This window comes from Lacticaseibacillus zeae DSM 20178 = KCTC 3804 (genome assembly GCF_000260435.1).
GTDB classification, from domain to species: Bacteria; Bacillota; Bacilli; order Lactobacillales; family Lactobacillaceae; genus Lacticaseibacillus; species Lacticaseibacillus zeae.
The window spans coordinates 1-57,671 of record NZ_BACQ01000064.1; the positions used below are offsets into that span (position 1 = coordinate 1).

At 47.7% G+C, this 57,671-nt stretch carries 57 protein-coding genes and 4 pseudogenes (1 of these 61 running past the window's edge); 29 read left to right on the forward strand and 32 right to left on the reverse strand.

Features of this window, described 5'->3' with window-relative positions; genetic code table 11:
• Positions 1–945, forward strand: a 945-nt coding sequence (locus GSO_RS16060) for an ATP-binding cassette domain-containing protein (protein ID WP_010492949.1), incomplete at its 5' end; no start/stop codon positions are given.
• Positions 946–1,065: 120 nt separating this feature from the next.
• Here GSO_RS16060 and GSO_RS13100 read toward each other — a convergent pair.
• On the reverse strand, positions 1,066–2,877 hold the full coding sequence (locus GSO_RS13100) for an ABC transporter ATP-binding protein (RefSeq protein ID WP_010492951.1): 1,812 nt from the start codon (positions 2,875–2,877) through the stop codon (positions 1,066–1,068).
• A pseudogene (locus GSO_RS16065) lies at positions 2,870–4,577 on the reverse strand (ABC transporter ATP-binding protein). The gene GSO_RS13100 and the pseudogene GSO_RS16065 overlap by 8 nt, the downstream one beginning before the upstream one ends.
• 646 nt (positions 4,578–5,223) lie before the next feature.
• Here GSO_RS16065 and GSO_RS13110 point away from each other — a divergent pair.
• The 3 genes from GSO_RS13110 (at position 5,224) to GSO_RS13120 (ending at position 6,741) form a co-directional block, all read left to right on the forward strand.
• Positions 5,224–5,895 (forward strand): Fic family protein, encoded by a 672-nt coding sequence (locus tag GSO_RS13110; RefSeq protein ID WP_010492953.1) that lies wholly within the window; start codon positions 5,224–5,226, stop codon positions 5,893–5,895.
• A 234-nt stretch (positions 5,896–6,129) separates the two neighbouring features.
• Entirely contained in the window at positions 6,130–6,249 is a 120-nt protein-coding gene (locus GSO_RS13115; protein ID WP_010492955.1) for a putative holin-like toxin, read from the forward strand.
• A 207-nt stretch (positions 6,250–6,456) separates the two neighbouring features.
• Positions 6,457–6,741, forward strand: a complete 285-nt coding sequence (locus tag GSO_RS13120; RefSeq protein WP_010492956.1) for a hypothetical protein — start codon at positions 6,457–6,459, stop codon at positions 6,739–6,741.
• Positions 6,742–6,822: 81 nt separating this feature from the next.
• Here the strand turns inward: GSO_RS13120 and GSO_RS13125 are convergent, their stop codons facing one another.
• The 5 genes from GSO_RS13125 to GSO_RS16070 form a co-directional block, all read right to left on the reverse strand.
• The gene (locus GSO_RS13125) at positions 6,823–7,431 is read right to left on the reverse strand and encodes a short chain dehydrogenase (RefSeq protein ID WP_010492957.1); all 609 of its coding nucleotides are present in this window, start codon (positions 7,429–7,431) and stop codon (positions 6,823–6,825) included.
• The gene (locus tag GSO_RS13130; protein WP_010492958.1) at positions 7,428–8,390 is read right to left on the reverse strand and encodes a zinc-binding dehydrogenase; all 963 of its coding nucleotides are present in this window, start codon (positions 8,388–8,390) and stop codon (positions 7,428–7,430) included. The genes GSO_RS13125 and GSO_RS13130 overlap by 4 nt, the downstream gene beginning before the upstream one ends.
• A 12-nt stretch (positions 8,391–8,402) precedes the next feature.
• Entirely contained in the window at positions 8,403–9,080 is a 678-nt protein-coding gene (locus GSO_RS13135; RefSeq protein WP_225358867.1) for an SAP domain-containing protein, read from the reverse strand.
• Complete coding sequence (locus GSO_RS13140) at positions 9,046–9,549, reverse strand: isochorismatase family protein (protein WP_010492960.1); 504 nt, start codon at positions 9,547–9,549, stop codon at positions 9,046–9,048. Before GSO_RS13140 ends, GSO_RS13135 begins: the two co-directional genes overlap by 35 nt.
• A gap of 250 nt (positions 9,550–9,799) precedes the next feature.
• A complete protein-coding gene (locus tag GSO_RS16070; protein WP_010492961.1) occupies positions 9,800–11,284 on the reverse strand; it encodes a peptide ABC transporter substrate-binding protein in 1,485 nt (494 codons plus the stop codon).
• 187 nt (positions 11,285–11,471) lie between these two features.
• Here GSO_RS16070 and GSO_RS13150 point away from each other — a divergent pair, with 187 nt between their 5' ends.
• The 6 genes and pseudogenes from GSO_RS13150 (at position 11,472) to GSO_RS13170 (ending at position 17,329) form a co-directional block, all read left to right on the forward strand.
• Entirely contained in the window at positions 11,472–12,536 is a 1,065-nt protein-coding gene (locus tag GSO_RS13150) for a mandelate racemase/muconate lactonizing enzyme family protein (protein WP_010492963.1), read from the forward strand.
• 639 nt (positions 12,537–13,175) lie between these two features.
• Positions 13,176–13,940: pseudogene (locus GSO_RS18525) on the forward strand (CocE/NonD family hydrolase); the annotation flags it as partial.
• Positions 13,941–14,068: 128 nt separating this feature from the next.
• Entirely contained in the window at positions 14,069–14,752 is a 684-nt protein-coding gene (locus GSO_RS18530; RefSeq protein ID WP_080958168.1) for a CocE/NonD family hydrolase, read from the forward strand.
• 256 nt (positions 14,753–15,008) lie between these two features.
• Entirely contained in the window at positions 15,009–15,188 is a 180-nt protein-coding gene (locus tag GSO_RS18695; protein WP_029345616.1) for a hypothetical protein, read from the forward strand.
• A 150-nt stretch (positions 15,189–15,338) separates the two neighbouring features.
• Positions 15,339–16,202, forward strand: coding sequence for a MetQ/NlpA family ABC transporter substrate-binding protein (locus GSO_RS13165; protein ID WP_010492967.1), 864 nt, complete (start codon positions 15,339–15,341; stop codon positions 16,200–16,202).
• Between the two features lie 110 nt (positions 16,203–16,312).
• Positions 16,313–17,329, forward strand: a complete 1,017-nt coding sequence (locus GSO_RS13170) for a linear amide C-N hydrolase (RefSeq protein ID WP_010492969.1) — start codon at positions 16,313–16,315, stop codon at positions 17,327–17,329.
• An 82-nt stretch (positions 17,330–17,411) separates the two neighbouring features.
• On the opposite strand, the gene GSO_RS13175 is transcribed toward GSO_RS13170, so the two are convergent.
• From GSO_RS13175 to GSO_RS13215, 9 genes are all read right to left on the reverse strand, one after another.
• Positions 17,412–18,389, reverse strand: a complete 978-nt coding sequence (locus GSO_RS13175) for a hypothetical protein (protein WP_010492971.1) — start codon at positions 18,387–18,389, stop codon at positions 17,412–17,414.
• A gap of 270 nt (positions 18,390–18,659) precedes the next feature.
• A complete protein-coding gene (locus tag GSO_RS13180; RefSeq protein ID WP_010492973.1) occupies positions 18,660–20,354 on the reverse strand; it encodes an oleate hydratase in 1,695 nt (564 codons plus the stop codon).
• Positions 20,355–20,367: 13 nt separating this feature from the next.
• The gene (locus GSO_RS18535) at positions 20,368–20,496 is read right to left on the reverse strand and encodes a hypothetical protein (protein WP_010492975.1); all 129 of its coding nucleotides are present in this window, start codon (positions 20,494–20,496) and stop codon (positions 20,368–20,370) included.
• A gap of 88 nt (positions 20,497–20,584) precedes the next feature.
• Entirely contained in the window at positions 20,585–21,151 is a 567-nt protein-coding gene (locus tag GSO_RS13190) for a TetR/AcrR family transcriptional regulator C-terminal domain-containing protein (protein ID WP_010492977.1), read from the reverse strand.
• A gap of 93 nt (positions 21,152–21,244) precedes the next feature.
• The gene (gene dhaM, locus GSO_RS13195; RefSeq protein ID WP_005686376.1) at positions 21,245–21,613 is read right to left on the reverse strand and encodes a dihydroxyacetone kinase phosphoryl donor subunit DhaM; all 369 of its coding nucleotides are present in this window, start codon (positions 21,611–21,613) and stop codon (positions 21,245–21,247) included.
• Between the two features lie 29 nt (positions 21,614–21,642).
• On the reverse strand, positions 21,643–22,224 hold the full coding sequence (dhaL, locus tag GSO_RS13200) for a dihydroxyacetone kinase subunit DhaL (RefSeq protein ID WP_010492982.1): 582 nt from the start codon (positions 22,222–22,224) through the stop codon (positions 21,643–21,645).
• Positions 22,211–23,230, reverse strand: a complete 1,020-nt coding sequence (gene dhaK, locus GSO_RS13205; protein WP_010492984.1) for a dihydroxyacetone kinase subunit DhaK — start codon at positions 23,228–23,230, stop codon at positions 22,211–22,213. The genes dhaL and dhaK overlap by 14 nt, the downstream gene beginning before the upstream one ends.
• Positions 23,231–23,424: 194 nt before the next feature.
• Positions 23,425–23,853, reverse strand: a complete 429-nt coding sequence (locus GSO_RS13210; protein ID WP_010492987.1) for an OsmC family protein — start codon at positions 23,851–23,853, stop codon at positions 23,425–23,427.
• A gap of 177 nt (positions 23,854–24,030) precedes the next feature.
• The gene (locus GSO_RS13215) at positions 24,031–24,210 is read right to left on the reverse strand and encodes a hypothetical protein (protein ID WP_010492988.1); all 180 of its coding nucleotides are present in this window, start codon (positions 24,208–24,210) and stop codon (positions 24,031–24,033) included.
• A 128-nt stretch (positions 24,211–24,338) separates the two neighbouring features.
• Between GSO_RS13215 and GSO_RS13220 the strand changes: the two genes are divergently transcribed.
• Positions 24,339–25,226 (forward strand): Rgg/GadR/MutR family transcriptional regulator, encoded by an 888-nt coding sequence (locus GSO_RS13220; RefSeq protein ID WP_010492990.1) that lies wholly within the window; start codon positions 24,339–24,341, stop codon positions 25,224–25,226.
• A gap of 84 nt (positions 25,227–25,310) precedes the next feature.
• Here the strand turns inward: GSO_RS13220 and GSO_RS13225 are convergent, their stop codons facing one another.
• Together GSO_RS13225 and GSO_RS13230 are read right to left on the reverse strand one after the other, a co-directional pair.
• Entirely contained in the window at positions 25,311–25,562 is a 252-nt protein-coding gene (locus tag GSO_RS13225; RefSeq protein WP_029345617.1) for a hypothetical protein, read from the reverse strand.
• A gap of 223 nt (positions 25,563–25,785) precedes the next feature.
• A complete protein-coding gene (locus GSO_RS13230; protein ID WP_010492995.1) occupies positions 25,786–27,198 on the reverse strand; it encodes a 3'-5' exonuclease in 1,413 nt (470 codons plus the stop codon).
• 321 nt (positions 27,199–27,519) lie between these two features.
• On the opposite strand from GSO_RS13230, the gene GSO_RS13235 reads away from it, so the two are divergent.
• The 4 genes from GSO_RS13235 (at position 27,520) to GSO_RS13250 (ending at position 30,333) form a co-directional block, all read left to right on the forward strand.
• Positions 27,520–27,813 (forward strand): ArsR/SmtB family transcription factor, encoded by a 294-nt coding sequence (locus tag GSO_RS13235; RefSeq protein ID WP_010492997.1) that lies wholly within the window; start codon positions 27,520–27,522, stop codon positions 27,811–27,813.
• A gap of 79 nt (positions 27,814–27,892) precedes the next feature.
• On the forward strand, positions 27,893–29,056 hold the full coding sequence (locus tag GSO_RS13240; protein WP_010492999.1) for an MFS transporter: 1,164 nt from the start codon (positions 27,893–27,895) through the stop codon (positions 29,054–29,056).
• A 100-nt stretch (positions 29,057–29,156) separates the two neighbouring features.
• The gene (locus tag GSO_RS13245; protein ID WP_029345618.1) at positions 29,157–29,768 is read left to right on the forward strand and encodes a hypothetical protein; all 612 of its coding nucleotides are present in this window, start codon (positions 29,157–29,159) and stop codon (positions 29,766–29,768) included.
• On the forward strand, positions 29,758–30,333 hold the full coding sequence (locus GSO_RS13250; protein WP_010493003.1) for a DNA-3-methyladenine glycosylase I: 576 nt from the start codon (positions 29,758–29,760) through the stop codon (positions 30,331–30,333). The genes GSO_RS13245 and GSO_RS13250 overlap by 11 nt, the downstream gene beginning before the upstream one ends.
• Before the next feature lie 95 nt (positions 30,334–30,428).
• Here the strand turns inward: GSO_RS13250 and GSO_RS18300 are convergent, their stop codons facing one another.
• The 3 genes from GSO_RS18300 to fba all read right to left on the reverse strand — a co-directional run bounded on the left by GSO_RS18300 (position 30,429) and on the right by fba (position 32,112).
• Positions 30,429–30,689: a helix-turn-helix domain-containing protein gene (locus tag GSO_RS18300; protein ID WP_010493005.1), complete on the reverse strand. Its 261-nt coding sequence runs from the start codon at positions 30,687–30,689 to the stop codon at positions 30,429–30,431.
• 3 nt (positions 30,690–30,692) lie between these two features.
• Positions 30,693–31,058, reverse strand: coding sequence for a type II toxin-antitoxin system RelE/ParE family toxin (locus tag GSO_RS18305; protein ID WP_010493007.1), 366 nt, complete (start codon positions 31,056–31,058; stop codon positions 30,693–30,695).
• A 172-nt stretch (positions 31,059–31,230) separates the two neighbouring features.
• Positions 31,231–32,112: a class II fructose-1,6-bisphosphate aldolase gene (gene fba, locus GSO_RS13265; protein WP_010493008.1), complete on the reverse strand. Its 882-nt coding sequence runs from the start codon at positions 32,110–32,112 to the stop codon at positions 31,231–31,233.
• A 438-nt stretch (positions 32,113–32,550) separates the two neighbouring features.
• Here fba and GSO_RS13270 point away from each other — a divergent pair, with 438 nt between their 5' ends.
• The gene (locus GSO_RS13270; RefSeq protein ID WP_010493010.1) at positions 32,551–34,284 is read left to right on the forward strand and encodes a pyruvate oxidase; all 1,734 of its coding nucleotides are present in this window, start codon (positions 32,551–32,553) and stop codon (positions 34,282–34,284) included.
• Between the two features lie 125 nt (positions 34,285–34,409).
• Here GSO_RS13270 and GSO_RS13275 read toward each other — a convergent pair whose 3' ends face one another.
• Entirely contained in the window at positions 34,410–35,423 is a 1,014-nt protein-coding gene (locus tag GSO_RS13275; RefSeq protein WP_010493011.1) for a serine hydrolase domain-containing protein, read from the reverse strand.
• 183 nt (positions 35,424–35,606) lie between these two features.
• Here GSO_RS13275 and GSO_RS13280 point away from each other — a divergent pair, with 183 nt between their 5' ends.
• A complete protein-coding gene (locus GSO_RS13280) occupies positions 35,607–36,341 on the forward strand; it encodes a class I SAM-dependent methyltransferase (protein WP_010493013.1) in 735 nt (244 codons plus the stop codon).
• 77 nt (positions 36,342–36,418) lie between these two features.
• Positions 36,419–37,171 carry a gamma-glutamyl-gamma-aminobutyrate hydrolase family protein gene (locus GSO_RS13285; RefSeq protein ID WP_010493015.1) on the forward strand — a complete coding sequence of 251 codons (753 nt, stop codon included), beginning with the start codon at positions 36,419–36,421 and terminating at the stop codon, positions 37,169–37,171.
• A 1,389-nt stretch (positions 37,172–38,560) separates the two neighbouring features.
• Here GSO_RS13285 and GSO_RS13295 read toward each other — a convergent pair.
• From GSO_RS13295 to GSO_RS13315, 6 genes are all read right to left on the reverse strand, one after another.
• Positions 38,561–39,208, reverse strand: coding sequence for a hypothetical protein (locus tag GSO_RS13295; RefSeq protein WP_010493019.1), 648 nt, complete (start codon positions 39,206–39,208; stop codon positions 38,561–38,563).
• On the reverse strand, positions 39,198–39,407 hold the full coding sequence (locus GSO_RS17905) for a hypothetical protein (RefSeq protein ID WP_152662804.1): 210 nt from the start codon (positions 39,405–39,407) through the stop codon (positions 39,198–39,200). The genes GSO_RS13295 and GSO_RS17905 overlap by 11 nt, the downstream gene beginning before the upstream one ends.
• Positions 39,404–39,997, reverse strand: coding sequence for a hypothetical protein (locus GSO_RS18310; protein WP_010493021.1), 594 nt, complete (start codon positions 39,995–39,997; stop codon positions 39,404–39,406). The genes GSO_RS17905 and GSO_RS18310 overlap by 4 nt, the downstream gene beginning before the upstream one ends.
• Positions 39,994–40,512: a hypothetical protein gene (locus GSO_RS13305; protein WP_010493023.1), complete on the reverse strand. Its 519-nt coding sequence runs from the start codon at positions 40,510–40,512 to the stop codon at positions 39,994–39,996. The genes GSO_RS18310 and GSO_RS13305 overlap by 4 nt, the downstream gene beginning before the upstream one ends.
• Complete coding sequence (locus GSO_RS13310; protein WP_010493025.1) at positions 40,502–41,149, reverse strand: ABC transporter ATP-binding protein; 648 nt, start codon at positions 41,147–41,149, stop codon at positions 40,502–40,504. Before GSO_RS13310 ends, GSO_RS13305 begins: the two co-directional genes overlap by 11 nt.
• Positions 41,150–41,309: 160 nt before the next feature.
• Complete coding sequence (locus tag GSO_RS13315; protein WP_010493027.1) at positions 41,310–41,738, reverse strand: DUF2712 domain-containing protein; 429 nt, start codon at positions 41,736–41,738, stop codon at positions 41,310–41,312.
• A 232-nt stretch (positions 41,739–41,970) separates the two neighbouring features.
• Here GSO_RS13315 and GSO_RS18470 point away from each other — a divergent pair.
• From GSO_RS18470 to GSO_RS13335, 4 genes and pseudogenes are all read left to right on the forward strand, one after another.
• Positions 41,971–42,090: pseudogene (locus tag GSO_RS18470) on the forward strand (DUF536 domain-containing protein); the annotation flags it as partial.
• A 194-nt stretch (positions 42,091–42,284) separates the two neighbouring features.
• Positions 42,285–43,628, forward strand: coding sequence for a glutamine synthetase family protein (locus tag GSO_RS13325; RefSeq protein ID WP_010493032.1), 1,344 nt, complete (start codon positions 42,285–42,287; stop codon positions 43,626–43,628).
• Between the two features lie 70 nt (positions 43,629–43,698).
• Positions 43,699–44,826: an amidohydrolase family protein gene (locus GSO_RS13330; RefSeq protein WP_010493033.1), complete on the forward strand. Its 1,128-nt coding sequence runs from the start codon at positions 43,699–43,701 to the stop codon at positions 44,824–44,826.
• Between the two features lie 2 nt (positions 44,827–44,828).
• Positions 44,829–46,184: an APC family permease gene (locus GSO_RS13335; RefSeq protein ID WP_010493036.1), complete on the forward strand. Its 1,356-nt coding sequence runs from the start codon at positions 44,829–44,831 to the stop codon at positions 46,182–46,184.
• Between the two features lie 64 nt (positions 46,185–46,248).
• Here GSO_RS13335 and GSO_RS13340 read toward each other — a convergent pair whose 3' ends face one another.
• Positions 46,249–46,683, reverse strand: a complete 435-nt coding sequence (locus GSO_RS13340; RefSeq protein ID WP_010493038.1) for a MerR family transcriptional regulator — start codon at positions 46,681–46,683, stop codon at positions 46,249–46,251.
• A 226-nt stretch (positions 46,684–46,909) separates the two neighbouring features.
• Between GSO_RS13340 and GSO_RS13345 the strand changes: the two genes are divergently transcribed.
• A complete protein-coding gene (locus tag GSO_RS13345; RefSeq protein ID WP_010493040.1) occupies positions 46,910–47,776 on the forward strand; it encodes an aldo/keto reductase in 867 nt (288 codons plus the stop codon).
• On the opposite strand, the gene GSO_RS13350 is transcribed toward GSO_RS13345, so the two are convergent.
• Positions 47,773–48,795, reverse strand: coding sequence for a zinc-binding alcohol dehydrogenase family protein (locus GSO_RS13350; RefSeq protein ID WP_010493042.1), 1,023 nt, complete (start codon positions 48,793–48,795; stop codon positions 47,773–47,775). The two genes, GSO_RS13345 and GSO_RS13350, sit on opposite strands and share 4 nt — an antisense overlap.
• Positions 48,796–48,917: 122 nt before the next feature.
• On the opposite strand from GSO_RS13350, the gene GSO_RS13355 reads away from it, so the two are divergent.
• Positions 48,918–49,262, forward strand: a complete 345-nt coding sequence (locus GSO_RS13355; protein WP_010493044.1) for a winged helix-turn-helix transcriptional regulator — start codon at positions 48,918–48,920, stop codon at positions 49,260–49,262.
• A gap of 92 nt (positions 49,263–49,354) precedes the next feature.
• Here the strand turns inward: GSO_RS13355 and GSO_RS13360 are convergent, their stop codons facing one another.
• Positions 49,355–50,104, reverse strand: a complete 750-nt coding sequence (locus GSO_RS13360; protein WP_010493046.1) for a sulfite exporter TauE/SafE family protein — start codon at positions 50,102–50,104, stop codon at positions 49,355–49,357.
• Positions 50,105–50,362: 258 nt separating this feature from the next.
• Between GSO_RS13360 and GSO_RS13365 the strand changes: the two genes are divergently transcribed.
• Together GSO_RS13365 and GSO_RS13370 are read left to right on the forward strand one after the other, a co-directional pair.
• On the forward strand, positions 50,363–51,097 hold the full coding sequence (locus GSO_RS13365; RefSeq protein ID WP_010493047.1) for an ABC transporter ATP-binding protein: 735 nt from the start codon (positions 50,363–50,365) through the stop codon (positions 51,095–51,097).
• Positions 51,090–52,706 carry a hypothetical protein gene (locus tag GSO_RS13370; RefSeq protein ID WP_010493049.1) on the forward strand — a complete coding sequence of 539 codons (1,617 nt, stop codon included), beginning with the start codon at positions 51,090–51,092 and terminating at the stop codon, positions 52,704–52,706. Before GSO_RS13365 ends, GSO_RS13370 begins: the two co-directional genes overlap by 8 nt.
• Before the next feature lie 521 nt (positions 52,707–53,227).
• Here the strand turns inward: GSO_RS13370 and GSO_RS13380 are convergent.
• A complete protein-coding gene (locus GSO_RS13380; protein ID WP_010493053.1) occupies positions 53,228–53,512 on the reverse strand; it encodes a hypothetical protein in 285 nt (94 codons plus the stop codon).
• 386 nt (positions 53,513–53,898) lie between these two features.
• Between GSO_RS13380 and GSO_RS13385 the strand changes: the two genes are divergently transcribed.
• The 3 genes and pseudogenes from GSO_RS13385 to GSO_RS13390 all read left to right on the forward strand — a co-directional run.
• A complete protein-coding gene (locus GSO_RS13385) occupies positions 53,899–56,433 on the forward strand; it encodes a M1 family metallopeptidase (protein WP_010493055.1) in 2,535 nt (844 codons plus the stop codon).
• A gap of 158 nt (positions 56,434–56,591) precedes the next feature.
• Positions 56,592–56,780: pseudogene (locus tag GSO_RS18700) on the forward strand (hypothetical protein); the annotation flags it as partial.
• Positions 56,781–56,951: 171 nt separating this feature from the next.
• Positions 56,952–57,671, forward strand: partial view of an amino acid permease gene (locus tag GSO_RS13390; protein ID WP_010493056.1) — the beginning only. 723 nt of this gene lie beyond the right edge of the window; 720 of the gene's 1,443 nt are visible here — the first part of the coding sequence; its start codon is at positions 56,952–56,954; its stop codon lies off the right edge, out of view.

The window sequence follows — 57,671 nt, forward strand, 5'->3', positions numbered from 1 at the left end:
GAGCCAAAAAAGTACGCCGCAGTCAAGGTGGCTTATACGAAAACCAATGCGCGCGTTTCGAATTTGATCGCAGCGTTGAGTATTTTCTGTCAAGTGATGGTCGATATCATGACCAGCATACTTGCGATTCTTGGCGCCATTCCGCTTGGGGCGATTAGTTCAACCGGCAGTATTGCCGCCAGCATTTTTAACTCACTGTCGAGCCTAAGCAATGACACCGTGCAAATTAAGGCGACTTATCCCTTATTTGACAAGGTTAGCGCGGGTGTTTCAAAGAAATTGCCATCTGCGGAAAAAACGCCAGCACCTGTTTTTCACTATGCTCTGAGGGTTGTTGATCTTAGCTACACGATTGGCGGGAAAAAGATTTTCAGTCATTTGAATCTCACGTTTGCTCGCGGTGGCAAGTATGCGATTATTGGCCGCAGTGGGGTGGGCAAAAGTACCTTGCTGAAAATTCTGGACGGACAGATTACCAATTATACAGGCCATGTTTATATCGATAACAAGGACTTACGAACCATGAGCATGGCGGAGTTAACCAAGGTTTCACAGTACGTTGACCAAAACGTTTATTTATTTAATGATTCAGTGGCAAACAATACATCACTGTGGGAAAGCCAGTTGCGGTCTAAGCATCGCCTACAAGAAGCTTTTTCAAAGGCAAAAGTCGATTTTGTTAAATTCCCGGACCAAATCATTCAGGAAAATGGTCAGAATTTATCAGGCGGTCAGAAGCAACGCCTGGCTTTGGCAAGATTCTTCTATGCACCAAAACCCATTGCCTTTGTTGATGAAGGGACGTCGGCGTTAGATGCTAAAACGGCTAGACTTGTCACTGAGGAGTTCTTGAAGGATCCTGATATGACGCTGATTGAAGTGAGTCACCATCTCGATCATGAGCTAAGAGGTGCGTATGATCAAGTCATTGATTTAGGCGCATAGGAGTGGATACTGAGGGGCTTTTATATTTTAGGACGCAGTAAGCAAACTAAAAGGAGGCTAAGGAAATCCTCAGTCCTCCCAAGATCGAAAAGTCATTTTGAATGGAATGAAACTAACTTCTCACCGCTTCAACTTATCCATATCCGCCAGCGGACTGTTGTATAGTTTCGCGTAAAAGCCACCAGCTGCCAGTAACTGCTCATGTGTGCCAGATTCAATGAGCCGGCCTTGGTCGATGACGAGGATTTTGCTGGCGTGGCGAATGGTGGAGAGGCGGTGGGCGATGACGAAGCTGGTGCGCTGCTGCATGAGGCGGTTCATGGCGCGCTGGACGTCGGTTTCGGTGTTGGAGTCGATGGAGGCGGTGGCTTCATCGAGAACGAGCACCGGCGCTTGGGCGACAAAGGCGCGGGCGATGCTGAGGAGTTGGCGCTGGCCTTGTGACAGGCGGCTGGCGTTTTCGCTGAGCATGGTGTTGTAGCCGTCCGGCAGTTGGCGAATAAACGTGTCGGCGTTGGCTGCCTGAGCAGCGGTTTCGACTTCGGCGTCGGTGGCTTCAGGACGACCCATCCGAATGTTTTCGCGAATAGTGGCGGTGAAAAGAAAAGATTCCTGCTGCACAACGGTCACCAGGCGGCGCAGGCTCGCGCGGGTGAGGTCGGTGACGTTGTGGCCGTCGAGGGTGATGCTGCCGCTGGTGAGTGGATAGAGATTTGTAAGCAGGTTCATGATTGTAGTTTTGCCAGCCCCTGTTGGCCCAACGATGGCGACCACTTCGCCTTGATGCGCAGTGAAACTGATGTCGTGAAGGACTTCGGTTTTACCGTCATAGGCAAACGAAACGTGATCGAACTGCACATTGCCGGCTGTATGGGTCAGCGTCAGTGCTTTTGGTACATCTTTTTCCGGCTCGGCGTCCACGACCTGGAAGACCCGTTCAGCGGAGGCCAGTGACAGTTGCAGGGTGTTGATCAGGTTGAGGATGTTGTTGATGGGACCGGTGAAATTGCGCAGATAAATGAGAAAAGTGAAGATGACGCCGACTGTGATGCTTGTGCCACCGTGCAGAATTGCGAGTGCGCCGGCAAATGTGATCAGCAGGTAGGCAAAGTTATTGGTCATGTTGTTGAACGGGCCGATGACGCCGGAGAAAAGCTGCGCCCGATACGCCGCGGCCGTATAGCGAGCGTTGGTTTCATTGAAGCGATCGAGCGTGTCTTGCTGGTGATCGAAAAGTTGCACCAGCTGCTTGCCGGCAACATTTTCTTCGATTTGCGTGTTGAGACTGCCGAGCGCTTCTTGTTGCACGGTAAACGCCCGCTGGGTAATCCGCGCGGCTGCCCGCGAATAAAAGAACGTCGCAACCGATGCCAAGACGACAATCCCCGTCAACAACGGACTCAGCAGCAGCATCGCAATGCCCATTCCGATGACGCTGATAATCCCGGTGTACAGCTGCACAAACGTCTGCATCAGCGCTGTGTTGATATTATCGACATCGTTGGTCAGTCGGCTCATAATATCGCCATTGTCATGGGTGTCAAAATACCGCATCGGCAGGCGTTGCATTTTAGCAAACAAATCATGACGAATAGCAGCACTGGTGCGCTGTGCGACTTTGGTGGTGATGCTGGTCTGAAAATACGTGAAAACACTGCTCAGAAAAGACATGCCTGCCAACAAACCGCTGACGATCAACAGTTCGCGTAGTCGGCCTTTGGTGATAAATTGGTCGACCACAATGCCGTTGACACGGTTACCGATGATGGTGGCTAAGGTTGTGAAGAGGGTTAAGCCAAAAACAATGAGCAATTTACTGCGATCCGCACTGAGGTAGCCCCAAATCCTGCGCACGGTTTGTTTCCAGTTCACTAAGGTTACTTTTTCCGGATGCAGGTTGCGTGGGCCGCGCCGTCCACCGATATTAATCAAGGTACTCACCACCTAACTGGGTTTGAACAAGTTGCGCGTAAAATGGCGAACTTTTGACGAGCTCATCGTGGGTGCCGCGGGCAGTGATGCGCCCGTTTTGCATGACGATGATCTGGTCACAGTCCATGATGTTCGGCACCCGTTGGGAAATGATAATAGTCGAGCGATTGCGGCGATTTTTGACTAGCGCGTCTTGAATGGCGGTGTTGGTTTCCTGATCGACCGCACTGGTGGCGTCGTCCATGACCAGAATATCCGGTTCGGGGATGATCGCGCGGGCCAGATTCAGGCGCTGGCGTTGGCCGCCGGAAAAATTCTTGCGGCTTCTTCGACTGGTGCGGTGTAATCCGTTCCGATGAATTCCGTGGCACTGGCGATGGCGACACCTGATGCAAGTTGCGCAGGTGTGGCTTGCGGGGCGCCATAATCCAGATTGCGTTCAACGGTTCCGGAAAAAAGCAACGAATTTTGCAAGGCAACGGTGATCTTTTTGTGCAATGAGGCCAAGCTGATTTTCTGAATATCGGTGCCGCCGATGGTGATGCTGCCTTGATAGTGCTCGTAAAGCCGCGTCAACAAGGCGATGAGCGTGGTTTTGCCGGAGCCGGTCGAGCCGATAATGCCAAGCCACTGACCGCTGGGAACAGTGAGGTTGATGTCATCGAGAATCGGCCGACTTTTGGAAAAGCCAAAGGTGACATGGTTAAATGCAATGATGCTGTCATTCGGGGCAGCCAGCGACCCAGTGGCCTCGGTCCCGGCTTCTTCGGCCAAAACGGCACTGACCCGCGCACTGGAGGTAACCGCCCGCGAGAAGGTGGTTATGAGGTTGACGGTGTTGGTCATGGCGGTGGTGATTTGAATCATGTAGTTCACAAATGCCATGATTTCGCCGGTTGTCATACTGCCACTGATTGCAAGATTGCCACCGTACGCCAAGGCGGCGACCACGGCGAGGTTCAAAACCAGCATAATCAGCGGCGCCAAGGTAACCGTCGCGAGTACGGCGCGCTGGCTGATCTGCTGCAGGTTATGATTTTCGGTGTTGAACTGAGTGCGTTGGTGGTCTTCCAAAACATAGGCCTTGATCGTTTTGGCCCCAGTCAGATTTTCACTCATGCTGCGGTTCATCACGTCCACTTGCCCTTGCATCGCGGTATAAAGCGGCAAGGAGCGGCGGACGACAACGTAGATATAAATCGCCAGAATCGGCAAGGCGATCAGGACAATCCATGAAAGTCGCGGTGACACGATCATAGACATAACAATCCCGCCGAACAATAACATCGGCGAGCGGATCAAGCCACGGGTGAGCATGCTGACCATGGTTTGCATCTGCGTCACGTCGTTGGTAATTCGGGTGATTAAGGTTTCCGGTTTCAGCGCTTGCGGATCGCGATCGCTAACGCAATGGCCAGCATGTGGCTGCGCAGATTCTGCCCCATTTTCAGTGCCGCGTAAGATGAAAAGGCATTACAAATAGCGCCGAGCGCAAACGCCGCTACGGCAATAACTGCCATGAGGATCGCAGTTTGCCAGACATAGGTCATATCCTTGCGCGCCAAGCCGACATCCACGATCCTGGCCATCAAAGTCGGCTGCTGCAGATCCAGCAAGGCTTCACCCATAATGGCGATCGGCGCCAGAAAAAAGCTAACCCGCGCCCAGCCATGCATGTGGTCAAACAAGATTTTCAGCATGTCAATTGCCTCCGTTTTACTTATGAAGCCATTCTACGGCGGGAATGGAAAAGTCGCATGTGATTGGCTTGTTAAGTGGGTTGATGAGGGGGATGGGGGTTTGTGGATAAGTGTCGGATGTGTTTTTGGGCAGTATTGGGAAAGATCATGTTGAACGACTTGGAATCAATTAAGGACCCTAAGATTTCAAATGATCCGAAATCTTAGGGTTCTTAATTCATATGCTCAGCGGCATAGTTGCAAATATCAGCTCGTCCAGCGTTTTGATGAAACTGTGTGATGCAGTTTGCGAGTTGAAGCAAGCGCTCGGGAAATTCCGAGGAAAGTAGGCAGACTAAAAGCCGCGTTAACTTTGACGAGGAACCGCGGCTTTTAGTTGCGACATAGTCACCGTGCTTTTGACGGTTCTGCTGTTTTACGAGGGGCGTCTTGTTTGTGCAGGGCGCTCTTTACTTAGATGATATTGTAACTGGTTTGAATTCATAACTGCAACACATTTGCGTTCATACTGGTTAATCGTCAAAGAAAAACTTTCTGGCATGATATACTTAGCGAATAAGACAAATTGGTCTGATATAGTTAACGACTGCATGCAAGTGGTTTTTGCACAAGCAACCAAGTTACGTAAAAAAGGGGGGAGCAGTCAATGTTCGAAGATAAATATCACTTGACTCCTAGAGATGAAAAGTTGCTGTTTGAAAAGAACTTGGTGTCAATGATTTATCTTGCCGGAAAGTACGAAAACCTCAGTACGACTTTGTTACAAACCAAAGCAATCGTGGAAAATCTGACTGTTGACGGCGTGAAGCCAGAGGATGTTCAGACAGTGCTTAATTTAAAAGCCGCCTATCAATTTGTCATGCGCTTACACAATGTGGCAGAAATTGATACTGAAACAATCAAACAGGTTAATTTAATCGTTCAAGGCGCTGGCGAACCAGATGCTGGTCAAATCAGGACAAAATCAGTGGTCGTTGGCTTAACCAATGAGGACTATGTGCCACCGATTCCGGTCGAAAGTAATGTTGTTCAAACTGTCAACGCCATTTTACATTCGGAAACAAGCGCGACGGACAAAGCCATCACGTTAATGCTGACACTTTCACGATTACAGGTTTTTACCGATGGCAATAAGCGGACTGCTATCGTTGTCGCCAACGCGTTGATGTATCAAGCAAATGTCGGATTACTGGCGGTGCCGGAAAAGAAGATGCATTGGTATCTATCACAGTTGGCTAAATATTATAAGACCGGCCGCATTCAAGTCATCAAGCAATGGCTGTATGATCACGCGGTATTCGGTATAAACGAGTCTTGAACGGACTTGGACTTTAAATGACAATGCAGTATGCCAATTCTGATTGTTGCATAGAAACTTGTTCGCTTGACGGTAAATAAAAAACGCTTGTAACCTTTGCGGCTCTAGCGTTTGGCGTTCAAGTATGGTATAAAAATATAGCAGAGAAGTTTAATGACGGTTGGCAAATCCAATTACAAGGGAAGTGGTCGCCTATGGGGGATACACAAGCTCTGAGTGAAAGGAGAGGCCTGTTTGTCTGATGTAGATGCGATCAGCCTCATGCTAACGTTTGGCAGCTTTGTGCTGCTGCTCATTGGCACGGTGGTTGCCATCGTTGTTGCTATCATCGGCAATCAAAAAGACCGTCACTAGATTTCTGACAGGAAGTCTGACGGTCTTCTTTTGATTGTCAACCCAATGCCAGCCGTCTTAATCGGCCCTGCAGCAGAGAGAGCATCAGGTGGAACTGGTGCTCTCTTTGTATTTGTATTGTAACATGGAGGAGTTTCGGCTAGCAACACTAACTAATGGGATATAACATTTGAAGATCATATTGACACTCAAACGGAGGTAGGAAAGTTGAAACATAAAACGCTTAAGGTCATCACTGGCATTTTTTCAACCGGATTACTGTTTTTAATTCTCGTCTTTTTGACATATCGAGTTCATCGTAATGGCAGCCGTATCGGAACATTGCAATCATATCTGGCACTAATGGTCATCATGGGGGTGACGATAATACTGATGATGGTAGCAGACCGCACTTATTTGCTTATCACCGGACGTCATTTGATCAAGTCTTTCGTAGAACTGCGAGATGCCATTGACGAATTGAAGGAAGCGCTCAGAAGACTCCGGGAATAGTAGATAAAATAAAAATGTGCAGGCTTCGGCAAGCGTTTGCCTCTTTTAGTTGTTCCTTGAACTTGAGCCCTCTAAAAATTGTTACCGATAAATCCGATATTCCTGTCCAGTTTGTTTCCCCTGGACACTTTTCAAATAACCTGTCGCTGCAAGCTTTGCCGGGATAGGGATAAAACCAGCATACGAATCCTTGAGTTGTTCGTAAGATTCTTCTACAATCGTCGGGCTCACGCAATTGATCCGTAAGCCGCGCTTCAGATCGATCGCGGCTGACTTGACGAATGCCGCTATGCCACCGTTGGCCATCGCGCCTGATGCACCACCTGCAATCGGATCGTCCTTGGTTACGCCAGTGGTTAAGGTGATGCTTCCATTGTCATTGAGATGATGTTGGCCGATCAATGCAAGATTGATTTGACCGAGAAGTTTGCTAGTCACCGCAACCATATTATCTGCCGGTGTCATCGTGTCCAATGACATAACCTTGACCGCGCCCGCCACATTGACGATTGCATCAATGCTGCCAATCTTGGTAAACATAGCCTCAATACTTGCCAGATCGGCAATATCGACTCTTACATCGCCTTGATGCCGACTAGCAGTGATGACGTCATACCCATACTTTCGCAATAATTGCGCTACTTGTGACCCGATTGTCCCGTACGCACCAATCACAACGACTTTCTTCATGAAAACGACCCGCTTTCTAATAAAATTTTGCCCGTGCTTTTGCCTGATTCAAGCAATTCATGGGCTTTTCGGCCATCAGCTAACGGTAAAATAGTTGGCGGCTGCACCTTAATTGCGCCGTTTAAGACATAGCGAAATAATCTGGTGCTACGGGTCTGGCGGGCTTCAAAGCTTGTGAGATAATCCCATAAGTCACCAGTAAGCAGACTTTTTGATTGATTCAATAACTTAACAGCGTCAATTTTGGGTGGGAGCCCGCCTGCCATGCCGTAAAAAACAACGCTGCCACGATGCCCGACCAAGTCAAAACTTAGCGGAAGCGTAACGCCAACCCCGTCGAACACCGTGTCAAAATGGCCGCGTTCATGTTCAGCCCAATCTGAGTGTCGAAGGAAAACCCTTGATGCGCCTAACTTCAAGGCAATCTCTCTTTTCGCCAAAGTAGAGGTCACACCTGCTACTTGGACGCCATCGGCAATCAACATTTGGGCCAACAATTGGCCGACACCACCGCTAATACCATGGATCAATACCCGATCACCAACATGATTCCGGGCCAAGTCGTGCGCCAAAAAGTCGGCGGTCAAGCCTTGCAATCCGATGCTTGCTGCGGTTTTATCATCAATCGCTGAAGGAACACGAATGGCGTGATCGCGCGGAACGCGGACCAAAGAGGCGTTCGCGAATGGGACGTCAACGAATAAAACCCGCTCGCCCAGTGTAAAAGTCGTGACGTCGGATCCAATGGCAACAATCTGACCGAGGCCTTCATATCCATCGATAAATGGTGTGTGTGGTTCAAGGTGATAGGTTCCACGCCGCCGATAAATATCAGCAAAGTTTAAGCCAATATAGTGGGTTTGAACCAAAAGATCCTCTGATCCAATTTGCGGGTCTGGCAGCGTTCCATATTGCAATACATTCGCGTCACCAAACGTTTTGAAGAACAATGCTTTCATTCGAGTTTAGCCTCACAATCCATGGTGTTCGAACGCCACTAGGTCTTGGTGATGAGCTATCAACAACTTTGGACTATAGCGTTTTGGCTTAGCGCTGCGCTTCACAATCTGCCATAACACGGCTGCCACTTTCAAACGTTGTTGATACTGCTTTGTTGCTGGGTCCTTGAAAAAGTCATGGACAAAATGGTTCCATTCATAGCTTTGCTCGTCCGTCGTTCTAGCTAGAAAAGCATCACGACTGGATTTGGATTGTGTGTTTTTATAAACCTCAATCAAATCAGCTACAGTTAAGCCCAAAGAAGGATTAGAACGAGCTTGACGCCTAAGTATGGCCATTGTTTTGGTGAAGTGAAAATGCTGAACATTAAAATAAGCATCAAAAAATTGACGGGCAGTTTCAGTGAACGCAAAAGCTGTTAAAGGCGTTTCGAGTGTGAGTTTAGTAGTGACGTGTTGTTGCCGAGGGGACGATTCTGTCTTGCACTCTGACTGACCTGTCATGGACGCCAGCAATCGTGCGCACAGCTCAGCCTTGGTGCCATGAGTCGGCAAATGGCGTTGCCGGCATATATCAACCAATTCGGTTTTGTAGTGATAGTGTTGGAAGAAAGTCTTCGCATCATCCAAGTCTTTTTGCCTTTCCATTAACCAATCATTGTGCTGACAATACCCGTCCAAAGCTGCCATCCCAAATGTGTTCATGATGTTTTAACATTTGCGCAGCGCTCAGGGTCAGCGTATCAAAGGTCGTGTGTAAACCATGTACAATCTGCATCTGATACCCGTAATCGTGGCCGACACGGAATGCCGTATCGATACAGTATTCTGTCTGCAGGCCGCAAACCTCGATAGTCTGCACACCCGCGTGTTTTAGTAAGACGTCTAATCCGGTTTCAAAAAAGACGTCAGAATGATACTTACCCAAGACGCGATCACCAGACTGTCGTGCCAGAGTCGGTGCAAACTGCCAAGAAGAGCTGCCATAAACTAGATCCTCATCGCAATCCTGAACGAACAACAGTGCACGTTGAGCTGACCGATATTGATCAATGCGCCGATTAATATCTTTTACCACATCATCAAACCGAGCCGCCTGATTTAAACCATTTTGAACATCGATCACAAGCAAGATATCAGCTAAATCGGATCTATTCATAAGCATTACCTCCGTACAGTCTTGTGACCAGTGTACGACTCGCAATAGACGGGAACAAGTTAAGTTGCCGAGGACGCTTATAACTGCCAATCATTTACTGATTCGTTGCCCCAATATACTGAAACAGACTATTCGGTGTGTATTCAACGCCCTTAACTGATGGTTTTGTCAGGTGGACAGTACCCCATTGGTAAAGCGGAATGATTCCCTGTTCTTTAGTAATCAGCCGGTTAGCTTTGAGCAAATCGTTCTAGCGTGCTTGTGGCTTGGTAGCGTCTTTGCCCGCAGCATTGGCCATGTATTGATCATACTGTTGGCTGCTCCAGCTGCCAGAAAAATTGCTGACAGAACTGGTGTAACGGGTTAGAAAGTTTTCAGCATCCGGATAATCAGGACCCCATATGCTGGCCATCATACCGTATTGATGCGCCGTGCCCATCTGCAGCCAACTTTTCTGCGGCACGGTTTTAATCGTCATTTTGACTTTGATACCGGTTGTTGACAGATTTTGAAAAGTGCCTTGCAGATATTCAGCCGTTTCTTTTGCTGCAGGCGTGTCATTTGCTAGGAATGTAAAGTTAAGTGTTTTTTGCCCGACTTCAGCCATGCCTTGTTTGAAAAGTTTGCGCGCTTTTTTGAGGTTGTAGGTGGTGTATTGAGCGTATCCGCCTTTAAGCGATTCCTTGGCAAAGTCAGCGCCGGTTTTGGCATTGTAAAAGAGATTAGTGGTTACAGCACTGGTTGCTGGCGTTGAACCGTCGCCTAAAACTTTGTTAATAAAAGCTTTTCGGTTGATTGCCATCGATAATGCTTGGCGAACTTTGGTATTACCAAAAGCGGGCACTGCTTGACTATTCATTCTAAGATAGGTTTCCCATGGTTGCTTGATAACATGGTAACCGCTCTGACCTTTGGCGGCCTCAGCCGTTTGCCCTGTCACTGAGACATCGTCCAACTTACCGCTCTTGTATAGATTCATCGCCGTCGAATTTTCTTTGACCGCTTGATAGGTGATTTTCTTTAAATGTACGTTTTTGGCGTTCCAGTAATTGGGATTCTTAACCTCGACCCATGAATCATCGGTACCTTTCCAATTTTTCAGAATAAAAGGACCATTAAAGGTAAGCTGGGCGGAAGTCTTGGCAAAGTTTTTGCCGTATTTTTCGACAGCTTTCTTTTCAACTGGGTCAAAAGTCTGCAAACAGGTCATACTTTTAAAATATGGAATCGGTTGATCAAGTGAGACGACGAATGTGTATTTATCCGGTGCCTTGACGCCCAGTTGTGAGGCAGCCATTTTACCTGCTGTGATGGCATCAGCGTTCTTAATGCCACTCATGATAAAAGCGTAAGGGGACTTCGTAGCTGGATCGACAACCCGTTGCCAAGCAAAGACGAAATCAGCCGCCGTGACGTCGGTACCGTCTGACCACTTACTGCCATGGCGCAGGTGAAACGTGTAGGTTTTTTGGTCAGCTGACACGTCAGTTTTGACTGCCAGGTCAGACGTTAATTTGTTTCCCTTATAGCGATAGAGTCCCGCCATTGTGTCCGTTAATGTTTGGCCTGAAACGGCATCAGTGAACTGTGCGGGATCCATGGTCGCGATAATGTCGGATGTCATCGTCTTATATGTATTGTTACCACTGGTTTTTGAAGATGATTGCTGGCCGCATCCTGCCAGTAACAGCGTGATCGAGAAAGCTGATGCAATTTTTGCGAGCCGTTTCAACATGTAATCCCCCCTTTTTCTAATTAAATATAAATTCAATGATGAAACTATAACGCTTGCTTAATTGTGTCGCAAACTCAATAACTATAAGAACACTGTTGAAAAAAGCGGTTCCTTGTCAGGGAAAAGAACAGGTTGACGCTTATATTTGGACGAGTAAAATGAAAAGAAAATGAGAGAAGGCGTTAAGGTGCAAATTAAGAAGATTCAAGTATTTCGCCGCCCGATTACTTTGCATGAGCCGTTCAAAGTTGCTTTTACAACACTCTATAAACTTGAGACACTGATTATCAAAATCACCACCGACACTGGCTTGATCGGCTATGGGGAAACGAACCCACTTGAGCAGGTGACTGGCGAGAGCATTGATACGGAAGAGGTTGCCCTCAAGACCTTGTCCCAGGCGTTAAATGGGAGTGATCCGCGCAGCTTAGAAGCCATTCATGCCAAAATGGATGCCTGTTTTGCTGGCCACACTGCGGCAAAAGCAGGAATTGATATGGCTTGCTGGGATCTGCTTGGAAAAGATGCCGGGTTGCCGGTTTATCAGTTGCTGGGTGGGACTGGGAACGTTTTGACCAGTGATTATACCATCGGGATTAATTCGCCGGAAAAAATGGCGCAAGAAGCGAAACAGCTGGTCGATCAAGGATACAGAGAACTCAAGGTAAAAGTCGGCATTCAAGACGCTGATGATCTTGCGGCTGTGCAAGCGATTCGCAAGGCGGTTGGCCCAACGGTAGATTTGCGCTTGGATGCCAACCAAGGATGGACGCCTAAACAGGCTATTCGGATGATGCGGGCCATTGGCGGTGCTGCTTCGGCGGTTGAACAGCCGTTACCTGCGAACCGCTTGGATCAGATGCCGGCAGTGTGTCAGCAAGTTGATCAATTGGTGATGTTAGATGAAAGCGTCCATAATGCCAGCGATGCCTTTGCGGCGGTGCGGTCAAGCGCGTGCGATATCATTAATATCAAATTGCAGAAGTCGTCTGGTTTGTCTGGCGCTGAGCAGATTAACGCGGTGGCTGAGGCGGCTGGGATTCCGTGCATGGTGGGCTGTATGGCGGAAACGCGCATCGGCATTGCTGCGGCAGCGCATTTTGTTGCTGCCCACCAAAATGTTCAGTACGCTGACTTGGATTCGTTTCTGCTATTTGATGAACCAGCGTGGTTACGCGGTGGATTTACGGCGGATGCAGGGAAGTATAAGCTAAGCGACAAACCGGGATTAGGCATCGAATGCGATCTGTAGAAGCTGTTTGAGTTGTTGACAGTGGTCACCATAACGCGTTCACCGGCGCAGAAACCTGCATGTAAGCGGCCTCGGTCGCAATGGCCAGACGCGGGCCATTGCGCGCAAGGCCGCTTACACTCCGGTTTCTAAGCGCGCCGGTTCACGCTCACGCTAGGCTAGGAGGTTTTTATGACAACTTTTAAATTTTATCAATCAGGTTTGCATTTTGGCACGTTTGAATTGGCTGATCACAACACCATTACATATTCGTGGTTGGGTAGTCGGGAGAAAACGTTGACCGATGACGATAATGCTATTTTTAAGGCATATGGCGAGCTTGATATTCAAGCAACGTTAAAGCGCTGGCAAGGTGGCAGTTACACGGACTTTTCAAAGGCGGATTATTTTAAAACTGCTTGGGGCGCGACGTATCAACGAGCCGATGAACATCATTGGATGAATCGGGGGCCAAAGTATGCGGTTGACTTGATTGAGGCTGATGACAGGATTGTCGGGTTTCAGGTTTGTGCGCGCAATCTGACGAGTGTGCTGATCCAACCGGGATACGAACGCTATAGTGTTTTGGCTAAGTGGCAGGAGGCCGAGTATACCACAACACCAGGTCGGGCACATCAACCGTTCACGGTCTGGGCGCCCATGCGAGATGGCGTCGGGTTGGCAGCAACGGTGATTTTACCTGCTGGATCCGGACCTTTTCCAACTGTGATGGAACGAACGCCTTATGGTCGCGAGGTTTATGTGGCTAGTTACATGCGTTATGTTTTGCGGGGCTATGCGGGGGTATTACAGGATGTGCGCGGCCGTGGTGATTCGGAAGGTGAATGGTTGCCAATGATCCACGAACAGGATGATGGCGATGACACGCTGAATTGGATTGCTGCCCAGCCGTGGAGTAACGGCAAGGTAGGGATGTCTGGCGGATCTTACGGCGGGTACGTTCAGTGGGCTGCGGCTGCCAGTAGAAATCCGCATCTTCAGGCCATTGTTTCGATGGTCACGGCAGGCGGACCGTTCACCGATACCTACTATCGCCGAGGCGCCCCGTTTATGGCACAGGTGGCATGGTCGATTGCGACGGACGGCCGCCACTTTAATTCGGCGTTAACCGATCGCGATGATTGGGATCAACTCATGAAGGTTCGACCGATCGAAAAGATTCCCGAGATTGTTCTGGGACATCCCCAATATGGCATGACCCAATTTATGCGCCATAATCATTATGATAGTTTTCTCAACCGAGGGGACTGGTTCGCCAGACGCGACAAAATTAAAGTGCCGGCACTCATTCAAAGTGGTTGGTATGACGATGATGGCATCGGCTCGACGGAAGCCATTGCGGCGACGGCCGACTATCCGTCTGACAAACGCCGGATCATTCTTGGCCCGTGGCTGCATGGCGGCAATGCCCAGTATGATTTAGGACCGGTTCATTTGGGCGCCGAAGCACTGCGGCCGGATATTGATCTGATTATCAGCAATGGTTTGATCATTTTCTTAAGGGCGTTGAAAATGGCGTCGCTGCGGGCCCATTGGTTGAATACTATACCGTTGGCGAAGAACGCTGGCATACGGCGGCATCTTTTCCCCCCGCAGGCCTCGTCAAAGTCTTACATCTGGGCGCAGATGGCAGCTTGGCGGTGTCCGCGCCAGCAGCGGGCACTGTCAGCTACGTTCACGATCCGAGCAACCCCGTACCTAAGTTGATTTCGGTAACGCAAAATGAATTCGAATTTCCGGCTGATTATCAGGAAGTGGAAAAGCGTCCGGATGTGGTCAGTTTCACCACGCAGGAACTAACAACCCCGCTGCGTGTCGTTGGCCAGGTGAAACTCGATCTGTGGGCATCATCCAGCGCCGTCGATTGTGATTGGGACTTTCGGGTCTTGGATGTTACGCCAGATGGTCAGTCCATTCAAATGGTTGAAGGCACGATGAATGCCAAGTTCCGCGACAGTTTGTCAGAATCAAAATATCTCAAACCTGGCAAGGTGACCCATTTTACCGTACTTTCTCAGAAAACATCCTATGAATTGCCAGCCGGTCATCGTCTGCGCGTCGATATTCAAAGTTCGGCTGGCGGATTTGTTTTTCCAAATCCCGGAACCGAGGAAGGCTTTGCCAGTGACCGCTTCGTGAAGGCGACACAGACGATCAGTTGCGGTGGCGAACATGCCAGTGCGATTAGCTTTGTTAGTGATCGGCCAAAGTACTGACGAACCGCGCCAGCTCACGCTCTGGCTGAAACGCGTTCCCTGGCGCAGAAGTCTGCGTGTAAGAACCTCAGGCGCAATGGCCAAAACCGAGCCATCACGCCTGAGGCCACTTACACTCCGACTTCTAACCGCGCCAGTTCACGCTCTTAGTAAAAAATTTGACAATTGCGGATAAAGGCCGTATATTCCTAAACAACTAATCAACACTTTGAGAAGAAGAGTAACCTTGGAGCAGATGATGCAGCGAACCCGGTTGGTGGAAAAGGGTCATTGGCAAGAAGGCGAAGATGAGCTTCGAATAGTGATTCGTGTGGTTAACGCCCATGGATCGGCTGCAGCCGTTATCCTGCCAGGTATCAACAGGTACTGGAGGCGGTGTTGCGACATCGCGAACAAGGGTGGTAACACGGCATGGTCGTCCCTTGACTACGAATAAGTAGTCAGGGGGCGACTTTTTTGTTTGCAGCAGGAGCAAGTTTGAAGGTCACTCAAAACAAAGTGATGAGGCAGTGATGTTGAAAATAACTTTTGTCAAGTTTTTATCGGCCGCATTCGCGCTGGCCGACCATTTGAGGAGGCTTTGTTTATGAATCGTTGGAAGAAAATAATCGTCACAGGAATTGCCTTGGTGTCACTTTTGACGCTGGTCGCTTGCGGTAAGGCCGCAAATGATAGTACCGCTGCCAGCTCAAGCAGCAAACCCATCGTGCTCGGCAGTAGTGGTTCGGACTATCAAATCTGGCAACATATCGCTAAATCGCCGCAAGCCAAAAAGGCGGGACTGACGATTAAAGTGAAGCAGGTTACGGATGGCAACGTTATTAATGCTTCGACTGCTGAAGGGCAACTTGATGTGAACGCGTTCCAGTCGTACGCCTATTTTCAGCAATACAATAAAATCAATCCAAGTCAAAAATTGGCCGCACTTGGGACGACCTATCTTGAGCCGATGGGGTTGTATTCAAAGAAGTACAAACATTTAAGTGACATTCCCAATGGCGCGACGATTGGCATTTCAAATGATCCGGCCAATGCCACCCGCGGGCTATTACTACTTGCGGCCGCTAAATTGATCACGCTGAAGCCGAATTTTAATGCGCTGAGTACCGTGAAAGACATTCAGACCAATCCTAAACAGCTAAAATTCAAAGAGGTGGAAACCACGGTGCAGACGCTGCCGGACGTTGATGCAGAGTTGATTTCCAATACGCGGGCCTTGGATGGCGGACTCAACGTTTTGAAGGATTCGCTTTTCCATGAAAAATTAACTCAGAAGACGCGGGCAAATGTCAATATTCTCGCCACTGCAGCCAAGAATAAGAACAATAAACAGTTCAAAAAACTTGTGAAACTTTACCACGATCCAACGCTTCAAGCTTGGATCAAGAAGACTTTTTCCGGGACAAAGCTTGAGGTTAATAAACCGATTAGCTATCTGCAGGAAAAATGAGTAAGTGTTTTTGCCGTTAGCCGAACCTCAATCGCAACCAGAACAAGCGTATAATAACAGCTGTACTGTTAGATCACTTGATTCAATTTTCTCGAAGGAGGTTTTTCTATATGTGTTCATCCATGACGATCAAATCGCTTCAAGGTGATATTTTCTGGGGCCGAACGATGGACTATAACACGAGTTTCTTTCACGAGACACCGGCTGGCGGCGTTCCGGGGAAAATCGTGAGTCTACCGGCCGATCATCAATTGCCGGCGCAAAGTGGGACTTGGACAACCAAGTATGCTGCGGTTGGCGTTGGTGTTGATCAGAGTGTCGCTTTATTTGATGGCGTCAACAGTGAAGGACTTGCTGGCGATTTGCAGGTGCTGGTTGAGTGCAGCTGGGCGAGTGCCGATTCACTGGCGAAGCGCAACTTGAAACCGATCAAAGGTGAAGAGTTTGTCAGCCTGGCTTTGACGACTTGCAAAAATGTTGCTGAAGTCCGGGAACTGGCCGGTCAATATGGCTTGATTGATGAACCGCTCCAGTTCGGCGGTCAAGGCGTTAAAATTCCGCTGCATTATACGTTTGTCGATCCGTCTGGCGCTGGGTTAGTCATCGAGCCAACTGATCACGGGGCCTTCAAGCTTTATGACAGCATTGGCGCCATGACAAATAGCCCGGAATATCATTGGCACACCACTAATTTACGCAACTATGTCAGCCTGAACGATCACAATTATCCTGAAGGTGCCGATCTCGGTGATCACCACCTTGACCCGATTGAACTGGGAACCGGCTATGGCATGTTTGGCTTGCCAGGTGATTACACCTCCCCGTCGCGGTTTGTCAGAGCCATGTTTGTGTCCCGCAATCTTGATCCGTTTGAAAGCAAAGATGGCATCCGCGTGCTTTACAATGCCTTCAAGACGGTCCTGATTCCGCAAGGCTTAGGTCGCGATCCCAAACACGACATTTTGACGGATTACACCCAGTATTGGTCAGGCTATGACTTGAGCAAGCGCGCAATTTACGTTCAAGATTCGAACACGCTAACCATGACCACCAAGACGCTTGACCCGACCGTTACGGAAGTCACCTATGACGATTTGGTAAAAACGGAACAGTTTAATCAACTATAAAAAATCTCCAAAAACTCATCACAAAAACGCCGCCAAATAGGGAGCTCCCCTTTGACGGCGTTTTTGTGCAATGCTATAAAGTTTATCGTTGTCGTTTTTGCCGTTTGTTCTTCTGCCACTCGGCCATGGGAATAATCTGATCCGAGTCGGCGTGATCGGCTGTTTTGGCGTGGCCTTTTCGCGGAACCGGCTTTTTGGTCAAGGCTTCCTTAATCTGATTTTGCGCCGTGTCAGCTAGGGATTTCATTTGGGTTGCCGTCCACAAGTGGGTGCTGGCGGTGGACTTGATGAAGATGGCTAAGGACTGGCCCAGGCCTTCCTGCTTATCGGGCGGCACGAGTTTGGTGTCGCGCAGCAGTAGCAACAGTGCCGCGCCGATGTCCTGGCTGGTCCATTCTTTTGGTTCGTGGCCAAACATGGCTTGAATCGTGTGAATCAGGAAAAAGATTACCGCACCAAAGAATTCTTCGTCTTGGGTGGCTTCTGGTAGGTGATGCCAAGCTTTTGAGTCGAAAAAGACCATCAGCTGGTCGACGAGGATTGACATGCTTTCGGAATCAACATCAAGATCACCAGCAGGGTCAAAGCCGATATCACGCCCGTCAGAATCATCAGCCATCGGGGAGGCGAGCTCGCCATCTTCGACTAACCCGAGGACATAGGTTGTTGTGAGTAGCGCGCCCATTAACGCATCGATGAAGTCGATAATCGTCAGCTTGACGCGTTTGGTGCGAATTAACCAAATCATCATGGCTTTGATGAGCTCTGAAGCAATGGCGATGGCTTCGCTGCGGCGGCGATCGTCATCGTTGACCTGTTGCAGTGTCGTTTCGAGTGCAATCGACACCGATTCAGCAGAAAGTGTCTGAATGGTGGAGCGTAGATTCTTGAATGACGCAGCAAAGAAGGTGACCAGAATGGCGCGAATTTCTTTTGGTGGTACTTTTCTAAAATCCGGATCCTGCATCAAAGCCGCATAGTCATCGCTTTTTTGAAAATCAGACCAATAAAGATCGATTTCCTTGCTAGCATGTCGTTGCAGTTTTTCTTGGTAATCCATGTTGCCCTCCACTTCTTGTTGTTAGGGGTTTTGCTTATCTTCAGTTTAACAGTTGTCAGCCTTTGCTCACATGAAAAGTTGCTTTATTTTCCGGAAGAAAATCATCGCAGCAAAAGTCCTGCGATATGGGTGTTTTCGCGAGCGTCTAATGGTTAAAATCTAGCCAAATAAAATCGGCACCAAAGACAGAATACGCGTCTTTGGTGCCGGTTGACTGTAAGTGTGGCGGATAAATGGCTTTTTACTTGCACAGGTTACTTCAGTGGCAGTCTATTCGAACATTTTCTTCGTTGCCCGCATCAAGGTTTTAATATCCTTGTCATATCTTGGTGTTTGAACAAGATGACTCATCGGGATACCAGTGAAGTGATAGGCAGCAATTTCGCCGGAACGGACAGCGCTTTGTTCCGTGAAGACCATCTGGAATGGTTGTTCGACGAATTCACCGGTGAAGGCGAGATTGGTCGAATGGGCCGGAATGACTTCCGGGCGATCGACTTTGGCGCGATTGTTGAAAAGTGCCGAAGCATATGGCATGTACACCGGAATATTGTTGATGATGCTGGCCATAATTGCGTCTTGGTGATCGCGGATATTGCCAGGACCCGGATCGACTTTTGCCAACTGGCCGATCAGTTCAAGTGCCATTTCCTTACCGGTCATTTTGATATACGGCTTGTTGACGAACTCACCGTAACGCCGTGGATAGAGGAAATAGCCCCAAAGAACGGTTTCGTTTGGTTTTTGGGTGGTGAAGTGTGGCTGATGATGCACGACAATCGACATCATCACATCTTTTTGGCCAAGCGCCGTGATGGGTTGGGTGGATAAGAAGGAATTCAAAGCATTCCCCGGAAGCTGGGTTGTGATGCGTTCGATTTCATTGAGCAGCAGGTGATCCTTAGTGGTCAAGGTAAAACTGACCCATTCGCTGGCAGCGCGATCGGCAAAGAACTTATCAGGATTGCCAAGATTATAAAAATGCTCGGTAGCTTGTTTCCATAAGCCAGCTGCAGCACCTTGATCCATGTTTTCAACGGCCGGGTGGTCAAAGTCGCCTTGTGTGGCTGAATCGGTGATGGAGCCGTTGGTAAAGAAGACGGCAGTGTCATCATCCACAGCAACATGCTCGGTTTTGCCGGTTTCGGTGTTCAGCATGTTGAGGCCGGTGACGGTGATTTCGTCGGTCATAGTCGTGTCTTTAAACTCAAAATCCGTGACCCGGCGATTGAGAATAATTCGGCAGCCTTGATCCTTCAGATAGTTGATCAGCGGCAACATGATGCTTTCGAATTGGTTGTAGCGCGTGCGGTTAACGCCCACCAGATGCTCGATTTGCGTAAACTCATAAATCATCATGTGCATGTAGCGCCGCAACTCTTGCGCCGAACTTTCAATCCGGAACGCGAAGGTCGTTTCCCACATGTACCAGAAATTCGTCTGGAACATATGCGGATCATCTTTGAAGTAATCGGCAATGCTGACATTGTCGAGTTTTTCTTCTTCCGAATCCGGCATCATAATCAGCTTGGTCAGCAAAAGGCGATCCTTGTTATTCAGCCCCAAATGGCCAGCTTGAATGATGCCGATGCCGCCTTCCATCAGCCGCGCCTTGTCAAAAGTGCGATGCTGGGCATCAAACTGCCGGGTATCTTCTTCAGCCGTCAATCCCGGTTCAGTTGCCGAGGGAATCCGACTCAACAGGTCCATCAAATCAACATAGGTTCGATAGTTCAGCATGCGACCGCCGCGCGCCACATAGCCTTTGGTGTTTTCCATTGGATGAACCTTATTCCAGTACTCATCCGCCGTATCAGCAGCCGGTGCGCCATCATTTGACCCATGATCGTCCAGTGAATAAAACGTGATTTGATCCCCTTGCCAGTGACCTTCCTGAATCAGATAAACGGCAGCCGCCATATTAGCTAGCCCAGCGCCGATCATGATCGCCTTATGCTTGATCATCTTTTAGTTCCCCCTAACGACTTTCGAACTTCTTGTATGCATCTGCGTCATCTTTGAACAGTTCCATTTTGTTAGCAAAGTACCAGGCTGTGCCACCAGTCACCAAGGCTAGGCCAAGTGCCGTCCATAAAAGTTTTTTCATATAAAAACGCTTCCTTTCCGTCTATAGCTATAGTATAGCCATGCGAAAAAGAAGCGTCTTTAGTCAAAATGTGGCGTTTGTTCGAAAATTAAGTTCTTTTATTGTGCGCTTGCTTGTGCACAATGAACGCAATCGAACCGTTAAGCATCAGATCGGCGCGTTTGATGAGGGCGGCTTCGGGTTCCTGTAACGACTGCGATAACCACAACAAAACCTGGCCGACAATCGCGGCGCCATAAAAATTGCAGATATCCGCAACCATTTTGGGCGGGGTGGTCGGATCAATGTCCAGCACCACTGGCTTGACCATGTCAGTCGCGGACTGGAAAAGGAACTCTTCCAGCATGTCGCGACCAACAGAATTGAAGGCGTTCAGACAAAATGCCTGATTGGCCAGGATGTAATCAAGCACCAGCCGATACTTGGTTTCCCAGGTGGCCGCCCCGAGATTTTGCATGACTTTGCGCCCAATATCGGCATCAAGCGTCCATTTCAGCAGGCCGTAGATATCCTCGAAATGATAATAAAACGTGTTGCGATTCACGTGGGTTGCGGCACTCAATTCCGCAATGGTAATGCGATCCAGCGGCTTATGCTGCATGAGCTGCTTTAAGGTGGTCGCGAGTTGCATTTTGGTCTGATCGGATGTGGCCATCAACATCATTGCTCCTGTGATTATGGTAGAAATATCAAATTGATCGGGTCAAATCCTGCCGGGAAGCTGCTTGGCGACAGCAAGCAGGGGAGGTTACTTGACCTTTAAAGGCTTCAACTGTGCCTCGATTTTATCCAGTGTCACGTTGGCTTCAAGTAACGCAGCCGCGGCATAAGCGCCTTCGACAAACGCCACGTCATAAACATGCATTTGTTTGTCGCTGACTTCTTCGGCGATGTCGAGATTCATTTTGGCGCTGCCGAGATCGTAGAAAACTAGTAACTCGGAAGCTGGGTTGTCGTTAATGGCTTTTTGAATATGGTCAAGATCGGTGCCGATTTGACCGTCACTGGTACCGCCGGCTGTGGTGATGGGAACATCTTTGGCGACTTGTTTAATCAAAGTTTCAAGGCCGCTGGCGATGGCTGGTACGTGGGAAACGAGCAACATGCCCATTGCCATAGAATCACGCTCCTTTGAGGTTTGACAGTTCACGCTTTTGCATCGAGGTATGCTTTTAGTAGCTCACCAGTCGAAGCCGCGCCTGGGTCAATGTGGCCGACACTTTTTTCACCGAGGTAAGAGGCGCGCCCGCGTTTGGCGGTCATTGGCTTGGTGGCCTCGACCAGTTTGTCAATGGCTGCGGCCGTCAATTTGTTTTGCTTAATCAAGTCAGCAGCAGGTGCCCAGACATCTAACATGGTTTTGTCGCCCGGCTTGGCTTGGCCGCGCTTGGCAATACCCTTGGCAGCTGCTTCGACAAGGTCGCCAAAGTCAGTGTCGGTTTTCGCGAGTTTGGCCATTTCTAGAAAAGCCGTTCCATACAATGGACCACTGGCACCGCCGACTTTACTGAGCATCGCCATGGCAATTGTCTTGAAATCCTGCGCCAGATCGTCGGTTGGCGGTGTCTTTTCGAACGCTGCTTCGATCGCATTGACGCCGCGTTCCATGTTGTTACCATGGTCGGAGTCGCCGATTACGCGGTCAAGTTCGGTGAGATGATCTTTTTGATCGGCAATTCGATTTTCGAAATCCGTCATCCATTTGGTTAATGTCTCAACGTTTAACATCAGTATCCCCCCAGCCTACAGTATGTGCAGATGCATTCAGATAAGTCAGCCATTGCGGATCGTCCAACGCCAGCATTGTCAGTGAAACCCCGGCCATGTCGAGCGATGTGACGTAATTGCCTGCCTTAGTGAAGCTGGCTTCGAGGCCTTGGGCGTGCAATTCATTCAAAACATCACCCATGAAAATGTACTGCTCGGACAGTGGGGTCGCACCCATGCCGTTGACCAGCACCGCGTATTTATGAGCTTTAGGATCTTTGAATTCAGCGGTTAGCTTGCCGATGAGTTGCTTGGCTAGCACTTTGGAAGTCGGCAGCTTTTCCTGACCGGTGCCGGGTTCATTGTGGATGCCAACGCCAAATTCGATTTCATCTGGCTTCAGGTCAAAACCGGGCTTGCCGACTTCTGGAACCGTTGCTGCATGTAAGGCAACCGCAAACGACTTGGTATTTTTAACGACCGCATCGCCTAGCTTTTTGAGGTCATCGAGGCCTAACCCAGCTTCGGAAGCCGCTCCGAGAATCTTTTCAACAAAAATCGTGCCGGCAACGCCACGGCGGCCCTGAGTGTACAGTGAATCTTTGACCGCCACATCGTCATCCACGACGACTGACTCGACCTTGATGTCATCGATGCTGGCCAGGTCCTTGGCCATGTCGAAGTTCATGACGTCACCGGAGTAATTCTTGACGATCATGAGAACCCCGTCGCCTTGGTTAACCGCTTTGATCGCAGCGTAAATCTGGTCGGGTGTCGGCGAGGTAAAGACTTGACCGGCCACTGCGGCATCAAGCATGCCCTGGCCGACATAACCAGCATGCAGCGGCTCATGACCTGACCCGCCACCGGAAATAACACCGACTTTTGCATGTTGCTTAAATGCGGCGTCATTGCGGACGACCGCCGTTGTTTCAGGAATCTGTTTCAAATATTGCGGATAACTGGCAGTGAGACCAGCAATCATTTCCGGGACAATATCGCCCGGGTCATTGATAATCTTCTTCATATTTGTTTGCAACTCCCTTCTAGTTATCAGTGTACCGCTTTCAGTGCTAAAAAGTCAGGTCATCAGCTAAGAATAACAAGGGGAATCTTAATGGTGGCGGCGTTTGTGACAATCGGTTTTAGATCGCGGGCCAGAAAATAAAAACGCCTCGTTAAGCACATTTGGCTTAACGAGACGAATAGGTGATGCAGCAGTTAGTCATCGAAATCGGTGACGGTTTCGATGGTGTAGTTGCCGCTATTTTTAAGTAACTTTGAAACCGGGCAGCGATTTTCAATTTCTTCAGTGAAGGCTTTGGCAGTATCCAAATCCACGCCTTTCACCATAACCTGGGCATGAACCAGAAATTGATACTCGGCACGCGCGCCGATGAACGCCACCTTCACGCGAACTGCGCCGGTATGTGGCAGTCCATGTTCCTTTTCAACGGCTTCCAATGTGGCTTCAAGGCAAGTGCTCAACGACAAGCCCAAAAGCTGTTCAGGGTTGGTCCCCGGATGGTCATTCATCGGGCTGCTCGTCTGAACCTTCAGGCCGCCTGGCACATAAGCGTGACCTTCCAGTCCTTCGTCGTTGATGGCTTCAGTTGTGTACAGTGGGTGATTCCAACGTTCGTCTTGCATGAAAATTCCTCCTCGTGGATTGTCGATAGACTAGGGCTCTTGGAGCAGAAACTTATCGGTTATGCCGGTGCCTAGGATCCTTAATTCAGCTGTGGCATAACTAGGTAACCGTATTAAGTATAAACGCTTACATGTGTTCAGTAAACTGATGTTCTTTTCTCTCAAGCTAAGACTGGATTACGATTTAAAGATTCTGGAAATTAATTTATAAAGGATCACAATCAGAATAATATCGTTTCCAACACCAAAAGCTAACGCTGTGACTAGAAGCAAACCTCCACCAACTTGGCCATAAAGAACGCCAAGGACTGAAGCAATAAAGAAAGTTGCAAAGGCTGCAATCCATAATTTTCGCATTTTGATTGACACCTCAAATCCAAATTAGCCATTTTTGGCTCTTTATAGATTACCGCATTAATGAAGAATTTTATGCTAATATGAAATCATTCATATTTTTATATTTCGAAAAGAAACGAGGTACTTGCGTGGCGGACTATGCAGCAGGATCCATTTATCGCGAGGTGCGGCGAAGACGTGACTTGAAAATAAAAGAAGTAAAGGCGGATTTACATCAATCAACAATTTCCCACTTAGAGCACGATCAGAGCGACATGACGTTGAGGACAATGATGAAGATACTTCAGCCAACGTTTATGTCCGCTGAAGAATTTTGCCGTTTGATTAATGATAGAGATGAGGCATCAACCTCAATCTTTAAGCAAATGGCACATTACTACGATTCAACAGATTTAGAAGGGCTGATCAGTTTATTAAAGTCATACAAAGAAAAAAATCCATCAACAACTCCCAACAGACTTATCGGTATGATGATTCAGAACTGTATCGACGAGTTGTCACGGCAAGAAAGTTCACTTTCCAAAGATGATTGCGATTTTATTCAAGACTATCTGCTTCAACCTGGCAGGTGGTTCAGCTTTGAATATATAGTGTTCACTAATCTAGTGTTCTCTTTACCTGCCAAAATCAATTTGAGGATCGCAAAAAAGATGTTTCGTGCTTATCAGCAATTCCACCTACCTAGCTACGATGAGTTGCTGATAAGCGCTTTATATAATTTGTCAGCGTTCTTTCTTGGCCAAGATGATCCGTCTTCTGCAGTACGTTTTTTAGATTTTTTAGACTTAGAAAAGTTAGACCGTCATGTTCTTTACATGCGGCATCATGTGACCTTTCTGAAGTTGATGATTCAGTTTAAATTGGATTCCCTAAATCGAGAAAGCTTGGATAAACTGAAGGTGTTTTTAAAAGCGACAAGACTGATCGATCAGACACTTTTTGAGAAGAATATTGACTGGATCAAATCTTTGAGAATTGATCCAGATACCATTCTAGGGGAGCATTTAGAAGCCTGAGTCCCATTTGTGACTTCAATAAGAAAAACATCGAGGACGCAAAAAGCAACGACTTTCGCCATGGTTTGCAAAAGTCGTTGCTTTTTACTTTTCCTGAACTTTCGTCTTCCGAAGCTTTGTCTTTCGCCCGCCTGCCCAAATGCTGATTAGTGCCATAAGCCCAACAATTGGAAGGACAATGTCAATAATGGAGAAATGTATTTGGCCTTGAGCAATGAAATAAATATATACAACCATCAAAGCTACTGGCAAAAGCGCTCCTAGTATCTTGTTGCCAATGTAACCGAAGAAAGTCTGTAGCGAGATGATGGCAACTATTATCACTATTTCTAGTATGACTTCCAGCATGGCCCTTCTCCTTATCTTTTGAACGTTCGCGCAGGATATAGACTTGAGTTTGCTTTACAATCTCCAAAGAAACGATCCCTTGTAACTTTAATATAGCTAAATTCTGAAGGATTGGTCAACAAAAGTGTACCTTATTTAATCATATTGTTGAACAGATTAATAAAATATGAAAATTAGACTTTTCGATCGAACGCAATATGTTTATTTTTAACTATTTGTCACTCAAATCCGGTTTCTGATAAGGCTCCGGATCATTGGCGTGTTCAGGTGGGCGCTGTTCAAAGCCGAGCTCCTTGGTGATAAGTGGGTTGCCTTCCCAAATGAGGTGTTCGAGCAAGGCCATCGTGGTTTGGGCATCACTCAAGGCTGTGTGAGAAGGTAAATCAATGCCGAGTGCTTCTTTGTAGTATTGCAGTGAAGGGGTATGCTTTTTGCCGATCCCAAAAGTTTTACGGGCTAATGCGGCGACGTCGAAAGCTTGAACAGGAGGCACATCGATCGCGAGGCCGGCGCGAAGGGCGCGTAGGTCATTGCTGAGTGCGAAGCCGACAACGAGTTCATGCTTCAATAATTGCTCGACGGCGGTTTTCGCAAGCGGCAGCGGTTGTCCGTACTGATTCAACAAGTCATCGGTGATCCCGGTAATTTTGACCGAGAATGGCATTACGTGATGGCCTTCAGGTAGTTGGGTAAAAATATCAAACGCCCCCGCAACTTGATGATCACGGACCCGTAACAAGCTGATTTCGGTTAGGTCAAGTTGGTTGCGATCGGCCACAAACTCTGTATCGATCACGATGTAGTCGCCCCGGGCCAGTCGATCGATGACGTCTTTTTGCGTTTTTAGCGGTGCTTGGTCTGAGGCAAGCTGGGCCATCGTTGGTGGGTCTAACTGCAGCGACTTGGCCGCGCGCTGGTTTGCGGATTGCACTAACGGGGCTTTTTCCTGCGCAAATTTGGCTGCTAGTTTGGTGGTTAAGCGGTCTGCTTGTTCTTGCCGTTGGTGGCGCAAATCGGTCAGAGTCTGATCGGCTTGGCCCAAGGAAATGCCAAAAAGCCTCGCCAGCCAAGTAGCGGGAGCAGTCGGCATCGTCGTCAAGACATAGGCGCCCTTGAGATCAAGCAAAGAAAAGACCACCTGACCGTTTTCAAGCCAATTCTGCAAACCGAGGGCGAGGAGATGAACCCAGTCACTAAACGGCTGCATGATGATGGGCAATTTGTCGGCGGTTCTCATTTGATCCAGTTGTCGAGCAGCTTTAGAAATAGCTAACGTGAGGCCGCGGGCGAGGCTTTTGCGATGATTGCCAAAATCCTGAACCGAAAACGTGATAGGAAGCAGCGGACCGCGCGGGCGCAACATGTCACGCAGCCGGCCACCTTCAGGGTACCAACGAGCCAGATCAAATTGCACGTTTCCTTGAATGTTGACCCGATTAACGGTTGCAGACTGGTGTGGCCGGTATTCACGGTGCTGAAAGAGCGCCGTGAGTTCATCAAGGCGAATGCGCACGGCTGCGGCATTATGCGGTTTGGCAATTGGGTCGCGCAATAACTTATTCAACTGACGCCGTGCCTGCCGCGGCGAGCGCATTTTTCTTTTTCGATTAGTGGACCGCGCCATGCTGCAACTCTCCTTACTTGGTATTTGACATATACGAACAGTATACCAAGAGTGAAGAAAATTTGCTTTTGGGAAAGAGCGTGAGCCGGCGCGGTTAGAAGCCGGAGTGTAAGTGGCCTTGGGCGTGATGGCGTTCTTTGCCATTGCGACCAAGGTCCTTACACGCAGGCTTCTGCGCCGGGGATCACGTTTCGGAGCCGGTTTGCCCTACAACCCTTACTCCCCGCACACGGACGCTTTGAATTGCAAAAAAGGCACGAAGATCAACTTGTTTTTAAGAAGTTCCTTGTTTTCACCGATGATCTGTGGCATAACTGTTGTATGGATATCAAACAATCGACAGACGCAACAGCCTTCAAGCAGCGAATTTTCTTTGCCTTGTCCGAGCCGGGACGTTACACGATTGTGCGCATGCTTTACCACGTGGGCCACGAAATGGGGTGCAATGAGCTTAACCAGCACGTGGAGATTGACAAATCAACGATGTCATATCATTTGCGCACGTTACGTGAAATCGGCATGATTACCACACGCGTTCAAGGACGGCAGAAATTCGTCACGTTAAATACCGATAAGATTGAATCCGTCTTCCCGGGATTACTTGCTGAGCTGTAAATAAGCACATGGTTGCTTATTTTTTAGCGGCTATTGTTTGATAAATTTAAAACTATAAAACAGATTGGAGACTTTTTGCATGAAAGAACGCAGGCTCTCGCTTTTATTTTTCCTCGTTATGTTTGTGATTGGCACGGATACATTTCTGGTTTCACCTTTATTACCGACTTTAACGCGGTATTACGGCATCTCAACGAGTCTTTCCGGTCTCATTGTCAGTGCCTACGCGGTTGGGTACATGCTGTCGGCGTTGCTGATTGGCCCGGTTTCCGATCGTCATGATCGTAAACGCATTTTGGTTATCGGTCTCATTGTCTTTACCCTCGCCACTGCTGGGTGCGGACTGGCCAATACGTTTCCGCTGATGCTCGTCACCCGATTTATTGTCGGCATTGCCGCTGCGACAGCCGGTCCGCAAATCTGGGCAGCAATTCCGGTGCTCTTTCCTAAGGGTCAGGTGGTCAAAGTCATGGGATACGCCACAGCCGGTTTGGCGGTTGCCCAGATTGTCGGCGTTCCGCTCGGTAGTTATTTGGCCGTTATCTCGTGGCGTTTTCCCTTCTTCTTCGTCGGCACAATTGCACTGATACTGACATTGTTGGTCGCGCGGTTCATGCCTAGCCTTAATGAAGTTAGAACCGCCCAGCCAAAATCCAGCATCTACGGCCAGCTTTTGCAAAACAAACCGGTACTCAAGTTATTAGGCGCGTACTTATTGTTTCAGACGGCAAATTTTACCGGCTTTGCGTTCATCGGTACCTGGTTCGCGAAAAGTTTTGGACTTTCGGTCGGCACGATCGGCAGCTTTATTCTGGTGATTGGAGTAGGACAGTTTGTCGGCAGTTTGATCGGCGCTCGACTGGTGACGTGGTTAGGTCAGCCGCACGCGTTCCTGCTTGAATTTCTGTTGTTCATCAGTGGCTATGTCGTTTTGCCATTGGCTTCGTCAGCATTAGTCGCAACGATCATTCTGGCATTGATTTACACAATTGGCGGCGCGCTGTTGCCATTGTTCATGAGCACTTTGCAGGATCAAGCGCGATCAGCCCGCGGCACCATTTCCTCTTTGGCTAACGCGGTGATGTATCTTGTCGAAGCGATTGGCGGCGTTGTCGGTGGTATCTTGATTAAACAGTTCACCGGCTTTTCCGGTATTGCGGTGTTTACTGCTATTGGGGTAACCCTGGCAATGTTGTTGTACGCGCGGCAAGGCTATTTTAAGCAGCTGCAAACAAGCCGCTGATGATTCGCAATTTTTTGCATAGAGGTATTGTTCCGAAAAGTCGCAAACGATATAATTGACGCAAGAACATATGTTTGCTGTCCGGAAAGAAGATGCGATTATGCAGGAAAATTTAGCGCAGGAAATCTTATTGTTGTTAGGCAGTGGGCGGTTTTTAACGACCAAAGAAATCGCTAAACTGCTAAACCATCCAGAAGCAAGTATCAAAAGCGAACTACTTAAATTGGTGCGTGCTGAGAAAATTAACCGGCGATATTTTGCCGGTCGCGACTATTTTCAAACGGTTCAGCCACAGACGGAGCCGAATATCCTCAGCACAGCAGCGGAACAATACTTGGATCGGCGTCATGCAGCGAAAAAATTGGGCGACGCCCGGACTTGTTACCACCATTTGGCCGGAAAAGCTGGCGTAGCCTTGTTTGACCGACTTTTAACGCAAAAACTCATTGTCTTGACGACCGCCAACGCCTATCGATTGACGGAAAAAGGTCAGCACGTTTTGGGGCGGTACCTCGGTCACCCAGTGCGTCAAGGAAAGGTCCAGACTTGTATCGACTTTTCAGAGCGCCGGGTTCATTTAGCCGGTAAATTAGGCGACGAACTGCTGACAAAGCTGGTGGCTAATCGTCAAATGACCTTGAGCGGGAACAGACTCGTCCGGGTTTTACATCCAATTGACCAGCAATCATTGGCGGTGTCCCATGTCAGTTGAGCGACAACGGTGTGCATGGGGTGAAACCGACAATGCCTTGATGCAGCAATACCACGATGAAGAATGGGGCAGACCCAGTCATGACAGCCGCCACTTGTTTGAACTGTTGTCGCTGGAAATCATGCAGGCGGGTCTGAGTTGGCAGACGGTTTTGAATAAGCGGGCAGCGTTCAAGACAGCCTTTGCCAACTTTGATTATCGCCAAGTCCAGCACATGACTCCCGAAATTCCTGTACTCTTGCAAAATCCACAAATCATCCGGAATCGTCTGAAAGTGACAGCGATTATCAACAACGCGAATGCTATTGCAAAGCTGGCTGATAAAGGCGAGAGTTTTGATCACTACGTCTGGGCGTTCGTCAAAAATCATCCGATTCAACACCACATCACCAGTCATGCGGAGGTTCCCAATACAACCGATTTGGCCAAGCGTATGGGCAAGCAAATGAAAAAAGACGGCTTTAGTTTTACCGGCCCTGTTGTCATTTACTCGTTTATGCAGGCAGCAGGGCTGGTCAACGATCATGAAACCAGGTGCTTTGTTTATCAGTTGTTGGAAAAATAATGGGGAATCAAGATTTCTAGATACTATTATGTTAACTAACAATACCCCCGGCGCATGCGCCGGGGGTATTGTTGGGTTAACGATTCAACGAGAACTTAAGCCGTCACTAATGAAATTTGAACTTTCATCCCTAGTCCTTTAGCATACCGATTTAAAGTAACTAGAGAGGGAATTGAATCTAAACGCTCAATCTTCGCTAACTGTGGTTGCTTCATGGCAATCTTTGCGGCAAAGTCTTTTTGACTAATTCCCCTCCGAATGCGTTCTGCCACTAAATCCGCCAGTGTATCAATGATCGTCATATCTTCACTTGATAAAGCGGTTATTGTCGGTTTATATTCCTTCCACGTTGTCATAATCTAGTTCTCCTTTCGCTTTAACCAGTCTTCGAGATTGCTTAAAGCCTTTTGAATCTCACGTCTGTCCGTTTTGTTTTGACGTTTAGTATAGTGATGAAGCAAAATATAATGATTTCCGTTCCAGGCTGCATAGAATATTCGCTCTGGCATTGGACGCAATTCAAAGAGTGGTTTTGAATATCCCTTAAGCATTCTGGCTTGTGGCATTTTCATGTTAGGACCGAGCTGTTCCAACAAGTCAATCTGATAGAGGGTTTTTGCGAGTAATACTCTATCTGACTTCTGTGCACTATCATTTAAGCGATCTAAAAAATCATGGATTTCACTATAACCATCTTTATCTTCGTAAAAATCAACCTCGTACATGGCCTTCTCCTAGATCTAAATTAATCTGTTTGCTAATTATAACTCGCTTGATATAAATCGTCAAGAGTAGAAAATGACTTGAAGGGCTCAAAAAGCTTTGAAAAAGCAATATTAAAAAAAGCCCACCCGCACCAAATGCGAGTGGACTGATGAAACCTTAGAACAGGTTAAATTAAAGTGCCTCAGGAACCATCTTGACAGGCTTGTTGCCAATCCAGCCGGTGATTTCCTTGAATGTGTCTGTGATGGCATCGGTGCCTGGCTTGAGCATCTTACGAGGGTCAAAGCCCTTGCCTTGTTGATCCTTGCCAGCTTCGATGTATTCACGAGTTGCTTTAGCAAAGGCAAGTTGGCATTCGGTGTTGATGTTCAACTTGGAAATACCCATGGTGATCGCCTTTTGAACTTGTTCTTGAGGGATACCGGAACCACCGTGAAGAACGAGTGGCATCTTAACGGCGTCATTCAATTCTTGCAAGCGGTCGAAGTGCAGGCCCTTCCAGTTGTCTGGATATTGGCCGTGGATGTTACCAATGCCGGCTGCCAGGAAGTCGATCCCGGTAGCTGCCAAAGTCTTGGCTTCTTCAACGTCAGCTAATTCACCTTCGCCGACAACACCGTCTTCTTCACCGCCGATGGAACCAACTTCGGCTTCAACGGAAATGCCCTTGGCGTGGGCCAGCTTAACGATTTCCTTGGTCTTTTCCAAGTTATCTTCAAAGTCGAGGTCGTGGCCGTCGAACATAACGGAGTTGTAGCCGGCAGCAATAGCTTCCTTAGCAGCTTCGTAATTGCCGTGGTCCAAGTGGATAACAACCGGAACGGTGATGCCCATGGCTTTAACCGTTGCTTCGATCATGGTTTGGCAAAATTCATAACCACCCATGTACTTAGCAGCACCCATGGAAGTCTGGATGATAACCGGAACGTTCAATTCTTGAGCACCGGCGAGAATGGCACGCGTCCATTCCAAGTTGTTGGTGTTGAAGGCACCGATACAGTAGTGACCTTTATGTGCAGCTTTTACAAGCTCTGCAGCGTTAACTAATGGCATGTAGATATCCTCCTACGAAATATACAATTCACAACCGTTGTATTCTACCATAGATTGCAAGAGAAAAGGGCGAGAAAATGATGAGATCCTGACAGTTTAAGTGACGGGTTTTGCGGGAACCGGTCACAATTGGCCTTACCGAATAATGAGAACGCTCTCATTATTCGATTGATCGGTCCATACACTACGTAGTTAATTTCACAAGTGGCTTTAAAAATATTAAAAATAAAACAGCTTTATCACGCTGGTTTTAGGCGTTATTTGATTACCAATCTCAAAAAATAGATTATATTTTCACAAGTAAATCATGCCGGTATAAATGAAACCTTGCTAAGAATGATTGACCAGAGAAATCAAAGCACTAAGGTGAAGATAGTAACAGATTGAGAACAATTGAGTTGTTCACTTGAAAAAGTAGTCAAAAGAGGAGATCTTGATATGGCAACAAAAGCAGCAGATCAGTTAGTCAGCGTTTTGATGGATTGGCAAGTGAAGCACGTTTTTGGCCTACCAGGCGATTCGATTGATACGACCGTCGATGCGTTGCGCCGTCATCAAGACAAGATCAAGTTCGTTCAGGTTCGGCATGAAGAGGTTGCGGCACTGGCTGCCTCGGCAACGGCCAAGCTGACTGGCGGCCTTGGCGTTTGCCTGTCAATTGGTGGCCCGGGTGCCATCCATCTGTTGAACGGGTTGTATGACGCCAAAATGGATCACGCCCCGGTTTTGGCATTGTTGGGACAGGTCACGACCAGCAATCTGAATGAAGGCTTTTTCCAGGAAGTCAATACGCCTAAGCTGTTTGATGACGTGGCGGTTTATAATAAAACGGTCATGGCTTCGGATAATTTAGGCCAGATTGTCGACACGGCGATTCGAACCGCGTTTACGGAAAAAGGCGTAGCGGTTTTGACGATTCCGGATGATTTGCCAGATCAAAAGGAAACGACGAGTTATCGCGACAGTGCTGCGGCCTTTGCGTTGAACGTACCGGAAGTTGATCCTAAGCAGCTGGATGATGTGGCTTCGCTATTGCAGAAGTCGCAGAAGCCATTAGCTTTGATCGGCCGTGGGGCGGAACATGCCGGGGAACAGGTTCAAAAGTTTGTTGAGGCTAACCACATCCCGTTTATCCAAACGATGCCGGCCAAGGGAACAGTTGCGGATGATCACCCTAATAGTCTTGGCAATGTCGGTAAGCTCGGCACCAAGCCGGCTTATGAAGCAATGAAGGCAACGGATTTATTGTTCATGATCGGCACCAATTATCCATACACACCTTACTTACCGGATGAAGGACAGGCAAAATGTGTCCAGATCGATACGCAGCCGGAAAATCTGGGCAAGCGGTACTCGGTTGATGTGGCGGTTGATGGCGATGTCGAAACCTTTTTGACCGAACTGAACGCCAAGGGTTCGTTGCGTGATGACGATCGCTTCCTGAAAGCTTGTCAGAAGAATATGGAAAGTTGGGACAAGTGGATGGCCGAAAAGCGTCTGTTGACCACGAACCCAGCCTCACCAGAAGCAGTCTTTGCCACGATTGATCAGACCGCGCCAAAAGATGCGGTTTACTCAGTTGATGTCGGGACGTCGACGTCATGGGGTGCCCGTTTTCTAAACGTTCAACCAACACAGAAATATACCATTTCGGCTTGGTTAGGCACGATGGGTTGCGGCTTGCCGGGCGCGATTGCCGGGGCCGAAGCCTTCCCGAAGCGGCAAAATATCAGTGTGGCCGGTGATGGCGCGTTTGCCATGGTCATGCAGGATTTCGTTACCGCGGTTAAATACAAGCTGCCCATTATCATGGTTGTTTTGAACAACCAGAAGTTGGCCTTTATCGAATATGAACAGCAAAGTGCCGGTCAGCTGAATTATGAAATCGATTTGGCGGACATGGACTATGCCAAGATTGCTGAAGCTGCTGGGGGCGTTGGTTACACAGCCCACAGCAACGACGAGTTTAAAGAAGCGTTGACTAAGGCCTATCAGGAAACGGAGAAACCGGTTTTGATCAACACCTATGTTCAAGACGACGCCCCGCTACCAGGCAAAATTGTCGGCGAGGAAGCGAAGGGTTACATGAAGTATGGCTCCCAGTATCTTGAAAATTACTGGAAGATTCCATCCATGCCACCGTTGAAGGACATTATGCGGCAGTTCTTCTAACAGAAGTTCAATTGTTAATGCGGCGCAAGGGATGTACTCATTAGAAAAAGCGCGAATTTTCTAAATGAAAACTCGCGCTTTTTCTATTGCTCATAAATGATTTGGCATGATGACGTGCTCTTTTGTTATAAAGTCGACAGCCACGCAGCCATTTCCTTATGCCATGCCTTACGCGCGTCAGTCCCGGGCGACATGTTGCTTAACGTGATATGCGCTAACTGTCTTTTGAACGAAACGTCAAAGTAGGCCCAGTATCCAAAGACGTGACCGTTGTGCGCCAGCCATCCCGGAGTTTTAGACTTCATCCAGCCCATGCCGTAAAAATCGTGCGTCAACGTTAACGCCTCACGCCAAGCTGACGCAGGTAAAATCTGCTGATGCAAGGTAGCTTGCGCCCATTTGGCCAAATCGGTGACCGAACTGACCACGGCGCCATCGCCACCAGTGTAATCGCCGCGGCCTAAAGTCACTGGTTGGCCGTTGGTAAAATCTAGATTGTCGTAGCTATTTGCCTCGGCGGCCTGCGTTCCGAAACGGGTTTGGGTCATTCCCAACGGCTGGAAAAAATGCTGCTCGATGAAATCGCCCAGCGGCATATTCGCGACTTGGGCAATGATGTGGCCAAGTAGGAAATAATTACTATTTGAATAAGCCCCTTTTTCATCCGGCGCAAAATCTAGCGGATGGCGGTTCAATAAGTCAAGGACTTGCTGAAGGGCATCACCGTGAACCAGATCTTCCAGTATCGGGTAACTTAAATGGGATTCACTGGCGTTCGGCATCTTTTTGGTATATTCGACTAACAATAATTCCGTGTAGTCGGGAATGCCACTTGCCATGTGTAACATCTGGCGCAAGGTGATCTGCTTGGCGTACCGATATTCCGGTAGATAGTCCGACAACGGCGCGTCAATGTTCAGCGCTCCATCCGCATCCAACAGCAACATGCTGTCAGCCGTAAATTGCTTGCTTAACGATCCCAGTCCGCTCGTCGTGTTGAGCGTAAACGGTTCTTGTTTGGCAAAATCCGCCATGCCGTTTTGCCAGTGGGACAATTGATGATTGGCATCCACTAACATGGTGGCACCGTTTAGATGATATTTTTCATTGATAGTTTGATAGCCGTTCCAATCTGTCACGAAAAGGCCTCCCTTTAGCCGAAAAAACGTTGAGGCAACGATAGCATGCATCGCACTGCTTTTCAAACTAAAATATCATCATTGGCCAATGAGAATCTAATTGGGGGTTTTACTTCCCATACCGGTTGCATCCTCTTGCCTGGACTGCGATGATGGCCTTAATTAACGAAGGAGGAAACACAGATGGCTGCGATTTATGATAATCCGGATTTTTTCAAGGCCTATAGCCAAATGGATCGCTCGAAAAAAGGTCTAGCCGGGGCGGGCGAGTGGCATGAGTTGAAGACGGTCTTACCGGACTTTACCGGTAAACGTGTGCTTGATCTCGGATGCGGTTATGGTTGGCACTGTCGCTATGCCGCTGATCATGGCGCTAAAAGTGTGCTTGGCATCGACACGTCAGCCAAAATGATTGCCAAGGCTGCTGAGCTGACGGATGACAAGCGTATCGCGTATCGCCAGCTGGACATGCAGGCAATCGATCAATTGCCGGGGCAGTTTGATGTCATTTTAAGCTCGCTAGCCATTCATTACATTGCCGATTACGCTGAGCTTGTCGGTAAGATCAGCAACAAACTGCCAATTGGTGGGCAATTTATCATGTCCGTGGAACATCCGATCTTTACGGCCCAAGGCGATGAAGAGTGGATCACGGACGAGCAGGGCCACAATCGATACTGGCCGGTTGATCGCTATTTTGACGAGAGCAAACGGGAAACCGACTTCTTAGGCCATCGAATCAAAAAATACCATCGGACGTTGACGACCTATTTGAATACCTTGCTCGATAACCACCTGCGACTGGATCGCGTGATTGAGCCAACGCCGACTGCTGAAATGGTCAAGACTATTCCCGGCATGGCTGATGAAATGCGCCGTCCGATGATGCTGATTGTGGCCACGACCAAAACTGCCTGAACCTGTCTATTGTCGCCAATGGCTTGACGGCGTATACTCGGGAAATCAAAACTAAACCGAATAGAAGGAAATTGCTCGTGAAACTAAAAATCGGTATTCCTACAGATGAACTGATCGAACTCAATCCTGTGATGCCAAACAATCATCCGGCTTATGTGCCGCATGATGTCAAAGAGGCGTTTATTCACCTTGGTGCACTGCCGCTTGTGTTGCCGTTCCCTGATGATGTCAGTCAGACCGAACAGTTGGCGCACGATGATATGGCCTTGGTCGACGGCCTGATGTTGCCAGGCGGCCCGGATGTGGATCCGACGCTCTATGGCGAGGAACCGCATCCCAAGATCGGCATGACGCTGTACCAAAAGGATTTATTTGAAATCGCCTTGATTAAGGCAGCCTTAGCCGCAAATAAACCGATTTTCGGTATTTGCCGCGGGATCCAGATCATGAACGTTGCTATGGGCGGCACGTTGTATCAGGATCTTGAACAGCAATATCCTGATTTGCGAATCCAACATCCCCAAGCCACATTGGGTCAATTTGCGACCCATCATGCCGAATTAACGCCTGGTAGTCGTTTGGCTGATTTGTACGGCAAGCAGACCATTAAAGTCAACTCCCGCCATCACCAAGCAGTTAAAACTGTCGGCAAGGGGTTGAAGGTGACAGCCGTTGCGCCCGATGGTGTGGTTGAAGGAATGGAGTCCACGGACAACGATCTGTTCTTAGGTGTTCAGTGGCATCCGGAAAATATGTGGCAACAGGAAGATCCTCAGCAGCTCGTTGTTTTCCAGGACTTTTTGAAGCGTGTTGCGGCTCATCAGAAGTAGTTTTTGTGGTTTGAAGAATCGTGCGAAAGCCGGTTTCATGCTTCTACTTGTCATGATCAAGCACTTTAGGCAGAAGTTAGGTCTTCATTGAAGAATTCACGCTTAAACAGTAAATCGTCAATGATGAGTGCTTGACCGCGCCGTTTCAAGCTCTTTTGTCTAAAGGAAAGCCTGCGATAGATCCTACCTGGGCAATATACAATCGACCTTTTTCTGAGTATCAACAAGTTTTCAAGGGTACAGCAGCACAGGGTAGGGGTGTATGTGTCATTCCGGAGTGTGATTCCCAAAGAAGAGGCTACGCCATGAGTCTCTAGAAAGAGGAGGCCAGAATCAATCTTAATGATTGGGTCTGGCGTCCTTTTTTGACATACTTAAATATAAAAGGCGTACCGGCTTCACCCCGATACGCAAGAAAACAGGCACCGCCATCGGGAACTTTCCCAGTTCTTGACGGTGATGCCTGATAATTTGAGACTACTTATGGCGCAGCCCCAAAAATGAGCCAGCTTTCTTAGAGAAGTTTTTCGACTTACTATGGGTGTGTCGAGTTAAATGACCTCAAAATAGGAAACTGACTGACATTTGTTCTTGTAGAGACCAGTTGCTATGCAGACTGAAAAGTACTTTGTTCGCTATGCAATGAGCGTTTGACGATAAGCCACCCGATTAAGATAAAATAACAAAAATTAATGAAGATGTTTTGGACATTTTCGTTTAGGCTGTACATTCCAGTGTTACCAATCAGAAATAGTGATTGAACTTTTGCATAAGAGAATATACCAAAGCAAATTAGAATCATTGCATATGTGGGACTTAGAAAAGTACCCAACATATAAAATAGACAAAGAGTCACATACACGCTAAAAGTTTGCGCAATTAGAGTGATAAGGTCAAAGCCCACAAAGTTAAATGCGCTCACAAAGCAAATCAAGCTCAGATTGACACTAAGCGTTAGTATGAAAAGACTGAGCAGGGTAGACAAACAGTATGAAACACGGTTGTCTATTCGTATTGCTACAAATAGTGACATCATTCGAGCTAAGGTAGATAATTCAGGGAAGATTATAATTATTGGAAGGAGGTATAATAGCCACCAACCATATTGCTGAGACATCCAAAATATAAGATTTCCATGTTCAGCGTATGGCGGCAAAAAGGCTATGTTACTGCCAGATAGCCTTTTTAAAAGTAACAGGATCAGACCAATAGTCCAAATGAAGGTGGAAAAGAAACGATGTTGGACTAAAATTATTTGAAGTTGTGCGCGCGATGTATTCAGAATAAAAACCTCCGGCAGATGCATACAACAGACAAGACTAGTAGAGGTTGCAACATAAACTAACATGCCGTGTATCGAAATCTTTTTGGCAGTATCGGTTTAAAAGCTTAGCGAATATCCATACTGTCGATTTGCATGCTTGCTGCAGCATTCATTACAAAAATGATGAGTGCACTAGATAATAACTTAATTCCGAAGTTTGCTTTTGTCCAGTCTACTGCAATTAAATAGTTGAGCTTGATCAAATAACCTTGATGGAATGCTGGGGTAAACGTAGCTATTAAGACCATGGCAGTACAAATTATGAATGGAAGGGGCCCATGGTATTTAAACAAGTAAAGCAAGAGGTCAAATATTAAAGCAATGGAAATCCCGTTGATGATATATACAAAAGTAAAGGTCAAGAAATCAACTAAGATGAAATGTTTTGAAAATAAGGCAACGACACCCCAATATACAGAAGCGAGTACGACAATTCCTGTGACATCTACCACCAAATTGATATGGTGAATAACACGATGCCTTTTTAGCCTTATGACTTCCTCTGGACGCAAAACTCCCTTATTTTGCCAACATGTTGTTACCACAAAAAGTAAGAAGGCGCTCTCCATATTGGGCTGTAAATAGTCCTGAACACGGATGGACGTATGCCCAAAGTTGCTCTCCTTCAGCAGTAGTAGGGTAGTTAAAGAAATGAACAGCAATAGCAGACTAGCCATTCCAATGGCTTTATCTTTTGTTAAGTTAAATCTCATCTTTTTTCACCACAATAATAGATAGAACTCCAATGATGATCACAAAGAAAACTGCGTTAGCCAAGATAGATACTTGAGTATAGGGACTATATCCTTGAGATGGAATTAAAAATATTGCAGAAGATGCTTCCGAAACACCAAATACTGATACAGTAATCCACTGAATAAGAAATGCAACAAACACTACAATGATTGTCAAACTTTTTTCTTGAAAATCAAGAACATGAGAAAAGAAATAATAGCGTAACCACCGCTAAACATAAATGTGAGTGCAATGTAACCGACAAGAAATGCAATTGGATGATTTAGAAAAATTTTGAAGTAGGAGCTTTCAGTTGGGATCACCTGGCCTTGGACGGTAAAAGGATCAATTATCATTCCTTGTTCTCGCACAAAAGCAACAAGAGAGTCAACAATTAACGGTAAGCTAGTAATTATCCCTCCAACCAAAAGCGCAGCTAGAGTGTTAGCAAGTAAATAATTATGCTTGTTAATGCGTGATTTTTCCAACAAATCACTGTGGTTATATTGTCGTTCTGCTACGAGCGTTACACCGGCTACTGAGGCTATGATTGGCAATATTAAATAATACAGCGAGGACAAAGATGAAAAATCAAATCCAATTATCATCTGGTACGCAGTAGGATTCGGATTCCATGGACCTCTGGTAATGTTAGAATTGAGCTGATGAAAGACAACAATGACAACGCCAATAGCAATCCATGACGTTATGAGTGAATCGTTTAGGAGACGTTGAATTTGTAACTTCGTATAACGGAGGGTTTTCATTTAACTTTGCCTCCTTTGTCGTTGTTATTCGGATGGACAACAAAGATGTTTCGGGAATGATTCGGGACCTTTGGATTATCAACAGATAAAAGTAATTGCGTATCTTGCTTTATCTGGGTCCGGACATAAAACAAGTACTGCCATCCTGTACTTGTTTTCGATGTGCCAGGTAAAATGGGCTGGTAAATTTGAGAGTTGTCAACATTTAGCGCAATATGAGCAGGAGATCCAGCATACTTAGTTATTGTCTGTATGAGAATATATGTGCCAGTTGCACGTTTGTTGTTATTCAGGACAACTTGATCGGCTTTTTTTAGGCTTTTTGGAGCATTTTTGCTTTGACTTGCTGAAAAAACACGCATCTGTGTCGTTTGTGTTAACGTTGCGCGCTGGTTCATCGGGATAACGTGTTCTCGATATTTATTGACTCTTGCGTTTGTGAATAATGCAAATGCAAAAAGGACGAGGATGATTGTCATTAACGATAACCAGATTGCTTTTGTTCTAGGATGCACGGGAACCACCTGCCTTTAGTTTTCCGTTCTCCAAATAAATTGTGTTGAATGACGGAAGGTCGATGCCTGCAATGTCATGTGTGGCTATAAGAACAGTGGAACCCTGAGAGACTGCACTTTTTACAAGATTGTTAAATAATTTAACGCCACTAATATCTAAACCATTAGTAGGTTCGTCAAGCAAAATCAGTCTTTGTTTTTCCATAAACGCCTGAACAATTCCTAATCGTTGACGCATTCCCAGTGAATATTTTGAGACTTTGACATCTTTATATTTCAACATATTCATTTTTTCTAAGTAATGATCAATGGCCGAGTCGGATACATGCTGATTAATGCTCGCTAGATAATGTAGGTTCTGGAACCCAGTATATGAATTTATGAAGCCAGGTGTCTCAATTAATACACCAATACTTTCTGGTAATTTTTGTCCAAAAAGAACTTGTTTACCATCGATAAAGACTTTTCCAGAATCAATTTTAATTAGTCCAGAGATAGCTCTCAAAAGCATGGTTTTTCCTGATCCATTGGGGCCTCGCAAAATTGTGCCACTAGACTTTGGAACACCGAACGAAATATTGTCGAGAACTTGTATTCCTTTGATGGACTTTGAAACGCCTTCAACGTTTAAATACATGGTCTACCTCCTTCTCTTTAGGGTGAATCGAGAATACAAAAATGCGTAAAACAAAAAGATCACGAAAACCCGCTTCTGCTCCTGCTGCGTGCTTGAGAAAACAGGCGTTTCATGACCTAATGATGCAAGTTATTTCCGGATGGATACTAAAAATTTACATTTAGACGCTGTCAGGACTCCAAGCCCCGGACGCGTGGAGCGAAATCCAGAGTGAACGGTCTTGCTCAATTGCAAGTCGAATTTCGACGGGCTTGTACCCTGCGTCCTCAAATGCATTGTTCCAAATGTAGTGGGCTTCTCCAGGTAGTGTGCGAGTTTTAGGGGAACCGCACTCTTTACCGTTTGAATATTGAACCCAAGCGTTTACACCTGTATTTGACCCGTTGTCATTTCGAATATAGGCGTAACTGCGATCATACTTCATACGCCCGCCTGTATAGGAATTTTGTTGATTGTTACCTAACCAAAATGACCAGGAAGTGTCGCCATGATTATTAGCGGAAACCGACTGACCGGGAAGAAAAGCAACTGCTAAACCAACCAAAAGAGCGGCGGTAACCACAATCTTATAAAGCGGCCCCTTCTTCATCTCCATAACCTCCTTATTTTAAACCCAATTAATTAACAATATGAACAACTACATAATATTAGATATGAAAGGGCTTGTCAACAATAATATTGAAAAAAAGCCGAGCTAATTGATCACATTTGCAGATCATAACAAAATATAAAATAAATTTTCAAAAGATAATTATAATCCTAACGTAAGAACTATTCAGAGATTAGCTTTTCATTATGATTGCTATCGTGGTGAGTGGTATATGGACAAGACTATAAAGCAACTAGCAACTGAGCTTGGTGTCAGTAAGCAGACGATTCAGTATCACTATCAAAGATTACCAGCAAATAGACGACAAAAAGATCAACAAGGTCGAAACGTTGCTTATCAGCCCGTTCTGTGGTGCGTTACAGACGACTTGCACTTGGTAGTCAACAGCTCCAAAAACAATTTTCAGAAAATCTTTTCTTTTACCAAGAATCATGTAAGATTGAAGCCGAGTAGCATTTACGAAACGGTAGTTGTTTAATGACACAATCGGGATTGCGGGTCAAAATGATATGAGGAGGCAGCTGAATGAACGATGAAGCCGTTATTGAGGAGTTAACGGAGAAACAGACCGAGCTGATTGAGTTTTTGTATGTGGACTATAACGGACTGACACGAGGAAAAGTGATTCCGCTGGCCAGCCTGAAAGCCAAGCTGGCTGACGGGATCGGCTTGACCAAAGCAACGCTGAATGTCAGTGAGCGCGACACCATTTTGCCGGTTGCCGACATGACACCGATTGGAGAATTGCGCTTGATCGGGGACGCTGCTTCGGCGCATGTGCTGCCTTATATGCCGCAAGTGGCAACCTTGATGGGCGATATTTATAATCTCGATAAAACACCTTATGCTTCCGATCCGCGCACCATTTTGAAACGGGTGGTTAAACAGCTAGCCGATGCAGGCTTCAGCGTGAAAATGGCTTATGAAAACGAGTTCGAGTTGTTCACCGGGGATAAGGATCATCGCGAACCGGCCATGCCGCGAGTTGCCTTTTCAACGGAGTCCATGGACTTTGCCTATCCGTTCATTCTTAAAACGATCAATCAACTGCAACAAGTCGGCATCATGCCGAATGCCTATTATCCGGAAGGCGGCATTGGCCAGCATGAATTGAGTATGTTGCCGCAGGATCCGGTGACCGCGGCAGACAATGAAGTGATTTACAAACGGATCATTAAAAACACCGCCAAAGATTTTGACTTGTATGCCTCCTTTGCGCCGAAACCACTGGTTGATTCGGCTGGCTCCGGCGCGCATATTCATTTATCGTTGTGGCGCGGACAAGAAGATGCCTTTTTCGATGCAGACGCGCCGATGCAGCTATCCAAGACCGGTCAGTATTTTGTCGGTGGCGTGTTGAAACATATTCAAGGCTTGCTGGCGCTGACCTGTCCATCGGCGAATTCTTATCAGCGGCTGGCTCCGGGACATTGGAGCAGCGCTTATGCGACCTATGGCAAGGACAATCGCGAGGCGGCGATGCGGATTCCATCGACGGCGTGGGGCGATCCGGCTAGCTCGATGAACATTGAGCTGAAGGCGAGCGATGCGACCGCGAATCCGTATTTGGCGTTTGCCGGCTTGCTGGCAGCAGGGCTGGATGGCATTCAGCACCAGACGCAACCGGGTGATTATTGTGATGTCGATCCGGCAACGTTAAGCGAGGCCCAACGCGATGAGATGGGGATTCACCGTCTGCCGCAGTCATTGAGCCAGGCAGTCGACGCGTTCGTGACCGATTCGCTTTTCCACGACGTATTCGGTCCGCAACTGATCGATGCTTACGCCAAGATCAAGCGTGAAGACGATCAATATTATTCGAAGTTAGCGTTAGAGAAAATTGCGGCATTGCACCGCGAGCTATATTGAATTGCAAGTTGAAGAACCAATTTCGGGCATCATCATGAATGGTGATCGCTGTGCATGAGGAGGAAGCATTTTGGACGACCTAACCGAGTTTGTCGACCAAGTCCCATTGTTGGACCATCACTGTCATTTCTTAATTAACGGGAAAGTGCCGAATCGTGACGAACGGTTGGCGCAGGTGTCGACGGAGGCCGACAATGATTATCCGCTCGCCGATACCAAAAACCGTTTGGCCTATCATGGCTTTTTAGCTTTAGCCAAGCAATTTGCCCTCGATGCCAAGCACCCGCTGGCGGCGATGAATGATCCGGGTTATGCCACTTATAATCAGCGTATTTTCGGCCACTATCACTTCAAAGAATTGCTGATTGATACCGGATTTGTACCGGATGATGCGATTCTCGACTTAGATGAAACTGCCAAGCTAACCGGTGTGCCGGTCAAGGCGATTTATCGGCTGGAAACGCACGCTGAAACATTCATGCTGAAGTCAGATAATTTTGCGGCGTGGTGGCAGGCTTTTAGTCAGGATATTCAACAGGCAAAGGCACATGGCTATGTCGGTTTTAAATCGATTGCGGCTTACCGCGTGGGGTTGCACATTGAATCGGTTAATCTCATGGAAGCCGCCGCTGGGTTTGATACCTGGAAGAACTCCGGCGTCAAACGGTTAACGTCCAAGCCGCTCATCGATTACATCCTGTACCATGCAGCGCCGTTGATTATGGCGCAGGATCTGCCGCTGCAATTTCACGTTGGTTATGGCGACGCGGACACGGACATGTACCTAGGTAATCCATTATTGATGCGCGATTTCCTGAATGCCTTTGCCAAAAAGGGACTCAAAGTGGTTTTACTGCATTGCTATCCGTATCATCGCGAAGCCGGCTATTTAGCCAGTGTCTTTCCGAATGTCTATTTTGACATTTCGCTGCTGGACAATCTCGGCCCCAGCGGCGTACAGCGGGTTTTTGATGAAGCAGTCGAACTGGCGCCTTACACAAGGTTGCTGTTTGCCTCCGATGCCAGCACGTATCCGGAAATGTATGGGTTAGCGGCGCAACAATTCAAGCAGGCACTGATCGGGCATTTTACCTCCCTGCCATTTGTCGATCTGGCGCAGAAAAAAGCTTGGATCAACGCGATTTGCTGGCAGACAGCGGCCAAGCTTTACCACCAAGAAGAGGAGTTTGTGAATTAGTTATGGAAAAACGCAAAAAATTAACCTTGCTTGAGGTCTTCGGACTCTCGATTGCGATGGTGGCGCCAACTGGGGCAATGTCATTTAATACGGCCAGTGCCGCGGCCAATGCCGGCATCAACATGCCAATCGCTTTTTTGCTTGGCGGCATCGGCGTCTTGTTTGTGGCGATTTCGTTTGTGGAACTGGGCAAGCGGATCCCCGGCGATGGCTCAGCTTATGCGTATAATGCCAAAGCACTTGGTGAAAAGGCCGGCTTCATTTCCGGCTGGCTATTGGTGTTGACGTACGTGACATTTGTGTTTAGTTCCGGCGCCATTGTCGGCAACTTTGCCAATGTCTTTCTCAGTCATTTAGGCGTACATCTACCGGTAAATCTCTACAACATTTTGGTTTTGTTGCTGGGTGGCTGGCTAAGTCATAAAGGCATTGAATTTTCGACGCGCTTGACACTGGTCCTTGAATTGCTGGCGGTGTTGGTTTTGAGTGTGCTGACGGTCGTGATTATTTTTTCCGGCGGCCGCAGTGGTAACTCGGTGCAGCCGTTGATTCCACAGCCGCATATGGCGACCGGTTTGGGGATGGGCATGGTGTTTGCGCTGATGTCCTTTGCCGGCTTTGAAGGCTCGGCGACGATTGCCCCGCGCGCCACGAATCCGCGTAAAGCGATTAGCATTGCCTTGCTGGGCGCCGTGAGCTTTGCGGCGATTTTCTATTTTCTTGTCAGTTACGCCGAAGTGATTGGTTTCGGTTCCGCGCATATTGGCGATCTTGCGAAAAGCACGGCACCTATGAATTTCCTGGCGACCCATTATCTGGGGACCAATGCAGCGATTTTCATGGACTTCGCGGCGATGGTCAGCTATTTTGCCTGCTATTTCGGGGCGCTCAATGCCGGCGCGTTCATGCTGGAGGCGTTAGGTAAAAGTGGCTACCTGCATCCGTGGCTGGCGGTAGAAAGTGGGGACAAGCAGACACCAACGCATGCGCTTGACAGCATTACCGGACTTGCATTGATTGTGTATGTTATCTTTGCGATCGGCCTGGGTGTGAGTGCCAGTGATATGTATAACTGGTTTGGCACGATCGGGATGCTAGGGCTACTGACGGTTTACGTGCTGGTGAATATTGGCGCGATCGTTTACTTCCGCAAAGACAAAGGCCGGTCGATGTTCAAACATGTGTTGGCGCCGGTGATTGGGATTCTCGTGCTCATCTATCCGATTTACACGAGTCTTTGGCCGATTCCGGCGTTTCCGATGAATACTTTTCCTTACATCGCCATCGTCTGGTTCCTGATTGGCCTATGGGTGGCGACCAAGCGGCGAAAAGTTGAGACGCGGTTGGAAGATTTTTGATTGGGTTGTGAGCTTAACTAAAAAATGCGCTTGACATGATGAGATGCCAGCGCATTTTTTAGTTTCATCGGTCTTGCTCGTTTGCCGTGGCTGCCGTATGCGCGGTGCCGGTTTTGACGTACTTTTCAGTGCCGTCTGCAACGGCTTGGCGATAATAGTGTTGCTTGTATTCAATCGTGTTGAGCGTTTGTTCCAGTTGTTGCATCTGGTTTTCGACCGCGGTGTGGAGCTGATTAAAGAAGTTCAGCCGCTTGATGAGGGTGGCGTCGCCTTCAAGATTCCACTGCATAAACGTGCGGATGTCCTTAATTGACATACCTGCTGTTTTGAGGCAATTGATCATTTCCAGTGCGCTAAGATTCTGGGCGGTAAAACACCGGACCCCTGCTTGATCTTTTTGCAGATCAGGGATGAGTCCTTCCTTATCATAGTAACGAATGGTCGGGATAGACAGATGGGTGATTGCGGCAACTTCGCCGATGGTATATGAAACTGACATGAAAGCCTCCATGTTTCCTTACTAGATGACAAGACATATTGCAAAAAGAAACGACTTGCCCTAAAGTCGACTTTAGGGGATAAAGTGAGTGTAGCACGTAAGCCGATTGATGCAAAATTGCGTTTATCGGTCTTTTTTATGCCCTTGTCGGCGGGAAAATGCTGTTATGCCAACATCGCACGTGACAAGCAACGTGCAGTAATTTTTTAAAAGGAGTGAGGACATCTTGTTGGAAGAGACTTATACGTTAACGAATGGGGTCAAGATTCCAAAAATCGGCTTTGGCACCTGGATGATTGATTCGGATGATGCCGCGGCAAAGGCCGTTCATGAAGCAATTGATGTCGGTTACCGCCATATTGATACGGCAGAGGCTTATGGTAATGAAGCCGGGGTTGGCGAAGGTGTGCGGGCATCCGGTGTGCTGCGTGAAAATATTTTCGTCAACACGAAGCTTGCGGCCGAGATCAAGGATCACGACACGGCCGTCAAAGCTATTGACGGCTCGCTTGAGAAGCTTGATCTGGAATATGCGGACATGATGATCATCCATGCGCCGAAACCATGGGCCAAATACGATGAACCGGAGCGGTACTTCGAAGGAAATCTGGAAGCCTGGCGGGCATTGGAAGAAGCTTATAAAGCCGGCAAATTGCGCGCGATCGGAGTTTCCAATTTTGATCCCACCGATCTCAAGAACCTGCTGGATCATGCTGAAATTGCCCCAATGGTTGATCAGGTTTTAGCGCACATTACCCAGACACCGTTCAAAACGATTGACTTTGCGCAAGAGCACCAGATATTAGTCGAGGCCTATTCGCCGTTCGGCCATGGCGAAATGTTCAAGAATAAGGATATCCAGAAAATGGCGGCTAAGTATCAAGTCTCCGTTGCACAGTTGGGCATGCGCTATCTGCTGCAGCTGGGCCTACTGCCATTGCCAAAAACCGTTAACCCGGACCACATGAAGGCTAATGCAGAGGTCGATTTTACCATCAGCGATGATGATATGACGGCGCTGAAGCAGATGAAGCCGCTAACCAATTATGGCAAGTACCAGTCATTCCCGGTTTACAGTGATCGATTGAGCTAAGCCCACGGACCGGCAACAACGACCTTGCCAATCATGTGACCGGATTCGACCAGTGCATGTGCCTTGCGCAAGTTGGCTGCATTCAACGGCTGCAGTGTCTTGGTTAACGTGCATTGAATCGTGCCGTCATTGAGTAAGCTGGCAACTTTGTCGAGAATGATCCCTTGGGAAGCGAGATCATAACCATACCAAGACTTGGAAAACATCCACTCCCAGGCAAACGTGGCTCGCTTTTTTGTCAACTTTTGTAAGTCAATACCGCGCCGATTTTCCGTAATGGCCGCAACCCACCCGTCAGGACGAATCATGGTGGCAATTTCGTTCCAGTGTTCGTCTAGATGCGAGAGGTTGAGGATGTAGTCAACATTTTTGAAACCGGCCGCTTTTAACTGTGGCGGTAATGGCTGACGGTGATTCAAAACATGATCGGCGCCATGTTCCAGTACCCATTTTTGTGACTCCGGGCGTGAGGCAGTGGCGAGGACCTGCAGGCCAGCGAGGTGGGCAAGTTGCGTCGCCATTGAGCCAACCCCACCTGAGCCGTTAATGATCAAAATGGCATGCTTACGATTTTCCTCTTTGTTATCAAGTGGAATGTGCAGTTTTTCGAACAGCGCTTCCCATGCGGTGAGACTGGTCAGTGGCATGGCAGCGGCTTGGGCATCGGTGAGCTTAGCCGGAGCGTGACCGACAATCCGCTCGTCAATCAATTGATATTCGGCGTCACTGCCGGAACGTTTGTAACTGCCGGCGTAGAATACGCGATCGCCTACGTGGAAACGGGTAACGTCCTGGCCCACAGCCGTCACAATCCCCACGGCATCCCAACCAATGATCTTCGGCTGGGCAAGGCGGGCATGACCTGCGCCACGCGTTCCGGTATCGACCGGATTCACCGAAACCGCCCGGACATTCACTAATAAGTCGTGGCCTTCTGGGGTTGGCTTTGGTAGCGTCAAATCTTCTAAACTATTTTCCTGTTCAATTGGTAAATGCTGCGTAAATCCAATGGCTTTCATCAAAATGACTTCCTTTCGATTGCTTGCTTAACTTTTCACCTTGTATGTTAGCCAGCATGCACTAACATAGTAAGTGAACAAATTGTAAGTAACTTGTAGGAAAGCAACGAGGGGGCCTTGTGATGGATCGTGAAATTTATAATTGTGCTGAAGGATGCCCGGTTCAAAATACGGTTGATCTGATTTCGGGAAAATGGAAGAGCGTCATTCTTTATCATCTCTTTAAAAGGGATGCCACCCGCTTCAGCACGCTGAACAAGGCCATTCCTTCAGTGACCCAGCGCATGTTGGCATTACAGTTGGCGCAACTTGAAGCTGACGGGATTATCGACAAGAAAGTCGGCGATGAGGATGGCCGCGCCACGGAATATGGTTTAACTAAGTTAGGCCAAACATTGGCGCCGGTGATCGACGCCATGGCAGCCTGGGGTAAGTTTTATCAGACGCAGCAGGCTGCGCTGGCATGAACGGCAACGACATATTTTCTTTTATTCATCAACCAGTTAAGCAAAAAGGCATCGCCGGTTTTTTTCGGCGATGCCTTTTTGCATCTTTTGAATTAAAGATAAGCCTGATAAAACAAAACAACCGCAAGCCCGATTGCGAAAATTCCAACCGCCGTTTTGATCACGTGCGATGGAATCAAGCGGACAATGATCGGACCGAGAAAGCCGCCTGCGAACAAACCGATGCAGACCGGAATTAGAACCCACCAGGCAATCGGCATCGAGAAGATGAACATGATTGATGTGACCGTATTGTTCACAAGCGATGCAAGGTTGCGCATGGCGTTGTAAGTTGCATACGGACCTGCGACGATGCGCGACAGTACCGCGATCATTAACAGTCCGGCACCGGCGCCAAAATAACCGATATATAACCCGACGAGCATAATCAGCGCATAACCAAACCCTTGGGCAAGTTTGCGATGGGTAGCCTGATCGGGATCTTTTTTCGGTGTCAGAATCATGACCCCAGCCAGGAAAATAATAAACGGAACGACTCTTTTGAAGCTGGCATTGGAACTGTGGATTAAGATAAGTGCACCTAAGACGCCACCAAGGGCATTAAGCAATGTGATGAGTAGCGCTTGGTGCCAGTGGCCTTTTAATTCCCGCCGCGATGAAAGCACCGACGAAGATCCACTGAACAAAAGGCCGATCGTGTTGGTTGCATTGGCCGTGATCGGCGGAATGCCGACCGACAGCAGCATTGGGTAAAGCGTGAGCGCCGCCATTCCTACCGTACCATTGAGGATACCGGCAATTAGGCTCATACCGAGTAAATACAAAATTGTTTCGAGCGTCATAAGCTCGCCTCATTTGATTTATTTTTTGGGGTAAATCTGTTTTCTTTCATTATTTTACACCCAATAATGTCTTACCAAGCTTAGCATTTGCGGATACTGTTGTCGCTTTTAAGCGTTTCCATCTTATGGACTGATCGGGTTGCTCTTGGGAGTGAAAACAGTTATTTATCGGCATGGGTCAGGAGCCTTGTCAATGGTATGGCTGAAAATAATTTGCTATACTCAAGAAAAAATTCAGGTGGTACTGGAGGTGGCGGGATGAAAAAACTTGAAATTGCCCATTTGGATAAGGCCTTTGATCAGCAGGTTTTATTCAAAGACGCCAATTATACGTTTCAACAAGGTAAGATCTATGGCTTGCTGGGGCGCAATGGTTCCGGTAAGTCGACGTTGTTTAACATGATTGTCCGTAACCTGCCGATCGATAGCGGCACGATTGCGGTTGATTCGGATGATGGTCAAGGGCTGATCACAAATTACTCGGATACGGCAGTCGGTATGGTTTACACTCAGCCACATTTGCCGGCATTCATGACCGGCGTTGAATTCGTTGACTATTTTATCGCGATTAACCGCGAACGGCTGGACCGGATGCATACGACGGTCAAAGCGGCGGACTTTTTTGATATGGCCGGTCTGGGTCAGGCGGATGCCAACAAGTTGTTGCGCGACTATTCGGAGGGGATGCGCAATAAGCTGCAGATTGTGGTGTCGTTGATGCTGAAGCCGCCGGTGCTGTTACTCGACGAACCGCTGACAACCGTCGATGTGGTGGCGGCGCATGAGATGCAGCAAATGATCGTTGCGATGAAGGCAGATTCGGTGGTTGTCTTCTCCACTCATATCATGCAGTTGGCGCAGGCCATTTGTGATGCGGTGGTCTTGTTGCATCAGCAGCAATTAACTGAATTGACGGGGCTGGATATTCACAGTCAGGCATTTGAAGACGCCGTGATTGCGCGGTTAAGTGACGAGGTGCAGGCAGATGCGTGATGCATGGCGATATTACTGGTTTCAAGCGCAAACCGATGCGACCACCGGGGTGAATGGCATCATTTACTTTCTACGGCGGATCCCAGTTGTAGGGAAAAAGATTCCTACTAAGTGGTATCGCACCGGGGCTTTGAAAAGTCTTTTGGCCATTTTGTTAAATTTCATGATGCTGTTGACCAAGCCGGTGATAACCCTCTTGATGATGGGCTTGGCGTTCCTGGTCGGCAATGCTTACAACGATTTCATTCATCCGCTCCCAGCTGACTTCACCTTGCGAATCATGGTTGCCGTGTTAGTTTATTCGCTGGGATGCCTCATGCTGCGCGGACTGATTTTTCGGTATGCAGCGATTAATATCAAAACGATTAAGCTTGGCGAGTACTTTTCGCTGGATCGGGTTGCGTTGGTTCGGGGTACTTTGTTGATCAATCAGATCATTGCGGTTGTGATTGGCCCGTTTCTGCCGCTTTTTATTCTGGCACTTATCACCCGTAATCTATGGTTGTTGCTGGTTGGACTGGAAATGGCCATCTTTAGTTGGCGGTGGCAGGCTTTTCTGCCGCGCTTGGCGTGGTCACACCGGCAACTGGGCTTAATGGCGCAGATCGTTTACTGGGTGAGCCTGTGGGGCGTGGTTGCCGGCGTGATGATAACCGGCCAACTCGCGGCATTTGTTAACGGCGTTTTCTCACCTTTAGGATTCATGATCGGCTTGTTGGCTTTGCTGGCGATGGAATGGTATATTCACCGATTCGCTGATGATATTCCTTTCCTGATGGCATCTATCCAGCAGGCAACCATGGCTTTGGATAAGGTCGCAGCATCTCGTGATCAGCAGTTTTTGGCCGCTGGTAAGGCGATGCAGAAAAAATTGACGCTGGACACCAACACAACGATCAAGCCAACCAGCCGCTCCGGCAGTAACTATCTGAATGCCTTATTATTCGCCCGCTATCGGCAGCAATTATGGAAAAAGTTGCGGACGCGGTTGCTCTGGATTGGCGGCATTGGCGTTGCATTTTTAGTACTCATCAAACTTTTCGCTGGACAATCGGTCGGCGATTTGACATCGATTTATGGGGCCTTGTTCTTTCCAATGTACTTGTCATCACTCGGCGCACCGATCGTTCAACTCTTATTTGTTAATTGCGATTCGGCCATGTTGTACTATCCGTTTTACCGGCAACCGAAAACCATTTTGGCCGGGTTCTTCTACCGATTCTGGCGGATTGTTCAGTACAACGCAGTCACAGGCGGTCTGATTTTTCTGTTTATTTTTGCGCTGCAATTCGTTTCATCGGTACCGGATGCGGTGAACTTTTATTTGGTGTTACTGCTAGAAGTTTGCGGTATGGTGTTGTTCTTTTCCTTCCACGAGTTGTTTATCTATTACTTGATCCAGCCGTTTACAGATGACATGTCAGTTGTCTCGCCACTGTATCGGTTCTTGTACTGGGGCATGTACTGGGTGGCGTGGGTCTTCACCCAAGTGCAATTTTCCGGCTATGCATATGCTATTTTGATTGGTGTGGTGACGCTGATTTATGTGGCAATCGGCACCGCAGTGATTTATCGGGTGGCGCCGAAGACTTTCCGGATTCGGTATTGAGGCTCGCTTTGTGATGGCAAATGGTGTTGCGAGCGACTATGAACCTTCCAACGAAATCGTGTAAAAAATAATAAAAAGGCCAACCACTTCATTCGGAAAAAGGCGGTTGGCCTTAGTAGTAGACAGTGTTAATCGTTCATACAATTCCAGATTCCTGTTATCACTGCACATTGGAATTTAGAAGAGCACTACGATCTTGAGAAATAGAAGGATTGCAAAGATGAACGCTGCTATCATCACGACTAAAAAAATGAGTGAGGCCGGTCTTTTGACTTTTAGTTTGAAATAATCATAAACCAAATAGCTCAAAAAGCTGATCGGCACAACTGTAGAAGAAAACACGGTGAGAGGCAGAGGCAAACCAGAAAACAATGAATCCAGCGTGAAGTATCCGGCGATCCAAAAAGTTAAAAAAGTAAGGATGTGCCTGTAGCGTTGTTTAAAGACTTCCTTGTTTGACATTTGAATCACCTCACTTGGTAAATCCTAAAGGTATCGCTATTGCAATACATTTGGATTTATCATAGCTTGACAATCTTGAGAAACATAAGCAGTGCCAACAGGAGACCCAGTACCGCAAAGATCAAAAGGCTCAGTTTTGCTGGTCGTTTGACTTTTAGTTTGAAATATTCGTAGATCAAATATCCCATAATGAATAACGGGATGATTACCTGAACAATTATATTGAGGATTAGCGGTTTATCGGTGAAGCCAAGCGCACCTAAGAGTAAATATACGGTATTCCAATAAACAAAGAAACTTAGACCACGTTTGTAACGTTTTTGGAATACGTCATCGTTATTCATTTGAATCACCCCGCGAAAGTCGGTGCTTGGCAAAGGCTGTTAGGCAAAAAAACTGATTATATGGCGCTTTGTATACGGTTACATTATAAAGCCGATATTGTCACTTGGTCAACAATTGGTTTTACGACTTCAACCCCATCAGTTCAAGAAAATTTACAAGTTTCAAATTAAGAGGTATATGTTGTATACGAGCTGAAGATATCGTTATTTTAAATTCACTTGTTGCGGACGCATTCAAACTGATAGGTGACGTCCCGTTCAAAGAAAAACGATGCCCTAAGTCGGTGACATGTACCACAGGCTTTGGTTAAACCGGACTTTTCACTGATTAGATTCCCACACTTGGCGTATAATGAGCGTAATCTAACAATTTGAGGAGGAAAGTTATGAGCGAAGCAGCACATTTCTATGAAACTTTTCAACCGTCGCATTATGATCTCTATTTGGATATTAACCGGGAGACCAAGACCATTAGCGGCAAGACGTCGATTATCGGTGAGGCGAAGCAGCCGAACATTGCGGTTCATCAGAAGTATTTGAAGGTTGAATCCGTTGAGGCGAACAACCAAGCGGTCCCGTTTACAACCGATGATCCGGCCGAGGCCGTGCGGATCACGTTGCCAAAAGCAGGCGATGTGAAGTTGACGATTACCTATACGGCGCCGTTGACGGATACCATGATGGGCATTTACCCGTCTTACTACGAAGTGGACGGGGTCAAGAAGCAAATCATCGGGACCCAGTTTGAAACCACGGCGGCGCGGCAGGCTTTTCCGAGTGTTGATGAACCTGAAGCCAAAGCAACATTTGATTTGGCCATCAAGTTTGATGAACAGCCGGGCGAAACGGTGATTAGCAATATGCCGGAAGTGCGCGAAATCAATGGCGTTCATTATTTTGACACCACGGTGCGGATGTCGACCTATCTGATTGCGTTTGCGTTTGGTGAGTTGCAAAGTAAGCAGACCACGACGAAGAGCGGCGTTAAAATCGGCGTTTTTGCCACGAAAGCGCACAAGCCTAACGAACTGGATTTTGCGTTAGATATTGCTAAGCGCTCGATTGAATTCTATGAAGACTTTTATCAGACGCCTTATCCGCTGCCGCACTCCTGGCAGCTGGCATTGCCGGACTTTTCTGCCGGTGCTATGGAAAACTGGGGGCTGGTGACATATCGGGAAGCGCTGTTGACGATTGATCCGGATAACACGTCGCTGGAGACCAAAGAGCGCGTCGCCACGGTCATTGCCCATGAGTTAGCGCATCAATGGTTTGGCGATCTTGTAACTATGAAGTGGTGGGATGATCTCTGGTTGAACGAAAGCTTCGCCAACATGATGGAATATGTCGCGGTGGACGCGTTGCAACCGGACTGGCACATCTGGGAAGCTTTCCAAACGCTGGAAGTACCAATGGCGTTGCAGCGTGATGCCACTGATGGCGTGCAGTCGGTTCATGTGCAGGTTGAAGATCCGGCTGAAATCGATTCGCTTTTCGACAGTGCCATTGTTTACGCAAAAGGGGCGCGGATGCTGGTGATGGTCCGTGCGTTGATTGGTGACGATGCCTTGCGTGCTGGTCTGAAAGCTTACTTTGAAGCGCACAAGTTTGGCAATGCCGCGGGTGCTGATCTTTGGGCAGCGTTGGGTCAAGCGTCCCATCTTGACGTTGGCAAAATCATGCAGTCGTGGCTGGAACAGCCAGGTTATCCGGTTGTAACCGCCGCGGTGGTGGATGGCAAGCTGACCTTATCGCAGCAGCAGTTCTTCATCGGCACAGGCAAAGAGGTTGGCCGCCAGTGGCAGATTCCGTTGAACAGTAATTATACAGTCGCACCGCAGATTTTTGCCGATAAGCAAGTGACATTGGGCGACTATGCACAGTTGCGTCAAGACAGCGGCAAGCCATTCCGGGTTAACGTTGGTAACAACTCCCATTTCATCGTGCAATATGATCAAACGCTGTTAACCGATATTCTGGATCACCTTGACCAGCTGAATGCGATTGATCAGCGTCAGATCCTGCAAGATTTGCGGCTGTTGGCAGAAGGACGGCAAAATTCATACGCTAATATTGTGCCATTGTTACCGCGTTTTGCCGAAAGTCACAGTGCCATTGTCATCAATGCCTTGTATCGGGTTGCCAATGATTTGAAGCAGTTTGTGACACCTGATTCCTCAGATGAAGCCCAGCTGAAAGCATTCTTCGATCAGCTCAGTGCTGGGCAATTTAAGCGTCTTGGCTGGTTGCCGAAGCCAGGCGAAACCAATGATGATCAATTGACGCGGCCATATGTGCTAAGCATGGCACTTTATGCTAAGAACGCTACGGCCATTGCGCAAGGTCACGACCTTTTCACAGCTAACAAGGATCAATTGCTGCAGTTGCCAGCAGACGTGCGGATGTTTGTGCTCCAAAACGAAGTGAAAAACTTTGGGACCACCGCCTTGTTCGATCAGTTATTGACAGCCTACAAGCAGACGACGGATTCAAGTTATAAGGCAGACATTCTCGCTGCCTTAACCAGCACCCCGGATAAGGCCTTGATCGGGAAAATTGTTGATCAGTTCGAAAATGCCGATACAATCAAGCCTCAGGATTTACGCTCATGGTTCCGCGGCGTGTTGAACAACCATGTCGGCGAACAGGCTGCATGGGACTGGATTCGCAAAGAATGGTCATGGCTGGAAAAGACGGTCGGCGGCGACATGGAATTTACCACCTATATCACCGTAATTGCCGGCATCTTCCGAACCGCAAACCGGCTTGACGAATTCAAAGCATTCTTCGAGCCTAAACTACCGACGCCAGGGTTAACTCGTGAAATCACGATGGACACCAGCGTCATCGCCAGCCGGGTTGATTTGATTCAGGCCGAGCAACAGGCAGTTAATGGGGCGGTTGCTAAGGCGGTTAAGTGAAGCTGATTCGCGAATAATGAGTAGAAAATAGCTATAAACAGGCTAGCGTTACAATTCGCGGTTTCAGTATAGAGACAAGCATATTTCCAAGAATTTTTTGGGGGTGTGCTTGTTTTTTGTTCGAGCAATAGTGACTTGTTAGGGTTTTTAAGATATTAGTGCCAAAGCGGAGCAATCGGAGGCCAGATGGGGCTCAGCTGTGAAATTGGCCTTAAACGGGCGGTTTTCCCGTTTTAGGCCAAGGCCGAGCTTTGAAACCGCGGTTTTTGCGGGTTCAAAGTCGTGCCCACAGCGTTCCAGCACCATCTGGCCGGAGATTGCGGAGTTTGGCACGGCAAGAAAGCTATTGCCCAAATTTTTGCGTTTTGAAACCCGTCCATGGCGAAAAAGCAACTGCCTTTTTAGAAAAATCTAATCCATATCTATACATTTTCACGGGAAATCGGGGCTGCTAAACCGGTACACTGGAGAACAAATTCCTGTTTTTCCAAAGGCGGGATTTGTTTGGAGGGATTTTCGTGGCAGACACTAAGAAACAACTGCGCTGGTATAACGTGGCTTTGATTGCCTTCGTCTCGGTCTGGGGCCTTGGCAATGTGTTTAACAACTATGCACAACAAGGCCTGTCCGTTGTGACCAGCTGGATTCTGATTATGCTGATTTACTTCGTGCCATATGCCTTGATCGTCGGCCAGCTTGGTTCAACCTTTAAGGATCAGGCGGGCGGCGTTAGTTCCTGGATTAAGGAAACCGGCAGCGTGCGGCTGGCTTATTACGCTGCGTGGACCTACTGGGTAGTACACATTCCGTACCTAGCCCAGAAGCCGCAAGCGATTTTGATTGCGCTCAGCTGGCTTTTCAAAGGCAACGGTAATTTTGTCAACACCGTATCATCGATGACCGTGTCGCTGATCTGTCTGGCACTGTTCTTGCTTTTCTTATGGCTGTCATCGCGCGGGCTAACAACGCTGAATCGCATCGGCAGCATGGCCGGTACCGCGATGTTCCTGATGTCGATCCTGTTCATCATCTTGGCGGTCACGGCACCTTTGATGGTCAAAGGCGTTCATGTGGCCACGCCGGACATGGGCGATTTGCACACTTACTTACCGAAATTTGATTTGAATTACTTCACCACGATTTCCATGCTGGTCTTTGCCGTTGGCGGGGCGGAAAAAATTTCGCCATACGTCAACAACACCAAACATGCGTCCAAGGAATTTCCGTTGGGCATGCTG

What these genes read in the sequence shown, in the direction of transcription:
- GSO_RS13215 (WP_010492988.1), bottom strand. Translation starts at nt 24,210, where the DNA reads ATGCGAAAATTATGGATTGCAGCCTTTGCAACTTTCTTTATTGCTTCA.
- GSO_RS18305 (WP_010493007.1), bottom strand. Translation starts at nt 31,058, where the DNA reads ATGTACGAGGTTGATTTTTACGAAGATAAAGATGGTTATAGTGAAATC.
- GSO_RS13140 (WP_010492960.1), bottom strand. Translation starts at nt 9,549, where the DNA reads ATGAATAGATCCGATTTAGCTGATATCTTGCTTGTGATCGATGTTCAA.
- GSO_RS13170 (WP_010492969.1), top strand. Translation starts at nt 16,313, where the DNA reads ATGTGTTCATCCATGACGATCAAATCGCTTCAAGGTGATATTTTCTGG.
- GSO_RS13355 (WP_010493044.1), top strand. Translation starts at nt 48,918, where the DNA reads ATGGATCGTGAAATTTATAATTGTGCTGAAGGATGCCCGGTTCAAAAT.
- GSO_RS13210 (WP_010492987.1), bottom strand. Translation starts at nt 23,853, where the DNA reads ATGCAAGACGAACGTTGGAATCACCCACTGTACACAACTGAAGCCATC.
- GSO_RS13325 (WP_010493032.1), top strand. Translation starts at nt 42,285, where the DNA reads ATGAACGATGAAGCCGTTATTGAGGAGTTAACGGAGAAACAGACCGAG.
- GSO_RS13380 (WP_010493053.1), bottom strand. Translation starts at nt 53,512, where the DNA reads ATGAATAACGATGACGTATTCCAAAAACGTTACAAACGTGGTCTAAGT.
- dhaL (WP_010492982.1), bottom strand. Translation starts at nt 22,224, where the DNA reads ATGTTAAACGTTGAGACATTAACCAAATGGATGACGGATTTCGAAAAT.
- GSO_RS13280 (WP_010493013.1), top strand. Translation starts at nt 35,607, where the DNA reads ATGGCTGCGATTTATGATAATCCGGATTTTTTCAAGGCCTATAGCCAA.
- GSO_RS13385 (WP_010493055.1), top strand. Translation starts at nt 53,899, where the DNA reads ATGAGCGAAGCAGCACATTTCTATGAAACTTTTCAACCGTCGCATTAT.
- GSO_RS13125 (WP_010492957.1), bottom strand. Translation starts at nt 7,431, where the DNA reads ATGAAGAAAGTCGTTGTGATTGGTGCGTACGGGACAATCGGGTCACAA.
- GSO_RS13310 (WP_010493025.1), bottom strand. Translation starts at nt 41,149, where the DNA reads ATGTATTTAAACGTTGAAGGCGTTTCAAAGTCCATCAAAGGAATACAA.
- GSO_RS13315 (WP_010493027.1), bottom strand. Translation starts at nt 41,738, where the DNA reads ATGAAGAAGGGGCCGCTTTATAAGATTGTGGTTACCGCCGCTCTTTTG.
- GSO_RS13175 (WP_010492971.1), bottom strand. Translation starts at nt 18,389, where the DNA reads ATGGATTACCAAGAAAAACTGCAACGACATGCTAGCAAGGAAATCGAT.
- GSO_RS13130 (WP_010492958.1), bottom strand. Translation starts at nt 8,390, where the DNA reads ATGAAAGCATTGTTCTTCAAAACGTTTGGTGACGCGAATGTATTGCAA.
- GSO_RS13230 (WP_010492995.1), bottom strand. Translation starts at nt 27,198, where the DNA reads ATGGCGCGGTCCACTAATCGAAAAAGAAAAATGCGCTCGCCGCGGCAG.
- GSO_RS18310 (WP_010493021.1), bottom strand. Translation starts at nt 39,997, where the DNA reads ATGAAAACCCTCCGTTATACGAAGTTACAAATTCAACGTCTCCTAAAC.
- GSO_RS13360 (WP_010493046.1), bottom strand. Translation starts at nt 50,104, where the DNA reads ATGACGCTCGAAACAATTTTGTATTTACTCGGTATGAGCCTAATTGCC.
- GSO_RS13135 (WP_225358867.1), bottom strand. Translation starts at nt 9,080, where the DNA reads ATGGCAGCTTTGGACGGGTATTGTCAGCACAATGATTGGTTAATGGAA.
- GSO_RS16070 (WP_010492961.1), bottom strand. Translation starts at nt 11,284, where the DNA reads ATGTTGAAACGGCTCGCAAAAATTGCATCAGCTTTCTCGATCACGCTG.
- GSO_RS13235 (WP_010492997.1), top strand. Translation starts at nt 27,520, where the DNA reads ATGGATATCAAACAATCGACAGACGCAACAGCCTTCAAGCAGCGAATT.
- GSO_RS13295 (WP_010493019.1), bottom strand. Translation starts at nt 39,208, where the DNA reads ATGAGATTTAACTTAACAAAAGATAAAGCCATTGGAATGGCTAGTCTG.
- GSO_RS13190 (WP_010492977.1), bottom strand. Translation starts at nt 21,151, where the DNA reads ATGGCCACATCCGATCAGACCAAAATGCAACTCGCGACCACCTTAAAG.
- GSO_RS18535 (WP_010492975.1), bottom strand. Translation starts at nt 20,496, where the DNA reads ATGAAAAAACTTTTATGGACGGCACTTGGCCTAGCCTTGGTGACTGGT.
- GSO_RS13370 (WP_010493049.1), top strand. Translation starts at nt 51,090, where the DNA reads ATGCGTGATGCATGGCGATATTACTGGTTTCAAGCGCAAACCGATGCG.
- GSO_RS13165 (WP_010492967.1), top strand. Translation starts at nt 15,339, where the DNA reads ATGAATCGTTGGAAGAAAATAATCGTCACAGGAATTGCCTTGGTGTCA.
- GSO_RS13350 (WP_010493042.1), bottom strand. Translation starts at nt 48,795, where the DNA reads ATGAAAGCCATTGGATTTACGCAGCATTTACCAATTGAACAGGAAAAT.
- GSO_RS13240 (WP_010492999.1), top strand. Translation starts at nt 27,893, where the DNA reads ATGAAAGAACGCAGGCTCTCGCTTTTATTTTTCCTCGTTATGTTTGTG.
- dhaK (WP_010492984.1), bottom strand. Translation starts at nt 23,230, where the DNA reads ATGAAGAAGATTATCAATGACCCGGGCGATATTGTCCCGGAAATGATT.
- GSO_RS13110 (WP_010492953.1), top strand. Translation starts at nt 5,224, where the DNA reads ATGTTCGAAGATAAATATCACTTGACTCCTAGAGATGAAAAGTTGCTG.
- GSO_RS13335 (WP_010493036.1), top strand. Translation starts at nt 44,829, where the DNA reads ATGGAAAAACGCAAAAAATTAACCTTGCTTGAGGTCTTCGGACTCTCG.
- GSO_RS13270 (WP_010493010.1), top strand. Translation starts at nt 32,551, where the DNA reads ATGGCAACAAAAGCAGCAGATCAGTTAGTCAGCGTTTTGATGGATTGG.
- GSO_RS13365 (WP_010493047.1), top strand. Translation starts at nt 50,363, where the DNA reads ATGAAAAAACTTGAAATTGCCCATTTGGATAAGGCCTTTGATCAGCAG.
- fba (WP_010493008.1), bottom strand. Translation starts at nt 32,112, where the DNA reads ATGCCATTAGTTAACGCTGCAGAGCTTGTAAAAGCTGCACATAAAGGT.
- GSO_RS13340 (WP_010493038.1), bottom strand. Translation starts at nt 46,683, where the DNA reads ATGTCAGTTTCATATACCATCGGCGAAGTTGCCGCAATCACCCATCTG.
- GSO_RS18300 (WP_010493005.1), bottom strand. Translation starts at nt 30,689, where the DNA reads ATGACAACGTGGAAGGAATATAAACCGACAATAACCGCTTTATCAAGT.
- dhaM (WP_005686376.1), bottom strand. Translation starts at nt 21,613, where the DNA reads ATGGCAATGGGCATGTTGCTCGTTTCCCACGTACCAGCCATCGCCAGC.
- GSO_RS13250 (WP_010493003.1), top strand. Translation starts at nt 29,758, where the DNA reads ATGTCAGTTGAGCGACAACGGTGTGCATGGGGTGAAACCGACAATGCC.
- GSO_RS13245 (WP_029345618.1), top strand. Translation starts at nt 29,157, where the DNA reads ATGCAGGAAAATTTAGCGCAGGAAATCTTATTGTTGTTAGGCAGTGGG.
- GSO_RS13180 (WP_010492973.1), bottom strand. Translation starts at nt 20,354, where the DNA reads ATGATCAAGCATAAGGCGATCATGATCGGCGCTGGGCTAGCTAATATG.